Source organism: Flavobacterium sp. (assembly GCF_043722275.1).
In the GTDB taxonomy this organism is placed as follows: domain Bacteria; phylum Bacteroidota; class Bacteroidia; order Flavobacteriales; family Flavobacteriaceae; genus Flavobacterium.
In genome coordinates this window covers 115,344-173,014 of the sequence record NZ_JAYSPC010000043.1, presented here as the reverse complement: position 1 = coordinate 173,014, position 57,671 = coordinate 115,344, and the positions used below count along the sequence as shown (strand labels likewise).

Here is a 57,671-nt window from a genome sequence, read left to right as displayed (position 1 = left end):
ACCAGTTCCTACTTTTGCAGAAATATCATGTGATTGAATTTTTCCTCCCCAATCTTCAACAAGTAAATTCATACCTGCTAATTTCTCTTTTATTTTTTCAACATTAGAGTTGGGCTTATCAATTTTATTGATGGCAAAAATAATTGGCACACTAGCTGCCTGAGCATGACTAATTGCCTCTTTTGTTTGTGGCATGATATCATCATCCGCAGCAATTACAATAATTGCAATATCAGTAACTTGAGCTCCACGTGCACGCATCGCGGTAAACGCCTCGTGACCGGGAGTATCTAAGAATGCTATTTTCTGACCATTATCTAAAGTTACTCCGTAAGCTCCAATGTGTTGTGTAATACCTCCAGATTCACCAGCGATAACATTTTCTTTACGAATATAATCCAGTAAAGATGTTTTACCGTGATCGACGTGACCCATTACAGTAACGATTGGCGCTCTAAACACTAAATCTTCTTCTCTATCTGCAACAACTTCTATTGCTTCTTCAATATCAACAGTGATAAATTCAACTTCATAACCAAATTCATCAGCTACAATAGTTAATGTTTCAGCATCTAAACGTTGGTTCATGGTAACCATGATACCAAGAGACATACAAGTTCCAATTACTTTAGTAATCGGCACATCCATCATAATTGCAATTTCACCAACAGTAACGAATTCTGTAACTTTAATAGTTTTACTTCCTTCATCAATTGCTCTTTGCTCTTCATCAGATTTCTGACGGTGCGTATCTCTTTTATCTCTTCTGTATTTAGCGGCTTTAGATTTTCCACCTTTACCCTGAAGTTTTTCAAGAGTCTCTCTAATTTGGTTTTTTACTTCCTCTTCAGTAGGCTCAACTTTAGCTACAATTGCAGGACGGTTTCCTTTTACGAATCCAGGTCTTGCACTTCTGTTAGCATTAAAACCTCCACCACCAGTATTTGGTGTAATTTTATTAGGATTTGGAGTTCCCGGTGGATGAGTTGTAGTAGGTTTTTGCGCTCCCGGAGTTCCCGGTTTAGGCGCAATTCTTTTACGCTTATTTTTATTCGCGTTATTTCCAGCTCCCGGAGCTCCTGGTTTATTAGGAGTTATCTTTGGATCTTCTTTCTTTTTCTTAGGTTTATTAAATTGAGATAAATCAATTGTTTGACCTGTAAGAGTAGTTCCGGATAATTTTTGATACTGAGTAGTGATTGTCTCTTCTGCAGTTGCAGGATCAGTTGAAACAACTGGCTCTTGTGCTACTTTAGGAGTATTCTCTACTTTTGCTTCTTTTTTATCTACTTTCTCTACTTTTTCTGTAATAATAGGTTTTTCTACCTTTTTCTCTTCAGAAACTACAGGAACCACTGGTTCAGTCTGTACAACTTCTTTTTGAGCAGGTTTTTCTGTTTGAGTTTGAGCAACAACTGCTTTAGGCTCTTCAGTTTTAACTGGTGCCTCAACAGGAGTAGAAACAACTGCAGGTTTCCTAGTTGGATTCAAATCAATTTTACCTACTTGAACAGGTCCTGTTACAACTGCTTTCGCTTTTATAATTTCCTGTTGTTTTTGGCGCTCTTCGTCTTGTCTGCGTTTGTCTTCAATTTCTTTTTCACGTTCTACACGCAAAGCTTCTTTTTCTTTTCTTTTCTCCTCACCCACTTCTTTAGAAGCTTCTTTGTTCCCCTTATCGCCCGCAAATTGGCTTTGTAGGATATTAAATTCGCTATCAGAAATTTTCGCATTTGGATTTGCATCAATAGCAATTCCCTTATCTTTTAGATAATCAACAGCTCTTTCTAACGAAATATTTAATTCCCTTAAAACCTTGTTTATTCTTATTACTCTCTCTTCAGACATATAACCTTTTTATTATTACCTTTTTCGTTGTGTTGTTAGAGCAGATAACTAGCTATCAAACTCTTCTTTTAGTATTTTCATAACATCAAGAATAGTTTCCTCTTCTAAATCTGTTCTTCTAACTAAATCTTCTACCTCTTGCTTTAAGATACTTCTAGCTGTATCTAAACCAATTTTTGCAAATTCTTCGATAACCCAGCCTTCAATTTCATCTGAAAACTCAGTTAATTCAACGTCATCATCTTCACCACTGGCAACATCACCTTCTCTGATAACATCCAGCTCGTAACCTGTCAACTGACCCGCTAATTTTATATTATGACCTCCTCTACCAATTGCTTTAGAAACTTCTTCTAATTTCAAGAAAACTTCGGCTCTTTTATTTTCTTCATCAATTTTGATCGAAGAAACTTTTGCAGGGCTTAATGCTCTTGTAATAAACAATTGAATATTACTTGTATAGTTGATTACGTCGATATTTTCGTTTCCTAATTCACGAACAATTCCGTGAATACGAGAACCTTTCATACCAACACAAGCTCCAACCGGATCAATTCTATCATCATAAGAATCCACAGCTACTTTTGCTTTTTCACCTGGAATACGCACTACATTTTTAACTGTAATTAAACCGTCAAATACTTCAGGAATTTCTTGTTCAAACAATTTTTCTAAAAACTTCTCTGAAGTTCTAGACATAATAATTTGAGGTTTATTTCCTTTTAATTCAACGCTTTCAATAATTCCACGAACATTATCTCCTTTACGGAAAAAGTCAGATGGAATTTGTTTTTCTTTTGGAAGCACAATTTCGTTTCCTTCGTCATCTACTAAAATAACAACTCTTGGACGAACGTGGTGCACTTCGGCAGTATAAATATCACCGATAATATCTTTAAATTGCTTGTAAAGATTTGTATTATCGTGTTCGTGAATTTTAGATATTAAGTTTTGACGTAAAGCTAAAATAGCTCTTCTTCCTAAGTCAATTAATTTAACCTCTTCAGAAACTTCTTCGCCAATTTCAAAATCCGCTTCGATCAATCTCGCTTCAGTCAGGGTAATTTCTTCGTTCTCAAAATCAAGATCCTCATCAGCAACGATTACACGTCTTCTCCAAATCTCCATATCTCCTTTATCAGGATTTATAATGATGTCAAAGTTATCATCAGAACCGTATTTTTTCTTCAATGCATTTCTAAACACATCCTCTAAAATTGCCATAAGCGTTACACGATCAATAAGTTTATTATCTTTAAACTCTGAGAATGAATCGATTAATGCTAAATTTTCCATGCGAATTCTTTAATTAAAATGTTACTGTAACAATTGCCTCTTTAATTTCTGTATAAGGTATTTGTTGCTCTTTTTGAACTGTTTCTTTTCCTTTTCCTACTTTTTTCGGTTCTCTTGCTTCCCAAGACAAAATTATAAAAACATCGTTAGCTTCCACTAATTCTGCTTCAATTTTTTCAGTATTTGTAGTAACAATCAATGTTCTACCAATATTTTTTATGTATTGTCTTGTAAATTTCAAGGGTGATCCTACTCCAACCGATGCTACTTCAAGCGAAAAATCCTGCTCTTCACGATCCAGATTATTCTCGACTGCACGACTTACATCAATACAATCCTGCAGCGCTACTCCATTATCACCGTCTAAACCAACACTAATTTTGAAAGAGTCTGAAATACTCAGATCAATCAAAAAGATAGATGGCTTTTCTAAAAGAGCCTCTGCAATTAATCCGTTTACTTTTTCTTTAAATGTCATAATTTTATAAAAAGAGGGGACACTTAGTCCCCTCATTATTTAGATTTTAATAAATAACGGTGCAAATATAGTGTTTTTTTTATAAATCAAAATAAATAGATTGCTCTAAAAATATTTCTTATCTTTATAAGAGCATTAAAACAATAGAATTTCACATTATTTAACCCAAAAAACTATGAAAAAAATTCTAGTCCCTACTGACTTCTCGGAACACGCAGAAGACGCCTTAAAAGTGGCAGCACAAATTGCTAAAAAAAACAACTCCGAAATTATCGTTTTGCACATGCTTGAATTACCAAGCCAAATGAGTGATGCGGTTTTAGGCGGAGCAAGTATTCCGGAAACCATGCTTTTTATGAAAAAAGCCAACGAAATGCTGGACGAAATTTCATCAAGACCTTATTTAGATGATATTTCGGTTACTGAAATTGTAAAAATGGATAAACCAATTCACGGAATTTCACAAGTAAGCAAAGATTATGACGTGGATCTAATCATAATGGGATCTCACGGCTCTTCAGGAATCGAAGAATTACTAATTGGGTCTAATACTGAAAAAGTAGTTCGTAATTCTGAAATACCCGTTTTGGTTATCAAAAAAAACATTACAAATTTCAGTACGTCAAATATTGTATTTGCCTCTGATTTTTCTGACGAAACAAAAAAACCTTTCGAAAAACTCTTAAACTTTACAAAATCATTTGAATCAAAAATACACTTAGTTACAATTTGCACTCCAAACAGTTTTAAGCCTACTCACGTTGTAGAAAAATCGATGAATGATTTCGCTAGTGAATTTAGCCTTACCAATTACGAAACACATATTTATAATGATACTAATATTGAAAAAGGAATCATCAATTTTTCAAACAGCATAAATGCAGATCTTATTGGAATGTGCACACACGGAAGAACAGGTTTTGCTCACTTTTTTAACGGAAGCATCAGCGAAGGTTTGGTAAATCATGCTGTTAAACCAGTTCTAACATTTAAAATTTAAAAAATATCTTACTAAATCTATTACATCAACAAACCTCTTATCGGAGGTTTTTTTATGCAATAAGAACAACAAACTTCAAAATAAAAAAGAAATCTTAATGAGCTTTTCAACAAAGTTTCTTTGAGCTTTCTAACAAAGTCGCCCGTGCTGTTAATTTGGATCTTTGTCAAATAAAATCATAAAATACAAACATGAAAACAATAGACAAAATTTACATTAACGGCGAATTCACAACTCCGGAAGGGACAGAATATTTCGATCTTATTAGTCCAACAACAAATGAAAAACTGGGAAAAGTACTTTTAGGAAATCAAAAAGACACACAAAAAGCAATAGCCGCAGCTAAAGAAGCATTCAAAACTTTCTCTAAAACCACAACAATAGAAAGAATTCAATATTTAGAAAATATTCAATCTTCTATAGAAAAAAGAAAAGAAGAATTTATCAATGTAACGGTTGAAGAATACGGTGGAACACTTCAATTTGCAACAATTAGCTACACTTATATGCTAAAAAGTTTTCAATCGGCAATTCGACTTTTAAACACTTATGATTTCACCAAAACAATGGGAGAATCAGAAGTTCAAATGACATCACTTGGCGTAGTTGGAATTATTATTCCGTGGAACTCAAGCAATGGTTTTATCTGCAGTAAACTTTCGACCGCAATAGCAGCAGGATGTACCGCGGTAATAAAACCAAGCGAAATGAGTGCGCAGCAAACTCAATTAATTACCGAATGCCTGCACGAATCCGGATTACCAAAAGGTGTTTTCAATATTGTAAACGGACTAGGAGAAATAGTTGGAGCAGAAATAAGCCGACATCCTGATGTTGCAAAAATCTCCTTTACAGGCTCTACAAATGTTGGGAAAATTATTGCGAAAGAAGCTGTGGAAACCATGAAACGCGTCACACTTGAACTTGGCGGAAAATCACCAAATATCATTCTTGATGACGCAAATTTTGCAGAAGCAATTCCGCTTGCGATAATTGCTGCTTATATGAATAGCGGACAAGCATGTATTGCAGGAACCAGGTTATTAGTTCCAGAAAACCGAATAGAAGAAGTAAAAGAACTTGTAAAAAAAGTAGTCTCAAACACTATTGTTGGAAATCCAAAAAACGAAACGACTTCAGTTGGACCAATGGTAAGCAGCAAACAATATGAACGCGTTCAAAGTTATATTCAGATTGGAATTAACGAAGGCGCCGAAGTTCTAATAGGCGGATTAGGAAAACCGAAAGGTTTAGAAAAAGGAAATTTTGTAAAACCAACGGTTTTTGTAAACGTAAACAATCAAATGCGAATTGCAAGGGAAGAAATTTTCGGCCCTGTTTTATCTATTATTACTTATAAAACCGAAGAAGAAGCAATTGAAATTGCCAACGATACTACTTACGGATTACAAGCTTATGTAAGTTCATCAAACGAAAACCGAGCTCACAAAGTTGCATCACAAATAAATGCCGGACGAGTACAAATAAACGGAATTGGTCATGATCCAATGGCGCCTTTTGGAGGATTTAAACAATCAGGAATCGGACGAGAATTTGGCACAATTGGACTCGAAGCTTATCTTGAACCAAAAGCCTTAATTCGATAAATTTAAAAAAACAGATCCGGAAATTTTTGGACAAAAGACTTTTCCGGATCTTTTAGTAATTTTACAACATGACTGCAAAAATAATCACTAAACCAAAAATACTATACTCCTGCTATTTTGCGCGTAGTCGCGAGGGAGAACATTTTATACCGGAACATGTATTTAGCTATCAGATTTCAGGGGAAAAGATAGCTTCTGACAGTAAAAATACGTATCATTCAAAAGAAGGAGATTTTCGCTTTAGCAAAAGAAATCATTTAGCAAAATTCGTGAAAATTCCACCCGAAGGAGGAGAATTCAAAACAATATCACTTTTTTTAGATCAGGAAATTCTGCGTGAAATAAACAGAGAACTTAATTTTAAAATCAACAAAAAATCAGATTCTGAAGCAATGATTTCATTAGCTCCAAATCCGCTTTACAAATCTTTCATGGAGTCGCTTATTTCTTATCTTGAAGTGGAACAGGAAAACAACGAAGCTTTATTCCATTTAAAAATAAAAGAAGCCGTTCACCTTTTACTCAAAGTAAATCCTGAATTAAAAGATATCTTATTTGATTTTAACGAGCCTGGTAAAATAGATCTGGAAGCTTTTATGAATAAGAATTTTCATTTTAATGTGCATCTAACACGTTTTGCTTATCTCACAGGCAGAAGTTTAGCAACATTTAAAAGAGATTTTCAAAAAGTTTTTCAGGAAACGCCGGGAAAATGGCTATTAAACAAAAGGCTTCAGGAAGCTTATTACTTAATCAATCAGGGAAATTCGCCATCAGAAGTTTATATAGGAGTTGGTTTTGAAGATTTATCTCATTTTTCATTTTCATTTAAAAAGAAATTCGGAGTTGTTCCGTCTTCCTTACTTTTGAAATAAAAACAGATAATTAAAATTCCAAATTGCATAAACTCGCAGTTTTGACAGAATAAGAAATACCACCAAATAGAAATAAACAGAAAATCAAAGATTTAAACAATCTCTATCGTTCCAGAATTGAAATTTGGAAGTTTAAAATTGGAAGTTATTCAGTGAAAGTTCATCGCATAAAAAAAGCCTCTCGAATGAGAGGCTTTTTTGTTGGTCTACAAGGACTCGAACCTTGAAAGACTGCACCAAAAACAGTTGTGTTACCATTACACCATAGACCAGTAAAAGCGGTTAAGCGAGTGCAAATTTAAAGCTTTTTTTAGTTTGCGCAAACTTTTTGATGAAAAAAAATCATTTTTATTCATTTTTTTTTCTTCAGAATCCCTAATAATCTCGCAAGTATTTAGCAAACAATACGTTACTTTTATCAAATACTTTTATAGAATTTTTTGTTAATGCTCGTTTCTTTAAACAAAAAAACATTTTCTTTGTAGGATAGAAAACATACAAAATTTTAACACCTAAATATGGCACAATTCAATTTCAATAAATGGAATACTATTATTGGTTGGTTTGCATTTGCAATCGCTTTAATTACTTATACACTAACTGTTGAACCTACAATGAGCTTTTGGGATTGTGGAGAATACATTGCCACAGCAGCCAAATTAGAAGTTGGTCACCCGCCAGGAGCGCCTTTATTTCAAATGATAGGTGCATTTTTTGCCATGTTTGCCATAGACGCACAACATGTAGCGGTGATGGTAAATATGATGTCTGTTTTCTCAAGTGCATTTACTATTCTATTCTTGTTTTGGTCTTCGTCTATGATATTGAAAAAAATCATAGCTCGATTTAGCGAAATCAATCAAAACAATTCAATTGTTATATTAGGAAGTTCTTTTGTAGGAGCTCTTGCCTATACTTTCTCAGACAGTTTTTGGTTTAATGCAGTTGAAGCCGAAGTCTATGCAATGGCTTCTTTATTAATTGCATTGCTTTTCTGGCTTGGTCTTCGTTGGGAACAAGATATGGACGAACCTAAAGGAAACAAATGGTTATTACTTATATCGCTTGTTGTAGGACTTTCATTTGGAGTTCACTTTATGGCTTTATTAACCATTCCTTCAATAGGATTTCTTTACTACTTTAAACATTATGAAAAAGTTACTATCAAAAACTTTCTTATTGCTAATGTTGTAGTAATTGGAGTTTTGCTATTTATTTTCAAATTGCTTCTGCCATTGACTATGGAAGCTTTTGCAGATACCGAAGTTTTTATGGTAAACAGCATGGGATTGCCTTTTAATTCCGGAACTCTATTTGTGGTTTTATTTTTAATTGCGTTCTTTTATTTTGGATTAAAATATACCAGACAAAAAGGACTTGTTTTCTATAATACTATAATACTTTGTGTCTTATTTATTTTTATTGGATTTTCAACCTGGATGATGTTGCCGGTTCGTGCCAATGCGAATACTGTAATTAATGAAAATAAACCATCTGATGCTGCCGAAGTTTTAGCCTACTATAATCGTGAACAATACGGAGTAAATCCTTTGTTTTACGGACCTCAATACACAGAAGTTTTTGCCGGTCTTGATGCAAAAAATCCTTACTCAGACAAAAACCCTAACTACGAAAGAGATTATAAAACGGGTAAATATATCATTACCAATAATTTTAAAAACGCTAGTCAAAATACAGACGATAATCAAAAAACGATTCTGCCAAGAATGTGGAGTACTGAAACCGGACACATTCAAAACTACATCAGTTTTACAAATCCTCCTAAATTTAAGATAAATCCTAATTACGATTATGAACAGGATTTAGGAAAATACGGAATTGATGCAAGTCAGTTAAGCGAAGAAGAATACAATAAAGCGACAGCGCAATTGCGTACTGAAGTTGAAAAAACAATTTCTGAATTCAGAAAAGCCTATTCTCAAAAACAAATTGACAACGAAGGTTACGTTAAATTCCTAAGAAGCTACGGCGATTATTTAATCATCGAAAAACCAACAACAGTAGATAATTTCAGTTTTATGTTCGAATATCAATTTGGATATATGTATTTTAGATATTTAATGTGGAATTTTGTTGGACGTCAAAGTGATGTTCAGGGAAAATACGACAATCTTGACGGAAACTGGATTAGCGGTATCAAAGCGCTTGATTCATTACACCTTGGATCACAAGACAATTTGCCATCAGATGTTTTAAACAATAAAGGAAGAAACGTTTATTTCTTCTTACCATTTATATTAGGACTTATTGGACTAATGTATCACGCAAATAAAGATCTTAAAAGCTTTTATGTGCTTTTAGCATTGTTTTTATTTACCGGGATTGCATTAAAAATCTACTTAAACGAGCGACCGTTTGAGCCTCGTGAAAGAGATTATGCCCTTGTAGGATCATTTTATGTATTTGCTATCTGGATAGGCTTTGGAGTTTATTCGCTCTATGAAAGCATTCAGAAATATATTGCCCCTAAAATTGCCGGTCCGGTTATTATTGCGGCAAGTTTATTAGCCGCTCCGGTTTTAATGGCATCTCAAAACTGGGATGATCACGACAGATCCGGAAAATATACTGCGGTTGCAATGGCCAAAGCATATTTAAATTCCTGTGATAAAGATGGTATTTTATTTACTATAGGAGATAATGACACTTTCCCATTATGGTATGCTCAGGAAATTGAAGGTATTAGAACCGATGTTAAAATTGTAAATACAAGCTTATTTATGACAGATTGGTATATTGATCAAATGAAGGCGAAAGCTTATGAATCTGATCCGTTACCAATATCATTTACACATGACGAATATGTAGGTGATAAACTGGATTATGTAGCTTACATTCAAAAAATTGATACACGCTGGAACATTAAGGATTTTATTGATTTTATCAAGAATCCTAAATCAACTGTAGGTTTGCAAAACGGACAAATAATTCATTTTTATCCAACAAATAAAATCAGAGTTCCTGTTGATAAAAATACGATCATCAAAAACAAAGTTGTTAATCCTAAATACAATGATTCAATCGTTCCTTACATGGATATTGATATCAAAGGAAGCGCACTTTATAAAAATCGTTTAATGATGCTGGATATCCTTGCTAATAACGATTGGAAACGACCAATTTATTTTAGCGGAGGCGCTTTTGACGATGAAGATTATTTATGGTTGAAAGATTACTTACAACTTGACGGAATGGTCTACAAATTAGTTCCTGTTAAAAATACGCCTTCAAAAGATGGCGGACCAATGGATATGGGGCAAATTGATGCTGATAAAATGTATGATATTGTAATGAAATGGGACTGGGGCAATAGCAACGGCAACATTTATCATGATCCGGAAACCAGAAGAAACAGCATTACATACCGTACAAATTTATCCCGTTTAATGGACCAGCTTATTGTAGAAGGTAAAATTGATAAAGCTAAAAATGTTATCAATTTAGCAATAACAAAAATGCCGTTGGATAAATTTGGATACTATTCATTAGTTGAACCTTTTGCAGGAGGATATTATAAAGTGGGAGAAACTGCAAAAGCACATGATTTGCTTAATAAACTAGTTCAGAAATATAAAGAAGAACTAAACTATTATGCTACTTTAACACCTGGCGATCAAACTGATTTAGCAATTGATATTATTACTGATATTGAGCGTTACAGAAGCTTATTACAGGTTATGAAAGACCATAAAGATATTGCTTTCTACGAGAAACAAAAAGTCACTTTTAATACTTATGTAAACGTTTTTGAACGTTTTGGAAGAGAAAAAGAATAATATACGAAAAACATAGCAATAAAAAAAATGCAGCGCTGCTTGATATATAGCGCTGCATTTTTTATTTTTACATATCTGCAAATCAATTTAAAATGAGCTTTTATTGGGTAAAAACTAATTCTTTTATAAAAACGGTGTTTTCTAAGTATTGCTGGGATATCCCAAACAATGAAAAGAAGATCTACCTCACTTTTGATGATGGACCAACTCCGGAGATTACAGACTGGGTTTTATCTGAATTAAAAAAGTTTGATGCAAAGGCTACTTTCTTCTGCATTGGAAAAAATATAAAAGCTAATTTATCTTTATTCGAAAAATTAATTACAGACGGACATTCTATAGGGAATCACACGATGAATCATATAAACGGCTGGAAAAGCCAAACTGATGACTATATCGAAAGTGTTAAGAATTGTGCTGCCGTTCTGGAAGAAGAAAAAACATGCAACCTTATATTTCGTCCTCCTTACGGAAAAATAAAAAAGGCTCAATCTAAAATTCTAAGAAAACTGGGATATAAGATTATTATGTGGGATGTTTTAAGCGCTGATTTTGATCAGACTATAACTCCTGAAAAATGTCTTGAAAATGTTACTAAAAATGTAAAATCCGGAAGTGTAATTGTATTTCATGACAGCATAAAAGCCTCGCCTAATTTAAAATTTGCGTTGCCTAAAACCTTACACTTTTTAAAAGAAAACGGATATACATTTGATATTATTCACTAAATAATATCAGTAAAGAAGTATTTTTTATACGCTGAATTGATCCTGGACAATTCCAATGATTGTATTTGCATCAAGTTCACCTGATTGTCTCCAGATCATTTGCCCTTCTTTATAAATCATTAAAGTAGGAAGCCCTTTGATTCTTAGTGCTTCTGCTAACTCCTGATTTTTATCCACATCAATTTTAATCACTTTGGCTTTATCGCCTAGCGCAGCCGCAACATCCTTAATTACAGGATGCATTGATACAGATGATTCGTTCCAATCTGTGTAAAAATCAATCAACACTGGAACCTGAGCATTTATAAGTTCTCCAAATTTTGACATATAACCAAAAATTTAATTCTTTTTTAATCTGTTAAAAAGAGATATTTATATACAAATGTAGCATTTTTAACGAATTAAGCCACATTGTTCCCTTTTTTTAGTTCTATTACTGTTATTTCAGGCATAATACCCACTCTTCCCGGATAAGCGTGAAAACCAAATCCGCGATTTACATAAACGTATCGGCCTACATTTTCGTATAAGCCAGCCCATTGTTTGTAAATATATTGCGCCAGACTCCATTTAAAATATCCAGGAATTTCAATCCCGAATTGCATACCGTGCGTATGACCTGATAATGTTAAATGAAAGTTTTTAGGATGATTTTTAATCTCATATTCCCAATGACTAGGATCATGACTCATTAATACCTTAAAATCGTCCTGATGTACATTTTGGGAAGCTTTATTTAAATCTCCTGCCTTTTTAAAATTCTGACCCCAATTCTCAACTCCAATCAGTGCGATTTTATCAGCGCCTTTTTGAATATAAGTATGTTCGTTTAATAAAAGTTCAAAACCTATTTGACCATATAGCTTTTTTATTTCCTCAAAATTTTCATCTTTCTGTTTTTCAGAAGGCCATGTCACATATTCACCGTAATCATGATTCCCTAAAACAGAAAATTTCCCGTATTTATAAGGTTTAATTCTATTGAAAGTTTCTAACCACGGATGCATTTCCTTAGCATGAGTATTTACAATATCTCCTGTAAATAAAATCATATCTGCTTCCTGCTGATTAATCAAATCTATCGCATAATTTATTTTGTCCGGATTATCAAAACTTCCGCTATGAACGTCTGAAATCTGAGTGATTTTAAAACCATCAAAAGCATCCGGTAAATCTGGAAAATAGATTGTTTGTTTAAATACCTTAAAATTATATTTTCCTTCAAAAATTCCGTAAATTAAAGATAAAAATGGCACAGCTGCTAAACCCAAAGCGATCTGACTGATAAACTTTCGTCGGTTTGGCATCATTTCAGAACGTGAAGCATTGTACATGAAATAATTCAGGATGCTTGCCCCTATTCTAAAAATATCTTCTCCGAACATTACCAGCGTTAAAACTATTTTTGGAACATAAACCAGCAACAATAATCCCATTGTAAACATGGTTTGTTTGGTTTGCCCAACAGAACGATCAAACTGTGTAAAAGAGTAAATGATAAAAATTAAAAGCAGTAAACTTATAATTTGATAACTTACCAAAACCCATCTTAATTTTATTAAAGTACGAAAGGCTTGATAGGAATAGAACTCAATAAATAAAAAAAGAGCACATAGAAGTACAAAACGTAAGATCATTATTTATAGTTTTAAGCAAAGTAACAAAGAATGAAATTTTTATTGCTTTTTATTATCAAAAATTTAACTCAATTAATAACAAAAAGCTGATAGATTTCTCTATCAGCCTTTTCTCTACCAAATTTTTTAAAACCTTTTAATCCACAACATAGTTTACAGATGTAAACTAAAGTCGTATTATTTTTTAGCTTCTGGTTTAGCTGCTTCTGCTTTAGCCTCTGCTTTTTTAGCTTTTTTATCTGCTTTTTTGTCTTTTTTAGGAGCTTTAGCTTCTTTTGCAGGAGTTGTTTGTGCTGGAGTTGTTTGAGCGCTTACCATTGCAGTTGTTCCTAAAACAGCTACTGCTAACATTACTAATTTTTTCATGATTTGTAGTTTATGATTATTATTATTTTCATTTATTATACCTCAAAGATATAATCACTAAATGAAGATTAAATGAAGATTGAACTACTCTCGCAAAATTAACTTTTTATTGTGTTTTTGAAACTTCAGGAAACAATAACATAAAGCTTGCACCTTCATTTATTACCGAAGTCACTTTAATCTCTATATGATGAAAAGAAGCAATACTATCAGCAATTGCAAGCCCTAAACCTTGCCCATCCTGATCTGAACTTATTCTGGCAAACCTGTTGAATATATTCTGGATTTGAGAAGCATTCATTCCAATACCGGAATCCGTTATAGAAATGAAATAATTATTTTCTACAAAACCATCGGCTACAATAATACTTCCGTTTGGCTTATTATATTTTATAGCATTAGTAACTAAATTATAAATCAAAATATGAATCAGCGTTTTATTTCCTTTAAAATTAAAATCATGCTGCATTTGATTTAAAAACTGAATTTCTCTATCATCAATCCTGTCTTGCAAATCCTCTTGAAGATTCGTTATAATCTCATGAAAATTTACATCTTCGTTTGCTGCATATTGGTTGTTTTCAATTCGGGAAATTAGTAATAAGTTATTGATGATTTTTTTTAACATGTCTAATGTTCTAAGCGAGCCTGCAATTTTATCAAAAGCATTATCATCTAAAGAATCATTTTGAAGCAAATTCTCGAACTTGTTTTTAAGCAAGGCAATTGGCGTGAGCAATTCATGAGAAACATTAGAAATAAATTGTTTTTCTTTTTTAAAAAGCTCTGCAATGCGATCCATCATCTGATTTAAAACCGAATCAAGTTCTCTAAAATCCCTCGACCTTGCCTTTATTGGGGTATGATCAAAAGCTTCAGGTTCATTGACTCGCCTGATTTTTGTGTCAATAATTTTATAAAAAGGCTTTAGCAAATATTCGATATAGAAAGTATCTGCCAAAAAAGTAATAAAGAGTATCACTACAAATACAATTATAATAAAAAACCTAATGATAAAAGTCAGGTCGTTTACTTCGCCAAGACTGCTTCCTATTTCCAGCTGATATGCCTGATTTTCATAAACAAAATGATATTGTAAAATTCTATATTCATTTTCTTCACCTTCAATAATTCGGTATTCATTAGTAAAAATAACTTTCTTTTGATGGGGTTTTATTGGAGATTTTGAAAGTACCAAAAACTCACTGTGTAATGTAGAAAATTGAGAATAAGTTTCGGTTGAATCATCTGAATTTTCGATAAAATCATTAATCTCATTTCGGTCTAAATGATCTATGAATTTCTGCTTTTTCTCCAGCAATCCATTATTAATATGTCTGTAAACAACATTTTCAACCAAAATAGGCAGCATTAGCCATAAAATTAAAATCACCAACAATCTTGTTAGTGCATTAAAAATAGCCAATTGATGTTTTATCTTCACAATACTTATTTATTCATTTATACGATAACCAACATTTCTAACAGTTTCAAACCAATCTATCGTAGTATGTTTATCGAGTTTTTTACGGAGATTTCGAACATGAACATCTATAAAATTAGAATCTGAATTTACCTCCAGAATATCTCCCCAAATATGTTCTGTCAATTGTAATCTGGTAATTACTCGGTTTTTATTCAGAACTAAATATTGAAAAATATCAAATTCTTTTTTGGTAAGGCTAATTGGGATTTCATCATAACTCACTTTATAATCCTGAAGTTGCAACAAAAAACCATGAATGCTCAAATTGTTCAAAGTAAAACCATGAATCCTGCGAATCACAGCAAACAATCGCGCACTTAATTCAGTCAAAGCAAAGGGTTTTGTCAGATAATCGTCGGCACCAAGATGCAAACCATTAATTCTGTCGTCTAATTCGCCACGTGCCGTAAGCACAATTACAGCCATTTTTGATTTTGTTTTCCTAACCGTTTTCAAAACATCAAAACCATCTCCGTCAGGCAAACCAAGATCAAGCAGCATTGCATCATAATCATTACTGCTTACCTCTTCTAAAGCATCGGCGCAATTATGGGCAATTTTACAAACATAACCTACATTGCACAAAAAATCATAAACTTCTACAGCAAGTTCCTTATTATCTTCAACAATTAAAATATTCATATCACAGCATTTAAGCGCAACTAAATTTAAGCAATTATAAAAAATACCGTTACGCATTATTAAAAAATTAACGAATCAAAAAAAGCCGATAAATTTCTTTACCAGCTTTCCCATCTGCATTCTTCATAATCATTACTTCTGTTTTGCTTACTTTACAATCTTTGAAAATAAAACAGAAACAATTCGTATTATTTCATTTTAGTTGCTTCTGCCTTTGGAGCTTCGCTTTTTTCAGTTTTCGCTTTTTTGTCAGTTTTGCTTTTGTGGTGTTTTGTAGCTTTCACTTCTTTAGCCGGAGCTGTTTGAGTTGGAGTTGTTTGAGCACTAACCATTGCACTTGTTCCTAAAAGTGCTACTAATACGATAAATAAATTTTTCATAATTTCTAATATTTTAAATTAATTAACCTTTTATTTTATAATAACTTTTTCTTATTTTTTTACTTTAACAGCTTCCGCTTTTGGAGCCTCACTTTTTTCTGATTTCACTTTTTTATCAGATTTGTTTTTAGGGTGTTTTGTCGCTTTTACTTCTTTTACGGGAGCGGTTTTTACATCTTTTGCAGGAAATGCGCTTACCATAACACTTGTTCCTAAAACTGCAACTAATAACATCAATGCATTTTTCATGATTTCTAATATTTTAAATTAATAACATTTTATTTTATAATACCTTTTGTTTATTTTTTTACTTTAGCTTCTGATTTTGGAGCTTCAATTTTTTCTGATTTTGCTTTTTTACCGGATTTCGCTTTTGGCTCTTTTGTAGCTTTAACTTCTTTTACAGGAGTTGTTTTAACTTCTTTTGCCGGAGCTTTTTTTACCGGAGCCGGAGCTGCTGTAACCATTACACTTGTTCCTAAAACGGCAACTAATAACATCAATAAATTTTTACTCAAGCGTAGTTTATTGTTTTTTTTGTTTTCGTGAATCTGCGATTTCATATTTTCTAAGATTTAAATTGATACCCTTTATTTTATAGATCAAATGTACCTCTGTAATATGAAGACAAAATGAAGAAAACCCGGAACATAAATATTTTAACTTGACATTAACTATTGGGTGTTTTTCTACCATATAAGTAATATAAGTTCATTTAATTTTATCAATGAAATGTTATACGCACTGCTGTGCGTCTCCACAATGTGGTGCGCCTCTACGAAGCGCACGCTGCTATAATGAACTTATATTACTTATATGGTTAAAAATATCCTGAACCTGAGACGCACTGCTGTGCGCCTCTACAACACATATAGGGTAAAAATATCTACACGTTTTAAATTTGTGTTTATTTTTCAGAACAGAATCATTTTTAAAACCCAATTGTTTATTTTTACAGACTAATATTTTTTTTATGTCAACTCAAAAACGTCTTTTTCTTCTTGATGCGTATGCATTAATTTTTCGTGGTTATTATGCCTTTATAAAAAATCCTCGAATTAATTCTAAAGGAATGGATACATCAGCGATCATGGGATTCATGAACTCGCTTTTAGATGTAATTAAACGTGAAAAACCAGATCATTTAGCCGTGGCTTTTGATAAAGAAGGAAGTCAGGTTAGAACAGAAATGTATTCTGATTATAAAGCCAATCGTGATGCAACGCCCGAAGCTATTAAAATTGCTATACCTTATATACAGGATTTATTAAGAGCAATGCACATTCCTATTATTGAAATGGCAGGTTGTGAAGCCGATGATTTAATTGGAACAATTGCAAAACAAGCCGAAAAAGAAAACTATAAAGTCTTTATGGTTACACCAGATAAGGATTTTGCTCAATTAGTTTCTGAAAATATATTTATGTACAAACCTGCCCGAATGGGAAATGGTATCGAAATTTGGGGAGTTCCTGAAGTTTTGGCAAAATTTGAAATCGAAAGACCGGAACAAGTAATCGACTTTTTGGGTATGATGGGCGATGCTGTCGATAATATTCCGGGATTACCTGGCGTTGGTGAAGTTACTGCCAAAAAGTTCCTGAAAGAATTTGGCACAATGGAAAAACTTCTTGAAAATACGCATTTACTGAAAGGTAAAATGAAAGAGAATATTGAAGCCAATAAAGAAAAAGGAATTTTATCTAAAAAACTGGCTACTATTATATGTGATTGTGATGTTGTATTCAACGAAAATGATTATGAACTTTCACGTCCTGATATCGAGAAAACAGATGCTATTTTTCAGGAATTGGAATTTAGAAGAATGGCGGAACAATTTGATAATTTGTTCAAATTTGGTGGCGGAAATGAATTAGCAAACAAAGGTGATGATGCCAAATTGTACAAAAAACCACAACCAAGGAACGACGATCAATTTGATCTTTTTGGAGGCGGTGCAACAACAGACGAAAGCACAGAAAGAACTTCATTTTACAATACTTTAGAAAACACACCTCACTCCTATCAAGCAATTGAAGGCGATTTAGGAATTAAATTGCTTTTACAAAATTTACAAAAACAGACTTCTGTTTGTTTTGATACCGAAACTACTGGTTTAGATGCTTTACACGCTGAATTAGTCGGAATTTCTTTTGCTTACGAAAAAGGAAAAGCATTTTACGTTCCGTTTCCGGAAAGTCAGGAAGAAGCTCAGGTTTTAATCGAGAAATTCAGACCGTTTTTTGAAAATGAAAACATCGAAAAAATTGGTCAGAATTTAAAATATGATTTAAAAATCCTTTCTAATTATGGCGTTGTTGTAAAAGGAAAACTTTTTGATACCATGATCGCGCATTATTTGATTAATCCTGATATGCGCCATAATATGGATATTTTAGCAGAAACGTATTTAAAATATTCTCCAAAATCAATTGAAACTTTAATTGGTAAAAAAGGAAAAAACCAAATCACAATGCGCGATGTTGCGCTTGAAGATATCAAGGAATATGCCGCAGAAGATGCTGATATTACATTGCAATTAAAAGAAATTTTTACTGCCGAATTAGACAAAACCGAAACTAAAAAGTTATTTGATGAAATCGAAATTCCGTTAGTAAGTGTTTTAGCTGCTATGGAAACCGAAGGAATCAGGTTAGATGTTGAATTTTTAAGCGCAATGTCTAAGGAAATGGAGGTCGAAATTAAATCTTTGGAACTAAAAATTTACGAAACTGCAGGTGAAAAATTCAATTTGGCTTCTCCAAAACAATTAGGAGATGTTCTATTTGACAAAATGAAAATTGGCGGAGCGAAACAAAAGAAAACCAAAACCGGTCAATATGCAACCGGCGAAGAAGTTTTAACGTATTTGGCAAACGATAATCCAATTGTAAAAGAAATTTTAGATTGGCGCCAAATGGTCAAATTACAAAGCACTTATATCTTGGCTTTGCCGGAACAAGTAGACAAAAAAACATTACGCGTTCATACGGATTATATGCAAACTGTTGCCGCAACTGGTCGTTTGAGTTCTAATAATCCAAACTTGCAAAACATCCCAATTCGTACAGAAAGAGGTCGTCAGATTCGTAAAGCTTTCGTTGCCCGCGATGAAAACCATACTTTAATTTCTGCCGATTACTCGCAAATAGAATTAAGGATTATTGCCGCTTTAAGCGGAGAAGAAAATATGATTGCCGCTTTTCAAAATGGAGAAGATATTCATAAAGCTACAGCTTCAAAAGTTTTTGATGTTCCTTTAGAAGAAGTTTCCCGCGAACAAAGAAGCAATGCTAAAACGGTAAACTTTGGAATTATATATGGAGTTTCTGCTTTCGGATTGAGTAATCAGACTTCATTATCCCGTAGCGAAAGTGCTGCCTTGATCGAAGCGTATTACAAAACATATCCAAGATTAAGGTCTTATATTAATGAGCAAATAGAATTTGCACGTGAAAAAGGATACGTACAAACTATTTTAGGCCGTCGCCGATACTTAAAAGATATTAACTCTGCAAATGCGGTTGTTAGAAGTGCTGCTGAACGAAATGCCGTAAACGCACCAATTCAGGGAAGTGCTGCCGATGTGATCAAAATCGCGATGATCAACATTCATAAAAAACTAAAAGAAGAAAACTGGAAATCACGAATGCTGCTTCAGGTTCATGATGAGCTTGTGTTCGATGTTCACAATGATGAACTCGAGAAAATTCAGCCAATGATTAAACACGAAATGGAAAATGCTTTTATAATGAGTGTTCCTTTAGATGTAGAAATTGGTCTAGGTGTAGATTGGCTTGCAGCGCATTAATAGTTTTAGAGTTTAAAACAATCTTTGTCATTTCGACGCAGGAGAAATCTCATCAAGAGAGCAACGTACTGTATGGATTCAGCACATGTGATTTCTCCTCCGTCGAAATGACAAAACAAAAAAAAGACTGTCCTTCCGGACAGTCTTTTTTTATCGATCTTAAATATCTTATTTCTTTCTTGTCGATTCTCGTTCTTTCAATTTTGTCTTGATAACGATTGTTTCATAATCTGAAGTTTCATCTTCTTTTTCTTCTAAACGTTTTATTAGTTGTTTTGCTGCAACTTCTCCAATTTCAATTCCGTGTTGACTCACCGTTGTTAAACTTGGTGACAAACGTCTTGAAGCTAAAATTCCATCGGCAAAACCTATAATTGAGATATCTTCCGGAACCTTATATCCTTTTTTCAAACTTACACGTAAAGCAGCAACTGAATCGTTTTCATCCAAAGCAAAAATTGCATCAATATTATTGTCAAAAATTGCATCGATTTTAGCTTTCATATCCTCTTCGGAATCGGTACGAAGAATAATTTTTTCGTTTACCGGAATATTATTGTCTTTTAAAGCTTTCAAATATCCATCAGCTCTTAATTTTCCAACACTTAAATTATCTACCGAAGAAATCAAGGCGATATTTTTACATCCTAAATCAATTAAATGCTGTGTAGAATTCAAAGCCGAATCAAAATCATCAACTACCACTTTGTCACATTCTACTTCATCAGCGATTCGGTCAAACATTACAATTGGAGTTCCATCATTAATAATTGCTGAAAAATGACTGAATTCTTGTAATTTTTGAGCTTCTTCAGAAACTGACAATATAAAACCGTCGATTGTTCCGTTACTCAACATTTCAAGCGTATGAATTTCTTTCTCTAATGATTCATTCGAAATACAGGTAATTACATTGTATCCTTTTTTATCGGCTACTTTTTCAATACCACTAAAAACCTTCGCGAAAAATGAGTTTAATATATTAGGTATAATTACACCTATAGTTTTTGTTTTACGGTTCTTTAAATTCAAACCAATAACATTAGGTTTATAATTTTTGAGTTTGGCATACTCCTTAATCTTCACTTTGGTTTGCTCACTAATTTCCGGGCTGTCATTTAATGCCTTTGAAACAGTCGACACAGAAACACCTAGTTCTTTCGCAATTTGTTTTAGAGTTGCTTTAGCTTTCATTTAAAAAATATTTTATGTAATTAATACAAATATAGTAGAATTACCTAAAATAAAACAAAAAACACCTACCAGTATTTGAAATTATAAGGTCTTTTTAAAATAAAATAAAAAAACATTCAATTTCTAAAACCGCACTTACAAAAATTTCGTTAATACCTTAATACATGTTATTAACCTTTTTAAAAAACCTTGATTATGAAAAACGAAGTTAAAATTCATGAAGTTGACCCTTCATTGAATAATAGAAGGAGCTTTCTTAAGCTCAGCGGTTTAACATTAGTTACTGCAGGTTTAGTAATGGCTGGCTGCAGCAATAATGACGATGATAACGATATGGAGGACACATCGTTACCAGGAATTAGAAACGGAGTATTTGATTTAGGCTCTGGCGATTTTGGAGTATTAACATATGCTTATGCACTTGAACAACTGGAAGCTGATTTTTATACTAAAGTTGTAAACTCTACAAGCTTTAACAGCACATTTAATGATATTGAACGTCAGGTTCTAACTGACTTATATCATCATGAAGTAATTCACAGAGATTTTTTTAAAGCTGCTTTAACCGGAGCGCTTCCTGATCCCAGTTCACAATTACTTCCATCTTTAGCCTTTAATTATGGTTCTCTAAACTTTAACAGCCGTACAGATGTTCTTGCTACTGCAAAAGCATTAGAAGATACTGGAGTTGCTGCTTATAACGGAGCCGGAAAATTAATTAAAAGCCCTGACTATTTACTATTAGCCGGAAAAATTGTTTCGGTAGAAGCAAGACATGCATCCGCTATTAGAAGTTTAATCAATCCTAATTCTAAGGATTTTGCCGGAGACGATACAATTAGTGTATCTACAGGTTTAGATGTTGCCAAAGATCCTTCTAAAATTCTGCCAATTGCCGGAGGTTTCATTACCACAAAATTTACTGCCAAATATTTACCTTAATCTTAACTAGCTAAAACTTAGAAATTATGAATATTTTAAAATTTATAGAAACATTTACTGATGATAGCTTAATGAGAAGCACTGGCTCTCGTAGAGATAGTTTTAATCAGTTTGGAAACATAGGAAAAACACTTGCATACGCATCAATCCCATTTGGATTATCGGCTATGGCAAATAAGGCATTCGCAAAAGATATTACTGCAACACCGGCAACACCAATAGGAGCTTTGCAATTTGCATTAACATTAGAATACCTGGAAAACGAATTTTATGCTATGGCATTAGATTCAGGAGTAATCCCGGCATCAGAAAACGGAGGTCGTGATTTAAAAGTTTTCCAACAAATAGCGGCACACGAATCAAGCCACGTCAAATTTTTAATTGCAGGATTGGGCGGAACAGCAAGTGCAAATTTTGTACCTAAACCAACTTTTGATTTTACTGTTGGAGGTGCATTTGACCCGTTTCATGACTATCCTACCTTTTTAGCATTAGCACAAGCTTTTGAAGATACAGGCGTAAGAGCTTATAAAGGTCAGGCAGCAAATTTAATTAGCGCACCTGATTTATTAACTGCCGCATTACAAATTCACTCAGTAGAAGCGCGTCATGCATCTGAAGTACGACGATTACGAGGATTAAAAGGATGGATCTCAAATAGTGAAAGAGGCACTGGAATGCCGCCGGCAACGCAAGCCGTTTATGATGGCGAAGGAGTTACTAAGCAGGCAGGTTTTGACACTTCAACTGCATTTGGACCTGCTGCAGGTTCAGAAGCTTATGATGAACCACTTACGACACAACAAGTGGTTGACATTGCAAATTTATTTATTGTTTAACAAAACAATTCTAAATATTGAACCACCTTCGCGTTATTGCGAAGGTGGTTTTTTTTTATTCAATTAATTATAAAACTGATGTCCTGATTTTCAGCAGATAAAATATTCTTTTCAGGTATTTGGTTTTAAAATAATTAATTGTACTTTTGCATCCCCTTTATTGGGGATGGAATGTTTAATTAAAATAATATTATGGACGCATTAAGCTACAAGACAATTTCAGCTAACAAATCCTCTGTAACGAAAGAGTGGATCGTTGTAGACGCTGAAGGTCATAACTTGGGTCGTCTTGCTTCAAAGGTTGCAATGATCTTAAGAGGTAAGTACAAACCAAGTTACACACCGCACGTTGACTGTGGAGATAACGTAATTGTTATCAACTCAGAAAAAATTAACCTTACAGGTACAAAAATGAATGACAAAACTTATATTCGTCATACAGGTTACCCAGGAGGACAAAGAACTTTAACTGCTAAAGTATTGCAAGCAAAAAACCCTGCATTACTAGTAGAAAAAGCTGTAAAAGGAATGTTACCTAAAAACAAATTAGGATCTGAACTTTTTAGAAATCTAAATGTTGTTGTAGGAGCTGAGCACAAACAAGGAGCTCAAAAACCTAGAACTGTTAACCTAAACGATCTTAAGTAATGGGAGTTATTCACAAAATCGGTAGAAGAAAAACCGCTGTTGCACGTGTATATGTTTCTGAAGGAACAGGTAAAATCACTGTAAACAAAAAAGAATTCGCAACTTACTTTCCAACTGCAACTTTACAATACAAAGTTTTACAACCAATGTCTATGACAGAAAATGTAAATAACTTTGATGTAAAAGTGAACGTTTACGGAGGTGGTTCAACTGGTCAGGCAGAAGCTGTAAGAATGGCATTAGCACGCGTTATGTGTGAAGTAAATGCTGAAAACAGAGCTATCTTAAAACCAGAAGGTTTATTAACAAGAGATCCAAGAATGGTTGAACGTAAGAAATTCGGTCAGAAGAAAGCTCGTAAGAGATTCCAATTCTCTAAACGTTAATATTACCTGTCTTGTTCAATTAGGACAAGACATGATCAATTATTTATTGAAATTAAAAAACACAGTTGTTGTTGCTCTCCTACCGAGGTAGGAAATAGTTTAGCATCTAAATGTATAAAGCCTGGGAAACCGCCATTTATACATTGCTAATCAACAGAACGTAAACTAGTACAAAAATGGCAAACAAAATAGAAGTAAAAGACTTACTAGAAGCAGGTGTTCACTTTGGACACATGACTAGAAAATGGGATCCAAACATGGCCCCTTACATTTATATGGAGCGTAATGGTATTCACATTATCAATCTATATAAAACTGCAGCGAAAATTGAAGAAGCTAGCGAAGCAATGAAAAAAATCGCTGCATCAGGTAGAAAAATCTTATTCGTAGCTACCAAAAAACAAGCAAAAGACATCGTTGCTGAAAAAGCAAAGGCTGCAAACATGCCTTACATCACTGAAAGATGGCCTGGTGGAATGCTAACTAACTTTGTAACTATCAGAAAAGCCGTTAAAAAAATGTCTTCTATTGATAAAATGAAGAAAGATGGTACTTTCATGACGTTATCTAAAAAAGAGCGTTTGCAAGTTGATCGTCTACGTGCTAAATTAGAGAAAAACTTAGGTTCAATCGCTGACATGTCAAGACTACCAGCTGCATTGTTCGTAGTAGATATCAAAGCTGAACATATCGCAATAAAAGAAGCACAAAAATTAAACATTCCAGTTTTCGCAATGGTTGATACGAATTCTGACCCAAGAGAGGTTGATTACGTTATTCCTGCAAATGATGATGCTTCTAAATCAATTGACAAAATTTTATCTTTAGTAACTGCTGCTGTAATCGAAGGTCTTTCTGACAGAGGTTCTGACAAAGAAACTGAAGCTACAACAGAAGAAGCTGCGGCTCCTGCTGCTGTAGAAGCTGCTCCGGCTGCACCAGCTGTTGAAGCTGCTGCTCCTGCTGCAACTGAAGAATAAATCAAATTTAAATTCCAAATTTTAAATTCCAAATTCCAAATACAAAATTAAAAACGTTATGTTGATAATTTAATAAAATTGGAGTCTGGGATTTAGAAGATGGAATTTTTACTTTTAACATTAAAATTCAAAATATTATGGCAACAATTACTGCTGCAGACGTAAATAAATTAAGACAAACTACAGGTGCCGGAATGATGGACTGTAAAAAAGCTTTAGTTGAAGCTGATGGAGATTTCGATAAAGCTATACAAAACCTTAGAGAAAAAGGACAAAAAGTTGCTGCTAACCGTTCTGACCGTGAGTCTTCTGAAGGAGCTGCTGTTTCTTTTGTTAATGCTGACAAAACTAAAGGAGCTATCATCACTTTAAACTGCGAAACAGATTTCGTAGGTAAAAATGAGGCTTTCGTAACTTTAGCTAAAGAATTAGTAGAAAGAGCGATCAACTTCTCTTCTAAAGAAGAATTCTTAGCTTCAGATTTCAACGGAATTACTGTTGCTGAAAAATTAATCGAGCAAACTGGTGTTATCGGTGAAAAAATCGAAATCGGTGGTTTTGAAATCTTAGAAGGCGCTTTCGTTGGATCTTATGTTCACGTTAACAAAATTGCTGCATTAACTTCAATTTCTGCACCAATTGCTAATGGTGACGTTTTAACTAAAGACATCTCTATGCAAGTTGCTTCTATGGGAGCTGACACATTATCTTACAAAGATTTTGATCCGGCTTTCGTTGCTTCTGAACTTGCTGCTCGTATTGCAATTATAGAAAAAGAAAATGAAGAGGCAAAACGTTTAGGAAAAACTTTAAAAAATGTTCCTAAATATATTTCTTTCTCTCAATTAACTGAAGAAGTTATTAAACAAGCTGAAGAAGATGCCAAAGCTGAATTAAAAGCTGAAGGTAAACCAGAACAAATTTGGGATAAAATTATTCCGGGAAAAGTTCAACGTTTCATCTCTGACAATACTACTTTAGATCAGGAGAAAGCTTTATTAGATCAAAACTTCATCAAAGATGACAGTAAAAAAGTAAGCGATTATGTTAAAGGATACAATGTTGAAATTACAGGTTTCAAAAGAGTTACTTTAGGTTAATATATTATTATTTCAATATAAAAAGCCCGAATATTAATTTATTCGGGCTTTTTTTGTTTTAATAAATTAATCAAAAAGACCACAAAGATTAATTCAGAGGTTGTAATTTAAAAGCTTACAATCAGAAAAAGAGTGCTTTTTAAAGTTCATTGCCGTATTTTGTCATCTCGACGCAGAGATCACAAAAGAAGCTCGACAAAGATTGGCGAATACCTGAACGGAAATACTAGTGTGATCTCTCCTGCGTCGAGATGACAAAATTTATGGTTCTTCTCTCTGTCTATTTACTAATTCCTTAACTTAATGACATTGAGCTAAAGCTGATAGCTATTCAATTTACAAATTGAAATAAAAAAAATCCCCGAATAATTATATATTATTCGAGGACTTCAATTAGAATTTCTTCTTATTTATTTTTTCTTCTCTACAATCGGGAAGTTTCTGGCACGCATTAAAGCATCAGATTTAGGAGCTCTTCCTCTGAAGTTTTCATAAGCTTTTTCCTGATCAATAGTATTTCCAACACTGAAAATATTATCATAAAGACGTTTTGCTACTTCTTTGTCATAAGGTCCTTTTCCTTCTGTAAAAGCTTCATAAGCATCTGCATTAATTACATCTGCCCATAAATAGCTGTAATATCCGGCTGCATATCCATCTCCTGAGAAAATATGCCCGAATTGAGGAATTCTGTGACGCATTACAATTTCTGATGGCATGTGAAGCGCATCTAAAGTTTCTTTCTCGAATTTATGAGGATCAATAGTTGTTGTAGCTAAGTGTAATTTCATATCAATCAATGAACTTGAAATAGTTTCTACAGTTGAAAAACCTTCACCAAAATTAGATGCTTTTTCAATTCTGTCAACTAACGCCTTTGGCAATGGTTGGTTTGTTTTATAATGCAAAGCAAACTTGTTCAATACCTCCGGAGTAGCTAACCAGTGTTCTAGCAATTGAGATGGAAACTCTACATAATCTCTTGCAACACTTGTACCTGCCAAACTCGGATAAGTTACATTAGAACATAATCCGTGAAGCGCATGTCCAAATTCATGAAATAAAGTTGTAGCATCTTCCCAGGAAATTAAAACTGGCTCATTTGCTGTCCCTTTTATAAAGTTACAGTTATTAGATACGATAGTAAGAACTTCACCATCCATTTTTTGCTGATCACGGTAAGCATTCATCCATGCACCAGAACGTTTTCCTGCACGAGCATAAGGATCAAAATACCATAATCCAACAACTTTACCAGTTACTTTATTACTCACTTCCCAAACACGAACATCAGGATGATATACAGGAACGTTTGTAACTTGTTTAAAACTTAAATTAAACAATTCACCTGCAACCCAAAACATACCTTCACGCAAGTTTTCTAATTGCAAATAAGGCTTAACCTCATTTTGATCTAAATCATATTTGGCTTTTCTAACTTTTTCAGCATAATAGCGGTAATCCCAAGGCTGAATTTTAAATTTTCCACCTTCAGTATCAACAATTTTCTGCATTTCAGCAACATCCTGATGTACTTTTTCAACAGCAGGCTCCCAAACTGATAACATTAAATCTAATGTTTTCTTAGGGTCTTTTGCCATTTTATTAGACAAACTCCAATCGGCAAAAGTAGGAAAACCTAATAAATTTGCTTTTTTTGTACGCAATTGCAAAATAGAAACAAGAGTTGCATTGTTATCATTTGCATTACCATTGTCTCCACGTTTCACAAAAATATCAAATGCTTTTTCTCTTAAATCTCTACGAGTTGAAAAAGTCAAAAATGGTTCAATAGAAGAACGTGTATTTGCAACACATCCTAAAACATCTAATTTTCTGCTTTTAGCTTCAGCCATTGCAGCATTTTTAGCTTCAGCAGGTAAACCATCAAAATCGCTTTCTGTTTTTAAGGCTACATATTGATTGTGTTCTTCTGCTAATAAATTCTGACTGAATTTTGTAAAAAGACTTGCTAATTCCTGATTGATTTTAGCCACTTTTTCTTTGTCTTTTTCATTTAATTTAGCACCTTCCCGAACAAAATCAGTATAGTATAACCAAATTAAACGTTGTTGTTCACTGGTAAGTTTTTTACTTTCTTTTGAATTATACAAAGTTTCTATTCTGGTAAATAATTTTTTGTTTTGAACTATTTTATCACTGAACTCAGATAATTTCGGAGACATTTCTGTTTCAACAGCATCAAATTCAGGAGTACTCAAAGTTGAACCAAAAATACCGTAACTGGTATAAATTCGTGCCATTGTTTTCCCTGAACGCTCTAAAGCTGCAATAGTGTTCTCAAAAGTTGGCGCTTTTGGATCATTAGTTATAGCATCAATTTCGCTAAGTTTTTCCTGAATGGCAAATTGAATTGCAGGTTTGAAATCCGAAACTTTATACTCATTAAAGGCGGGAACTCCTCCATAAGGTCCTGTCCATTTTTTAAGCAATGGATTATCAGAATTGTTTTGCGCGTTGGCAGAAAATAAGATTGTTCCCATGAGAAAAATTGTTATTATTTTTTTCATTATCATTAATTTGATTTAATATATTACTGTTTCAAATGTAACTAAAAATCAGCAATCCAAAGAAAATTTTAACTTATAGATTATCCTTAAAACATGCTTTAAATTAAAAATATCCATTTTAAATTAGAAAGAAATAGTTTAAATTTGAAACATCATTTACCAAATCACATGTTTAAAACCAGAAAAGAAATTGTTTTTGTAGTATTAGCAGGAATATTTATAACGAACGCCGTAGTGGCCGAACTTATTGGAGGAAAATTAATTCAAATTGGCCCATTTGTAATGAGCATAGGTATTTTGCCCTGGCCAATCGTTTTTTTAACCACCGATTTGATAAATGAATATTTTGGCGAGAAAGGTGTAAAAAAATTATCATTTATAACTGCCTGTTTAATTGCATATGCTTTTTTACTCTTATTTATGGCAATTGTAATTCCCGCCGCAAAAGGAATTAGCCCTGTAAATGATGAACAATTTCAGGCTGTTTTTGGACAAAGTATGTGGATAATTGTTGGTAGTTTGATTGCATTTATGGCATCACAATTAATTGACGTCTGGATCTTTTGGTTCTTTAAAAGAAAAACCGGAGAAAAAAAAATATGGCTTAGAACCACCGGATCAACTGTAATTTCACAATTGTTTGATTCTTTCATTGTTCTTGGAATTGCATTTTGGCTACCTGGAAAAATTGATTTTAAAACCTTTATATCATCCGGATTAACGGGTTATATTTTCAAACTTTCGGTTGCCGTTTTACTAACGCCTTTGATTTATTTTGGACATCATTTGATAAAAAAATATTTAGAAGAAGATCCTTCTAAAAAAGATTAAGTACCTTGTAGTTATGAAAAAGACAATTGCCATAATATTTTTTACAATATCCTATTTGTTTATAGGATGTGGCAACGATGCAAAAAAGCAGTCTAATCAAGATAAAGTATATCCGGTAAATAAATTAAAAACTGCTTCGGCAAAAATATTTAAAAAAGATACTCCCGAAACTTCAGTTATTTCTAATTCTCAAAAAAAATCGATTACAAATAAAGAAGTGTTTTCAATAAAAGAAGAAAACAACTCTAAACCGGAAATTCAAAAGCAGGAAAGCACAGAAAATAATAAATTAGACGTAAACAATGATGCAAATAAAACTTTAATATCATTCGTTAATTTGCGTAAAATCCTTTACGGAAGTAAAATTGGACAAACCTTAACTCAAGAACAATTAACCGAGAAATTTGAAATTCCGGAAGAAGCTGTAAAACTCATAAAAACCATTACAAAAACAGATGAAGATGAAATTGCCGTTAAATGGCGCTCAACTTGGTTTGTCGAAAAAGTTTCAGATGCTAAATTCAAAGACGGACTTATTAAGATCACTTTTAAAGCCAATAAATTATATACTTCAGGAACTGCCATTGGTATTAAATATGACAAAAGGATTTACAATGAACTTGTCATAATTGGCCGTTCAGCCTATATTCCCGGCGTAAAAGGATACAGCTGGCAAATAGGAAAATAAATGGAAAATGAAAATCAAATAAGATGCAGTTGGTGTTCTGCCAGCGATATTTACAAAAAATACCATGACGAAGAATGGGGAATTCCAATTTACGACGATCCATCATTATTCGAATTTCTAATTTTGGAAACTTTTCAAGCCGGTTTAAGCTGGATTACCATTTTAAATAAAAGAGAAAATTTCAGACTTGCTTTTGATCATTTTGATTATAAAAAAATAGCCAATTATCCGGAAGAAAAAATAGAATCCTTGTTACAAGACGCTGGAATAATTAGAAACAAACTAAAAATTCGTGCTACGATTTCAAATGCGCAGGCATTTATGAAAATACAGGAAGAATTTGGAAGTTTTTCCGATTATATCTGGAAATTCACCAATGGAAAACCCATCATCAACAATCCAAAAACCTCAAAAGACGTCCCTGCCACTACTCCGCTTTCAGACGAAATCAGCAAAGATTTAAAAAAAAGAGGTTTTAAATTTGTAGGTTCGACCGTAATTTACGCTCACATGCAAGCCACCGGAATGGTCAATGATCATGTCGAAAATTGCTGGACGAGAGTCAAGTAAAAATAGTTTTCAGTCACAGTTTTCAGTCACTTTCCAAAGACCTGAAACCTGAAACTTTGAAACTTTTTTAAACTTCCAAACAAAAATTACATATATTTGCTTCACACTTTAGGGGTGTCTACTAAAAAAGTAGGCTGAGATTTTACCCTCTGAACCTGATCTAGTTCATACTAGCGTAGGGAAAAGTAAGATGACTTCTGCGCGCATTTTTATGCGCAATTGTAGCCATTCCTAGAGTAGAGACACATAGCAATGCGTCTTAAAAATCTCTAAATCTAAAAGGAATGGAACTAAAAATCAACCAACAAATCAAACAATTCAATGCTGAATCGCTAAGCGTTCAATCATTGCTCGATCTCGAAATTCCAAACAAACAAAACGGAATCGCGGTTGCTATTAACAATACCGTTGTTCCAAAAATTAATTGGAACCAACATCTTGTACACGAAACTGACGAAATCTTAATCATTTCTGCAACACAAGGTGGATAAAATGGCTGCTTAAACGGGCTATCCGTTTCAAGTCCGCAGTCGTAAACCAAAAAAATATAGTCTTAGCAAAGCTTCCGCTGGTCGCTTTCCTAATCCTTATTTTTTTCGGTTTCCTCCTTTACGGGCTTTCCACTTCTATCCCTAGCAGAAAAAATAAATTCCAAAAAATCCCAAAGCTTCGGACCAAATTCCAATTGACACACAAGTCGTAGACGCACTGCTGTGCGTCTCTACAAAAAACCGTATAAAAACACAATCTACATCAACCTGAAACTTGAAACCTGAAACAAAAACAACTCTAATTATGACTAACGAAGAAAAAATCTCCAGAACTCCTTTTCCAAATTCCAAAAAAATATACGTAAAAGGCGAAATTCATTCAATAGAAGTTGCAATGCGTGAAGTGATTCTGAGCGACACTAAACTTTCTAATGGAACAATCGAGAAAAATCCACCAGTAACTATTTATGATACTTCAGGACCATACACAGATCCAAACATCGAAATTGATATTCGAAAAGGATTGCCACGCTTACGCGAAAATTGGATTCTTAATCGAAACGATGTCGAAATTCTAAACAAAATATCTTCTGATTACGGTCAAACCAGACTAAAAGATAAAAGTTTAGATCATCTTCGTTTTGAATATCTGCATCAGCCAAAACGTGCCAAAAAAGGCGCAAACGTAACGCAATTATATTACGCAAAACAAGGTATTATAACTCCGGAAATGGAATATATCGCCATTCGCGAAAACCAACGTATCGAACTTTTAAACGAGCAAACCAAAGCGATGCGTTGCCAACATAACGGACATAGTTTTGGCGCAAACACTCCAAAAAGCAAAATAACACCAGAATTTGTTCGCAGCGAGGTAGCCTGCGGAAGAGCCATAATCCCTAACAATATCAACCATCCGGAAAGCGAACCAATGATTGTTGGAAGAAATTTTCTGGTCAAAATAAACGCCAATATTGGTAATAGTGCAGTTACTTCAAGTATTGAAGAAGAGGTTGAAAAAGCTGTTTGGGCTTGTCGTTGGGGCGCTGACACGATTATGGATTTATCAACAGGAAAAAATATTCACGAAACAAGAGAATGGATTATTCGTAATTCGCCGGTTCCTATTGGCACAGTTCCTATTTATCAGGCTTTAGAAAAAGTAAAAGGAATTGCTGAAGATTTAACTTGGGAAGTTTTCCGTGATACTTTAATCGAACAGGCAGAACAAGGCGTTTCATACTTTACCATTCATGCCGGAGTTTTATTGCGTTACATTCATTTAACCGCTGATCGTGTTACCGGAATCGTTTCCCGTGGCGGATCAATAATGGCAAAATGGTGTTTATTTCATCATAAAGAAAACTTTTTATACACCCATTTTGAGGAAATCTGCGAAATCATGAAACAATATGATGTTGCTTTTTCTTTAGGCGATGGTTTGCGTCCGGGATCTATTGCCGATGCCAACGATGCTGCACAATTTGCCGAATTAGAAACATTAGGTGAACTAACAAAAATTGCATGGAAACACGATGTTCAAGTTTTTATTGAAGGTCCTGGTCACGTACCAATGCACATGATTAAGGAAAATATGGACAAACAATTAGAACATTGCAATGAAGCTCCTTTCTACACTCTTGGACCATTAACTACTGATATTGCACCAGGTTATGATCACATTACATCTGCAATTGGTGCGGCAATGATTGGCTGGTACGGTTGTGCAATGTTGTGTTATGTTACACCAAAAGAGCATCTTGGCTTACCCAACAAAAAGGATGTAAAAGACGGAGTAATCACTTATAAAATTTCTGCTCACGCTGCAGATTTAGCCAAAGGTCATCCTGGAGCACAATATCGTGACAATGCATTAAGTAAAGCCCGTTTTGAGTTCCGTTGGGAAGATCAGTTTAATTTGTCATTAGATCCTGATACAGCAAGAGAATTTCATGATGAAACTCTTCCGGCAGATGGCGCAAAAATAGCTCATTTTTGTTCTATGTGTGGACCAAAATTTTGTTCTATGAAAATATCTCAGGAAATCAGAGATGTCGCAGCAGCTGAAAAAGGTATACAGGAAAAATCAGAAGAGTTTATTGAGCAAGGGAAAGAGATTTATATTTAAAAAGAAGATAGAGAAAAGATTAAAGAAGAAAGACTATGATCGTAATTACAAATCCCTCTGCTATTGCAAATGAAATCACTATCATTCATTCTCTTTTTGAAGAGGGATTGTCTTTGCTTCATATTCGGAAACCTGATTTTTCTGAGTTAGAAATGGCTCAATTTATTCATCAGATAAAAATGGAATATCGATCTAATTTAGTTTTACACAATCATCATGAACTAGCAGAATATTTTGGAATCAACCGCATTCATTTTTCCGAAAAAGAAAGAAAATACGATCGCGTTTCTCCTGCAAGGTTTACCAAACCTTGTAGGTATAATTATTCTTCATCTACACATTCTATAGAAGATTTTAATTCCCTAGAAAATGATTTTGATTACGCTTTTTTAGGTCCTGTTTTTACAAGTATTTCTAAAGAAAATTATCATCCGAAAGAAAACCTTTTTGAAGCTTTAAAATTAAGAACAAATAACAAAGCAAAAGTTATTGCTTTAGGAGGAATTGATGCTAAAAACATTAAACAAACACTTGAAAATGGTTTTGATGATGTCGCACTTTTAGGGAGTATCTGGAACAATGAAAGCCCAATAAAACAATTTAAATTATGTCAGAAAGTCGTCCAATTGTACTTAGTATAGCAGGTTTTGATCCATCTGGTGGCGCTGGTGTTTTAGCAGATAGTAAAACATTTGAGCAGCATCAGGTTACGGGATTTGCCATTATTACCGCCAATACTATTCAAACCGAAAATGAATTTCAAGCGATTGAATGGATAGATTTGAGTTTTGTCATTCGGTCAATTGAAACATTTTTTCAAAACTATAAAATTAACGCTGTAAAAATTGGAATCGTTCCTTCGCTTCATTATTTAAGCCGAATTCTTTCGACTATAAAATTACTATCTCCTACAACTCAAATTGTTTGGGATCCGGTTTTGAAATCGACCACAAAATTTGAGTTCATGTGCTTAAAAGATCCATTGGATTTGAATAAAATTTTATCAAAAATTGATTTAATTACACCAAATTATAATGAAATCGAAGTTTTGATTCCGGGTTTTATTGCGAATAGTCTTTGGTTGAAAAATGAAATTCCAACTTCTATTTTATTAAAAGGCGGACATAATACTTCCGAAATTGGAGTTGATAGATTATTTCTGAAAAATGAAATTATTGATTTATTTCCTTCTGAAAAAAAATGCTTTGAAAAACACGGTTCTGGTTGCGTATTATCATCATCAATCACTGCAAATTTAGCTCTAAATCATTCTCAAACAGAAGCTTGTAAAAATGCCAAAACCTACATTGAAAAATACCTGAGTTCAAATTCAACTTTAATCGGATATCACTATGTACAATAAACTGCAATATATCTCACAAGGAGAAACAATCGAAAAGCAATTGTATAATATTCATCAGGCGTTAGATGCAGGATGTGATTGGGTGCAAATGCGGTTTAAAAATCAAACTGAAAAAGACACGTTTGCTTTAGCTGAAGCCGTAAAATTTTTATGCGAAGAATATCTCGCCAACTTCATTGTAAATGACAATCTATATCTCGCTCAACAAGTTGCCGCAGATGGAGTTCATTTAGGATTATCTGACATGAAAATTGACGAAGCAAGAGCGATTTTAGGCACTACAAAAATCATTGGAGGAACAGCAAATACTTTTGAAGATATTGAAAACCATGTCAAAAATGGTTGTGATTATATTGGTTTGGGACCATTTCGATTTACCGAAACAAAAGAAAAATTAAGTCCAATTTTGGGTTTATCCGGATATTATGAAATTGTACAAAAAATGAAAACCAATAAAATTCAGATTCCTGTTTATGCCATTGGCGGAATCACATTAAAAGACATAAATCCAATAATGGAAACCGGAATTCATGGTATTGCCGTTTCCGGAATGATCACAATAAGCGATCAAAAAGAAAAATTAATTCAACAACTAAACGAAAAGTTATATGCAAACGTCATTGTTTAAAATTGGAGATAAAACCTTAACCTCCCGCCTATTTTTAGGAACCGGGAAATTTGGTTCAAACCGTGAAATGGAAGAAGCTATTTTAGCATCAGCAAGTGAATTGGTCACAGTTGCCTTAAAACGCATTGATTTAGAAACAGAAACTGATGCTATTTTAGCGCATTTAAAACACCCAAATATTCATTTATTACCCAATACTTCGGGCGCACGAAATGCTAAAGAAGCGATTTTTGCAGCACAATTAGCCAGAGAAGCATTAGAAACAAACTGGCTAAAATTAGAAATTCATCCTGACCCAAAATACCTAATGCCGGATCCAATCGAGACTTTAAAAGCAACCGAAGAATTGGCTAAACTTGGCTTTTTTGTTTTGCCTTATATTCACGCAGATCCTGTTTTGTGTAAACATTTAGAGAATGCCGGAACTTCTGCTGTTATGCCTTTGGGTTCACCAATTGGCAGTAATAAAGGATTAAAAACAATAGATTTTCTGGAGATTATAATCGAGCAAAGTAATGTTCCGGTTATTGTAGATGCCGGAATTGGCTCTCCATCTGACGCTGCAAAAGCAATGGAAATTGGTGCTGATGCCGTTTTAGTGAATACTGCAATTGCCGTTGCCGGAAATCCGAAATTAATGGCAGAGGCTTTTAGAGAAGCCGTTATTGCGGGACGAAAAGCTTTTGAAGCTAAAATTGCGAATCAACAAAATTATGCTGTAGCTTCTAGTCCTTTGACATCATTTTTATACGAATAAAGTTATTTCACGCAGATTTTTGGAGATTTAAGCAGATTTAAAATGATTTAATTATTTGTTTATATACTAAAATATGCTTTGAAATGAAATTTTAAAAAAGAAGGAAAATTCTTTAATTTTGAATAAATTTAAATTAAAGAATAATGACCGAAAATGAGATATCGTATCTAGTACGAGGAGCTATTTTTAAAGTATATAATAATTTGGGACCAGGTTTATTTGAATCTGTTTATGAAAGTGCTTTGTTTTATGAATTGACTAAAGTCGATTTAAAAGTTCAAAAACAAGTTGAAGTAACTATTCTTTATGAAGAGATAACATTAGAGCCTGCTTTTAGAATAGATCTTTTAGTGGAAGACAAAGTAATAATAGAATTAAAATCAGTTGAAGATCTAGCTCCAATTCATTATAAACAACTTGATACATATCTAAGACTCACAAATAAAAAACTAGGATTACTAGTCAATTTCAACACCCTAAATATTCTAAACGACATCAAAAGAATCGCTCATAAAATATAAAAAACATTAACCGAAATTACCGATTAAAAAAAATCATTTTAAATCTGCTTAAATCTCCATAAATCTGCGTGAAACAAAAAAAAAACAATCCAATGAATACCTTTAAAGCCATTTTTCAGCAATATGATTGGAATACTATTCAATCTAAAATATATCAAACTACATCAAAAGATGTTGAGCATTCTTTATCTAAAACTAAACGCAATCTCGATGATTTTTTAGTTTTGATTTCTCCAGTTGCTCAGAATTATCTGGAACAAATGGCGCAGGAATGCCATGATCTAACAAAAAAACGTTTCGGTAAAACAATCCAAATGTATGCGCCACTATATTTAAGTAATGAATGTCAGAACATTTGCACGTATTGTGGTTTTAGTTTAGACAATAAAATAAAACGAAAAACCCTTTCAGATTCTGAGATTAAACTTGAAGTTGAGGCTTTAAAAAATATTGGTTTTGATCATGTTTTATTGGTTACAGGTGAAGCAAATTACTCCGTAAACATCAATTACTTTCTGAATGCCATTGCTTTAATCAGAGAACAATTTTCGATTATATCTGTTGAAGTTCAGCCACTTTCTACCGAAGAATATCAACGTTTACATGAAGCCGGCGTTTATTCGGTTTTAGTATATCAGGAAACCTACCATCAGGAAGTCTATAAAAAATACCATACAAAAGGCAAAAAATCAAATTTTGATTACCGACTTGAAACTCCTGACAGAATAGGAACTGCGGGAATTCATAAAATAGGCTTAGGCGTTTTATTGGGTTTAGAAGATTGGCGTACAGATAGTTTTTTTAATGCTTTGCATCTCGATTATCTTCAAAAAAAATATTGGCAGACAAAATATTCCGTTTCATTTCCCAGACTTCGACCAGCAGAAGGTATAATCGAACCTAATTTTATTATGGATGATAAAGATTTGACGCAACTTATTTGCGCCTATCGTTTATGGAATGAAGATCTTGAAATCTCCATTTCGACCAGAGAAAACGAGAAATTCAGAAACAATATTATTCCAATTGGCGTTACAAGTATGAGTGCAGGATCTAAAACAAATCCGGGCGGTTATGTGGTTGATCCCCAATCTTTGGAACAATTTGAAATTAGTGACGAACGATCTGCTAAAGAAATTGCACAAATTATAACTAATTCTGGATACGAACCTGTTTGGAAAGATTGGAACAAAATATATAGTCATAAAGTCGAAAGTCTTAAAGTGTAAAGTAAAATGACTTTATTTCAACTCTGACTTTCAACTTTTGACTTTCAACTTTCACACTTTAAGACTTAAATTAAATGAGCATTATACAAGAATTTCTGCGTTACAACAGGCAAACAATTTTACCTGAAATTGGTGACGAAGGTCAGGAAAAACTAAAAAAAGCAAGGGTTTTAGTTATTGGCGCGGGAGGTTTAGGTTGTGCTGTTTTACAATATATTGCTACGGCTGGTGTTGGTTTTATTGGAATAATGGATTTTGATGTAATTGAAATTCATAATTTACACCGACAAATTTTATATACTGAAAATGAAATTGGTCAGGAAAAAGCTCTTGTTGCCAAAGAAGTGGTTTCAAAACTAAATCCGTTAATTGAAGTTGTAGCAATTAATGAGAAATTGACAACGGAAAATGCCGAAAAAATTATTCAACAATATGATGTAATTGTAGATGGTTCTGATAATTTTGCAACACGTTATTTGGTGAATGATAGTTGTGTACTTTTAAAGAAGCCATTGATTTACGGAAGCATTTTAAAATTTGAAGGACAAATTGCTGTTTTCAATCATAACGGAAGTAAAAATCTACGCGATTTATTCCCTGAAATGCCAGATCCAAAAGATGTCCCGAATTGTAATTTAAATGGTGTTCTTGGAACTCTTCCCGGAATTATTGGAACTATGATGGCACATGAAACGCTCAAATTAATTCTCGATTTACCAACCTTAAAAAATGAATTAGTGCTCTTTAATACAATAGATTGGAACTTTACAAAATTGAATTTCTAGAATACAACTTCATCTCCAACACTTATAATTCCGTTGTTTAGACTCACAATATTGGTTCCAAATAAAACAGAATTATTTACTACTCGATATTTACTTAAGGTTTTTAGAGGTTCTTTTTTTAATTTACCATTTTCAGGATCATTATTGACCATAATACACCTTCCGCAAGGTTTTATATTTTTAAAATCGACTTCTCCTATTTTGAAAGTATCGAAATCATCTTCTTCATGAGCATTTTGGGTACTTATTACAATATTTGGACGAAATCTTAAAATAGTGACTTTCTCATTTAATTTTTCATTTAAAAAATCCAAGCTTTTAGTTCCAATCATTAAATACGGATATCCATCGGCAAGACTTACATTAAAAGTTTCTTTTAATCTTGAACTTTCATGTTTACGATCTCCACTTTTAATAATCTTGACTAATTTACATTCAAAACCCAAATGTTCGCTAAACCATTTTGAAGTGGATTGATTTACTTCTATAACTTCGCTTTTATCATCCCAAACATTAACTTCAATCAAATTATCTAAATGTTCATGAATAGAGAATTCATGCTTTTGATTTTGAAAAGTAATGCTAATTTTTTCAGCTGAAATCTGCGGATAAAACTGACTCATAATACGATGTTCTCTCTGCGTTATCATTTGATTTCCAGCATCGATTAACATCCATCTTCGGTCATTTTCAAATCCCATTTCTTCGGCCAAAGCTTTTTGACAACTAATTGCGGCTAAACTTTTTATTGGATAAATATAAATTTCTTTTACAACATGAATTGCACTCATTTTACTAACTTTTTAAAATTGACATAAATTCTTCACGATCAATTTCGCGACAACCTAAACTTTCTAAATGTGGATTATAAACCTGACAATCTAATAATTTATAGTTTTCTTTTTCTAAATAATTGACCAAAGCTATAAAAGCTACTTTGGATGAATTTGATACTTTTGAAAACATACTTTCACCACAAAAAACATGTCCCAAATCAATTCCGTATAAACCGCCAACTAAAACCTCATCTTGCCAAACCTCAACAGATTTTACAATTCCCTGTTCATTCAATTTACAATAAGCATCGATCATATCGTTTGAAATCCAGGTTCCGTTTTGACCGTCACGTTTTATTTTTTGGCAATTCGAAATTACATCTTTAAAATTTTGATTAAAAGTAACTTTAAACTCATTACGATTCAAAACATTACGCATGCTTTTAGAGATTACTACTTCATCAAGAAACAAAACCATTCTGGGATCCGGTGACCACCATAAAATGGGTTCTCCTTCATTAAACCAAGGGAAAATTCCGCTTTTGTAAGCTAGTTTTAATCGGTCTGAATCTAAATCGCCGCCAATTGCCAGAATTCCGTCTTCGTCGGCTTCTGAAACTGGAGGGAAGAATAAATCTTTGAATACGTAATACATTTTTAAAATAAAATTCTAATTTTTTAATTCTAAATTCCAAACGCTTGGAGAATTTTTGTCGTAGTTTTAAGCAAAAGTAAAAATAGCTTTTAATTTTAAAATTTGAGGCTTAAAAGTATTTCACACAAAGTAACCTCAATCATTGTCATCCCGAGGAACGAGGGATCTCCATAAGAAACTAACGCAAAGTATTTTTCCTAAATTGTGGAGCTACTTGCGGAGATCCCTCGTTCCTCGGGATGACAAAAAATGCGCATATTAACTTTGACAAAGATCTGATATAAACTGAGAATAAAACAAAATTCCAAACTCCAATTACATATTTTATGAATTGGAGTTTGGAATTTTATTTTTGTAATTTAAACGTTTAGAAAGGTAAATCGTCCGGTTCGTCTTCGTTTAAGTTTGTCGCTGGTGCAAAAGCTTCTGCAGCAGGCATTGCTGGAGTTTGTGCAGGACCTTCCGGTGCTACTCTTTCGATTCTCCAACCTTGAATACTATTGAAATATCTGGTTTCTCCTTGTGGATTAACCCATTCTCTTCCTCTTAAATTGATAGAAACTTTTACTGCCTCTCCTTGTTTGTAGCTACTTAATAAATCGCATTTATCTTGTGTAAATTCGATCAAAATATGCTGTGGATACTGCTCATCTGTGGTAACAACCAACTCTCTTTTTTTGAATGCAGCACTAACTTGTTGCTCTGGGTTCACCACTTTTACTTTTCCTGTAACTTCCATCTTCTTCTATATTAATTATTGTTTCTTTTCTGTTTTTTTTGCTAAAAGCACTTTCCAAGCCGATGAAATATCATCATTATTCAGATATTTTTTGGCTTCTAAATGTATCTTTTCCTGATCGTCTGAGCTTAAAACTCCTTTTACAGAAAAATTTTCTTTCACAAATATACTAACTTCTTCCGTTGTAGGCAAGGCTTCAATATTACCTAATTTTCCAAGATCATTTCCATTAAAAACAGTACTTTCCTTGATGTTCTTCGGAATCACATCTACGCCAACTCCTAATGTTGTCAAAGGTTTTGGTACTTCAAAAAGTCCCTGATTGGATCTTGAATACCAGTTATTTCCTAATCTCGAAACCAAATCGATTTTATGTTGATCAATACCTCCGTTTTCATCTAAAACAGACTCATGAATATGCATTTTAATGACTTCACAAAGTATCAGGTTTCCTGCTCCGCCTTCTGTTCCTAACGGAATTATCTGCGTGACTTTGCACTCAAACTGAACCGGAGATTCTTTTACGCGATATGGTTTTACTAAATCTGAAGGAATTTGAGTTAATCCGGCTTTTATAAACTCATTTATACCTTCGGCATATTCTGTACTGGCTAATGATGTTTGCTGTACTAAATCATAATTTACCACATTAATTACTACTTCGCGCGTTGCTTCGGCATTAATTAAGGTATGTTTTACAGTATTGTCTCTTACGCGGCGTGCCGGTGAAAAAATTAAAATTGGCGGATTGGCACTGAACACATTAAAGAAACTAAAAGGCGACAAATTCGGGATTCCTTTTGTACTTATTGTACTTGCAAAAGCGATTGGTCTGGGACCTACGGCACTTTGTAAATAACTATGCAATTTTGCCGTTGGTATTTCTTTAGGATCGATGCTAATCATAGATTTTTCTTTTAACCGAATCTCGTTTCGGTAACTGCAAAAGTAGATAAATCGTTTAATCCAAAGAAATACTTTCATACATAAAAATAAAAAAAATCTTTAAAGCATTACAAAATATTAAATGTGTTTATTTCGTTATATTTATACCTCAAAAAAACTATTTATGTCTTTTTCCGAAAGAAGAAATACTACGCGATGGATTATCATTTCTATTTCCTTTTTAATCATTTCCCTGATTCTTTGGAATACTTATACTTTTTTTCAGATTTTCAAAAATGAAGAAAGGCTGAAAATGAACCTTTGGGCAAACGCTTCAAAAACGCTTATTAATGCCGATGAAAATACTGATTTAGATTTACCGCTTGAGATTATAAACAACAATACTTCGGTTCCTGTTATGTTAACGATGTACGATAAAGTGATTAGCTCCAAGAATATTCCTGATGAAATTATTGAAGACAAAGATAAAGCCGCAGCGTATTTAGCCAATTTAAAAAATGATAATGAACCGATTTTAATTGAATATGCACCCGGAAAGCAACAACAGGTTTATTACGGCAATTCGGCTTTGCTTAAGAAATTAAAATATTATCCCGTCGCTTTATTACTGATTATCTTTTTATTTGGCGCTTTGATTTACAATTTCTACAAAAGCACTAAAATGGCTACTCAAAATAAACTTTGGGCGGGAATGGCAAAAGAAACAGCGCATCAAATCGGGACGCCATTATCATCTTTAATTGGTTGGGTTGAAATATTAAAAACGGAGGAAATTGACCAATCTATTACATTTGAAATAGAAAAAGATATTGAGCGATTACAAACTATTACGGATCGTTTTTCTAAAATTGGATCTGTTCCTGTATTAGAAGAACATGATATTATTACTGAAACTTTAAATACTTATGAGTATCTGCAATCTCGTTTTTCTAAACAAGTTGCATTTTCGTATCACGGACCTAAGGAACCTATTTTAGTTATGATAAATCCAACATTACTTAGTTGGACTATCGAAAATTTGGTAAAAAATGCCATTGATGCCATGAAAGGAAAGGGAACTTTAGAACTGAAAATTGAACAAGATGCAAACCAAGTAAAAATCAATGTGAAAGATTCCGGAACAGGAATTTCTAAAAAGCAATATAAAACAATTTTTGAGCCTGGTTTTACGACCAAAAAACGCGGTTGGGGATTGGGACTTTCTTTAACCAAAAGAATCGTTGAAGAATATCATAGTGGAAAAATAAAGGTTTTAAATTCTGAAATTGGGAAAGGAACTACTTTTCAGATTTCGTTAAATAAAAAAGTGTAGTAAAAAATTATTTACTACACTTTATCTTTTTTTTGTCGAGGGGCTTCGACTCCGCTCAGCCTGACATATAAATTCGCTCAGCTGACATATAACTTTGCTCAGCTTGGGTTTCGACTTCGTTCAGTCTGACATTTCTCTTCGCTCAGCCTGACAAATGGTTTTACCTGATAATATTTTTTACAAATTCGCCTGAATACTTTTAGCCAAAGCTTCAAATTCTTCTTTAGAAAGTGATACTTTATTATGAAAACGCATTTCATCCATTTCGTTTAACGGAATCAAATGTACGTGTGCGTGTGGAACCTCTAAACCTACAACTGCCATTCCGACTCTTTTGCAAGGAACGGTTTTCTCTAAAGCAATTGCAATCTTTTTAGAAAATTTCATTAGCCCTAAATACAACTCATCATCCATTTCAAAAATCTTGTCGATTTCTTGTTTCGGAATACAAAGTGTGTGTCCTTTTGCATTTGGATTTACATCTAAAAAAGCCAAATAATTATCGTCTTCAGCAATTTTATATGAAGGAATTTCTCCGTTTACTATTTTGGTAAATATGCTCATTATTTATTCGTTTATTTGGTAAATCGTTTATCGACTGAACGATTAAACGTTTAAACTCTTAAAACTATTTAGTCTCTTGTAATTTCTAATATTTCGAATTTCAAAACTCCGTTTGGAACTGTGATTTCGGCAACTTCTCCAACTGACTTTCCTAGTAAACCTTTTCCGATAGGAGAAGTTACTGAGATTTTTCCGGTTTTCAGATCTGCTTCACTTTCGGCAACAAGCGTATATTTCATTTCCATTCCGTTGCCTTGGTTTTTAATTTTCACATTAGAAAGTACCAATGCTTTTGAAACATCAAGTTGTGATTCGTCAATTAATCTAGCATTAGAATATACTTCTTCCATTTTAGAAATTCTCATTTCCAGTAATCCTTGTGCTTCTTTTGCTGCATCATATTCGGCATTTTCAGATAAATCACCTTTGTCTCTTGCTTCTGCTATATCTTGGGATGCCTTTGGGCGCATTACACTTTTTAAATGCTCCAACTCATCTTTTAATTTTTTTAATCCTTCTGCTGTATAATAAGATACTTTACTCATAACTTCATCGTTTATATAAATACAAAAAATCCCATCGGAACGGGATTTTGTATTACAAATATACTATTATTTTTAATAGTACATAATTATATGTTAATCATATAAAAATCAAATCTAAATAATTTATTTTTGTTTCACTAATTCTTATTAATATAATGAAAAAATTCTGGCTTTTAATCGTATTTGTTTCTGTTTTATTCTCTTGTAGCGATAATGGGAGGAGTAATAAAAATCCTTACATACCCAGTTATTCGGTTAATCTTTCAATTGACATGAATTTACCAGCGTATTCAAACCTTAAATTTGTAAGCAATGGTATTATTGTTCCTAATTATGGTGCAAAAGGGGTTATTATATTTAATGCGGGAAGCGGCTATAATGCATTTGACGCAGCTTGTCCTAATCAAGCTTTGACTTCGTGTACTGCTATGACTATTAACGGCATTAATGCTATTTGTTCCTGCGATAAAACAGAGTATAGTTTATTTACGGGACTTGGCGGAAAAGAATATCCCTTAAAACAATATCGCGTTGAAGTAATAGGAACCATGATTCATGTTTATAACTAATATAAAAAAAGCCTGAAAGTTTAAATTTTCAGGCTTTTTTATTTTTTGGATTGTCTTAGAATTTCAAGGTTAATCCTGCTAAGAAATTAATTCCTGCCTGAGGATAATAGTACGGATAAACATCATACATATATCCGTTTGACACATATTTTTTGTCTAAAATATTATTTACTAAACCTGTTATTAATATCGATTTAAAAATTGATTTTGGTTTGATTTCGTAAGAAATATTAAAATCATTCACAAAATAATCTGCTAATTTAGCGGCTGGTAATTCAATATTATTCATGTATTGTTCGCCAACATATTTTTGCAATAATGAAATATGCAAACTCTCAATTGGGCTGTAAACAATAATATTTCCTGCAATAACTTCTGGCGAATAAGCAATCTTAGTCGTTCCGTAATTTTGACCTTCAACAGCCAAATCCACATTTTTATTACTGCTTAAAGTAAAGTTTGGTCGAAGAATAAATTTGTCCGAAAGCTTAATTGTTGCATCAACTTCAAAGCCCAAACGGTAACTTTTGTCAGTATTTGAGCGAATTGGCGAACCAACATCATCCAGCGTCCCAGTTAAAATCAACTGATCTTTATAACCCATATAATAGACATTCGAAGTCAATTGAAATTTATCTGAATTAAATCTCCAGCCTAATTCAAAATCATTTAGCTTTTCAGGCTTTACATTTCCTCCTTCATAATCGGTTCTGTTAGGTTCACGATTTGCTCTGGCATATGAAAAGTAAAGTGTATTTTTTTTATTGATTTCGTAGTTCAAACCCGCTTTTGGATTAAAGAAATTGAAGTTATCATCAACTAAACCAGTTTCGGCACTATTTGCTTTATAGGTTACATTTCGATATTGTAAATCTCCGTAAAAACTTAACTTTTCGGTGAACTGATAATTTACTTTTGCAAAAACATTTCCATCTGTTTTAGCTGAATAATCATCATAATAGTGATCTCCAAGTTCAGATTGAGATGCATATCTTGCCCAGATTACTTTTCCAAAATGATCGCCTTCGTATTTATTCCAGCCTCCGCCAAAAATAACATCCAGTTTTTCTTCTTTATATTTTACTGAAAAAGTAGTTCCGTAAAAATCATTATCCAACCATTTCTGACGCACTAAATCGGTTGTAGTTACAGCAGCAACTGGCAATAAACCGTAATCTGCCATATCAGCATCTTCTTTGTAATTTTCATAATATCCTTTTCCTTTAGTATAATGTAAAGCTAGGTTTGTACTCCATTTATCTGAAAATGATTCATTCCAGTGTAATTGATAATGATTTTGATTGTAGTTATCAGTTTCATTATCATAGAAACGTGGATTTCCCGCTTCATCAGTATAAGCTCCTGCAGAATTGTATGTACGATTAGAATTTAAGGTTTCAGCATCGATTCCGTTCCAGGATTGGTATGTTTTTTCGGTTCCGCCAAAAACTAAGGCTTTTATTAAAGTTGTTTTTCCAACATACGTTCCTTGTAAAAAATATGATTTTAAATCAGAACTTGCTCTGTCAACATATCCATCAGATTTAATTGTAGACAAACGTCCTGCAAGTTCAAAATGGTCATTTAATAAACCTGTACTAAATTTTACTGTATTTTTATTGGAATTAAAACTTCCGTAAGAGCTTGAAACTTCTCCCGAAGCTTTAGTCGCATAATTATCTGTCAACATGTTCAAACTTGCACCAAACGCACCAGAACCATTAGTTGAAGTTCCAACTCCTCGCTGCAATTGTAAACTCTCCAGAGACGAAGCAAAATCAGGCATATTTACCCAAAATGTCCCTTGGCTTTCAGCATCATTATAGGGGATTCCGTTTATAGTAACATTTACCCTTGTTGCATCGCTGCCACGAACTCTGATTCCGGTATATCCCATTCCGTTTCCTGCATCTGAAGTTGTTACAACAGATGGTAAATAATTCATAAGAATTGGAATATCCTGACCAAGATTTCTGTATTTAATATCTTTTTTATCCAAATTACTAAACGAAACCGGCGTTTTTGTAGTTACACGAACAGCCGAAACTAACACATCATCAAGTTTATTGACTTTTGTTGAATCTTGTTCTTGCGCGGAAGATAATAGAGAATAGAAGAAAGAAAATAGAAGAAAGAAAATAGGTCTGATTCTCGTCACTATAGAAGACTTAGAACCTTTGTAACTTAGTACCTCAGCACCTTTTAAGATAGTTTTCATCCGTAAAAAAATTACGAATAAAAGGGGGAATTATTCTTTTGTTAAATTAATAAATGTTTCACGACAAAATATAGTGTGCACGCTAAAATTGTCGTTTTTTCCCTTAGCAACATTACTCGCTCAGGTTCTTTGGGTATGATCTCAGCTCGTTATTTAGAGCACCCCTTTGAGACAGTGCAAATGTAGTGTTAAAAATTACAAAAGTCAATGGCAATTTCAATCAAAATGGCAATTTCAAAAAACAAACTGGAATTTATTCTTCATTGGAATTTGGAATTTATTTTTTGGAATTTTACTCTAAGTCTGGTTTCCTGCGAGATTGTTTTCTCTCAGAAATATTCTTTTTGTCTTTAATTCTTTTCCTAATTACAGATTTTGGAATCTTAGTCGCTTTTCGAACTTTAGGAACAAATAGTCCTTTTTTGATAATTTCCAGAAAACGTTTTATGACAATATCTTTATTTTTAAGCTGACTTCTGTCTTCGTCACAATTTAAAATCAGAATATTTTCGGTTGTTAAACGAGATGCAATATTAGTTAATAAAAGCAATTTTTCTTCTTCAGATAAAGCCTGAGAAGCATTTATATCAAAAGTCAGAACTACTTTTGATGATACTTTGTTAACGTTTTGTCCGCCGGCACCGCTACTTCTAACGGCTTTAAAACTTAACTCTGATATGATTTTTTCGATGTCCATTATTGTGGTTGATGTGCTGCTTTTAATAAATCATTTACTGTTTTCACGGGATTAAAAGTAATCAATGGAACCGCCACGAAAATTGTCAGCCAATTTGCCATTGCGCCATTCCATAATCCAGGTAATTCATAGCTTTTAACCGTTTTTCCGTCAACACTTTTTTCTACAATAAAACCTGCTTTTTGATCTACAAATTGTAATAAATCAAACTTTTCATTTTTATAATTTTTGATTCCGCAAACTAAATCAACGGGGTTAAAATGTGTTGCTTCTGCTAAAATCTCCTGTTGCTTTTTATTCGCCAAATCTACTTGAGAAGTTTCTACAATCTGCAACGAAACTATTCCTTTATCATTTCTTACCCAGAAAGGTCCGCCTCCGGGTTCTCCTTCATTTTTTACCATTCCGCAAACTCTAATCGGTCTGTCTAGCAAATCTTTAACCTTACTGATTTTGTTTTCAAAAGTGAATTTATTAAAATCACTATTTAATTCAATATTTAGTTTTTGCATTAAAAAACCAATTATTTCCTGAACGTTATTTTCTTTTATTTCCTGGTTTTCAATAGCTTTTAAATAACTAAAAACTTGTTGTTGAACTTCAATTAAAATTCCAGCTAAAGCTTTTTTATACAAGGCAATTTTATCAATATGATTTTGAATTACATTATCAATATTCTTTATAAAAATAATATCTGATTCAAGTTCATTTAAATTTTCAATTAAAGCGCCATGTCCTCCGGGTCTAAATATTAAATTATTCTCTTTATCCCTTATCGGAATATTTTTTACATCAACACAAATAGAATCTGTGCTTTTATTTTGGTAGGAATAACTTATATTAATTTGAGATCCTGATGATTTTTCTACTTTTTCTTTAAGTATCTTAACTTCGTTTTCGAATAAATTCTGATGATTTTCAGAAACGGTGAAATGTAAATTAGAAACTTGATTTGTTGTTGCATAATGCACACATTCATTCAAATGCTCTTCAATAGGATTTGCTATATGAGTTTTATATTGATGAAATGGTAAAACTGCTTTTGGTTTATTAGCAAAATCAAAATAATCAGAAGACAATAATATTTTTATAAAATAGTAATTCTTGTAATCCCTGTCTAAAGTTTCAAAATCGGGATAAATTTCTCTAAGCTTTTCGTCTAAAGTTTTAAAGAATGGAAACTTATCCATTGCTACAATAAAAATAGACAAATCACTGTCTTTTTTTCTATTGATGTAAGCGTTTATAGTTTCTTTTTTAATATCAAAATCATTTAAAAAAGCACTTAAAAATTTAAACATTCTGCTTGCGGCGCCAGAAGCGGGAACAAACTTTTTAAGTTTTAATTTTTCTTTTTGAAGATCAAAAAAAGCAGCTTTATGTTTAAATTCAGCTTCTGATAAACTTAGAATTCCGTTATTAATTGTAGCCGGACTTATAAGATTCGCTTTTGCGATTCCGTTTTTAAAAATTTCTAATTGTTTTAGAATTTTATCAAAAGGAATTTCGTGATCGTATATCTGAACAAAATCTGCTGATGAAAAACCATGTTGATTCGCAATTGACAAATTATCTATAATAGAGATTGCTTTTGCCAAACGACATTTTTTATCTCCGGAAAGTGTTATAAAAAGCTTGTTGGTATCAATTAAAGTTTGTTTGAAAACCGAAAACACCGTCTCTCTACCCTTCGGAGTATCTCTGATGTCGTCTTTTTCCCAAGGAACATCTATATCTGTCAGGAAAAATAAATCATATTCATGTTCTAGTGCAGCTTCGTTTAATAGCGGATCACAAAAACCATAATACATTTCAGAAAAAACCTTGGTAACCATCAAATTAGTATCGCAAAACAGGTACTTATTTGCCGAAGAAAGTTTTTCGTTCTCTAAATCAACTTGCCCGTAAGCGATAGGCAGCATATCATCGGCAACACAAAGATGCTGATTCTCTTCCCATTTTTCTTGCAAATAATCACGTGCGAATTCAGGAACCCATTGAGTTTCATAATATTCTGCAAGTTGTTTTGCCAATGTGGTTTTTCCTGTACTTTCAGGACCAAATAAAGCAATTTTTATGATATTTGTTTTTTGCTGTCTAAGATTTTTCTCCATTCTAAATAAGCTGAAATAGCCAAAATTGTAAAAATTAAATATTGAAGTGACAGCATCCCTAAGCCACGATAAGCATAGAGAGGCACAACAATAATGTCGCCAATAATCCAAAGAGTCCAGTTTTCGATTTTTTTCCTGGCCATATACCACATTCCTGCAAAAAATATTCCTGACGAAATCATATCGACATAATTGTCCGGATTGATTTTATAATCAAAATATTTATAAATTCCGAAAACTACAAAAACAGTCACAAAGAACAATATAATACCTATTATTTTTTCATTAAGATTCGTTCTTGTAATAGGTAAATTATCTTCAACCGTTCCTCCTTTTGCCCAAACCCACCAACCGTAAATACTCATAATCGAGAAGTATGCATTAATGATCATATCGCCAATATAACCTGCAACATACAAAAGATAAACTGAAATTACTGTAGCAATTAAACCAGTTGGATATACCCAGATATTTTCTTTTTTAGCAAACCAAACACTTAAAATCCCAAATACAAAAACCAAAAACTCTAAAGCAATATGCCATAAAGGAGCATTTTTGTAACTGTCTAGAAAAAAATCTATCATTTGGGTTATTTGTTTTTAGTTATTTCTATTTATGATTCAAAAAAGTGGCTGTCATTTTCAAAAGCGGTTCCTATAACTACTAAATCAGCGCCGGCATTGTAGGCTTTTTGAATTCCTAGCAAATCTACAATTCCTCCTCCAACAATTACAGGAATTTCAATATTTTGAGTAATTAACGCTATCATTTCCAGCGGAACTGCTTGTTCTGCTCCACTTCCGGCTTCTAAATAAATCAATTGATTGCCTAACATTTCTCCCGCTTGCGCAGTTGCTAAAACCAAATCAAAATTTTCTCTGTTAAGTGGCTTGGTTTTACTTACTCGGGCTACAGCGGTTTCACTGCCGCTTTCGATCAAAATATAACCTGTCGAAATAACTTCGAGATTTGTTTTTTTAAGAATTGGCGCTGCCTGAACCTGATATTCTATTAAGTAATCCGGATTTCGGCCAGACAATAACGACAAGAACAAAATAGCATCGGCCTGAGGCGAAATTTGCGACGGGTTTCCCGGAAATATCACAACGGGCAAATTTGTTTTTTGTTTTAATTTTGCAATTAAATCTTCTAGAATTGTAGACTCAACAATACTTCCTCCCACAAAAATATGTGTGGCAGGTGATTGATTTATTTTTAATAATAAATGATCTAGATTTTCCCAAACAATTTTATCCGGATCTAAAAGTATGGCCAACAGTTTTTGCCCATCTCTTTTAGCATTCAAAATTTGCTGGTGTATATTGCGTAATTTCTGTTGCATAATGGGCGTAAAAGTAAAAGTTTTTTAATGTAGAAGAACTATTTTGAATGAATTATATTTGTCTTATATCTTTTGATAAACAAGAACAAATTATGATCGCAACTGACTTACTTGAAAAATATGGTGCTTTGAAGAAGTTTTTCGACAAGAATGAAACGATTTTTGAAGAAGGAAATTTACCTGCTCATTATTACCAAATTATTTCCGGAGAAGTAAAAATGAGCAATTATAATGACGATGGCCGAGAATTTATTCAGGGTATTTTTTATAAAGATCAATCTTTTGGCGAACCTCCTTTATTTTTAAACCAAAATTATCCTGCAAATGCTATTACTGTTGATAATTCAGAAGTTCTGATTCTTTCAAAAAGCAGTTTTATGAAATTGCTGGAAGAAAATCCAAAAATCAGCATTAAAATAATTGAGAATTTAGCACAGCGTTTGTATTATAAATCGGTTATGGCGGCAGAAATGTCAACACAAGAACCGGAACATCGTGTTTTAAAACTAATTGATCACGGAATTGCTTATTTTAATTTCCAAAAAGATGAAAACGGCTATCTCATCAATTTTACGAGACAGCAAATAGGAGATTTAACCGGTTTACGGGTAGAAACCGTTATTAGAACAATTAAGGCTTTAGAAAAAAAAGGCTTTTTGAAGATTATAAACAGAAAAGTATACCGATAAAATAGTTCTTGTTTTATGATTTTAATCATAAATCGCAGCTGTAAAGTGCTTGTACCTTTGTTATTCTAAAAACAAATATTATGACACTTTATCAAACAACATTCGAAAATTTTAATAAAAATTATATTGGTTCCGCAACAATGGCTGTAATTGGCCAAAGCTGTTTAGGTGCTGCAGCAGCAATGTATATTCTGTCTCACGGAACTTCTGTTGGGCAAATGTTACAACTGGCTGTTATTGTTATGGCTTGTATTCTTGCGAACACTTCAATCCTTGCTCAAATGAAACACAAAGTGGTTTTTAACTTCATTCTTACCAGTATTTTATTGAGTATTTTATTCATAATCGTGAACAATTTTATATTATGAGAAAACAAATAGAAAACAGAGCTGACATTTCTTTTTTAGTACATCAGTTCTATGCTAAAATAAGAGTCGATGAAGAAATTGGCTTTTATTTTAATACAATGATTAAAAATTGGGACACACACTTAGAAAAGCTAACCGATTTTTGGGAAACCAATTTGTTTGCGGTAAAAAAATACAAAGGAAATCCTCATGCGGTACATAATGAAGTTGATGCACATTTTGAAAGCAATATAACAGCAGAGGTTTTTGGAATCTGGCTGAATCATTGGTTTCAAACTATAGACGAACATTTTGAAGGCGAAAACGCCGATACGCTAAAACGTCGTGCAAGAAAAATGAGTACTTTTTTGTTTATGAGTATGTTTGAACATCGTAAGAAATTGGCTGGAAGTTTAAATATTTAACCGCATTTTATGTCTTTGGAGGAAGGAAGCAATCACATTTGCTAAATCCACCTCATTTCATTCTGCTCATTTTTGTCCTCCTGAGCGAAGTCGAAGGATCGGTGGTTGCTCACATTGCGGGACTTCGACTTCGCTCAGTCTGACAAACTAGCTCGTTTTTATCATTGGAACAAAGCAATTTCATTTGTTAATCAATTGTTAGTGTGATTGCTTCGTTCCTCGCAAGGACAAGATCGTGGTTTGGAATTTGGAATTTGAAAATAGTGGAATTTCATTTAAAAATTTACTTTTCAAAAGCATAAACCAAAGTAAAACTTCCATCAAAATTACCCGATTTCATTTCCTTATAATGAACATCGAAATCTTTTACCAAATCATCAAAATGAAGACTTGCTTCGGTTTGGTTTTCGTTTAACGAAAAAGCATCGACTTTAATATGATCTTTAAAACTGATTCCTTTTTCGTTTCTGATTTTAAAGATGGCTTCTTTTGCGCCCCAGATTATAGTAAGTTCACGCACATAATCATTCGTGTTTTCCGGGGATAGATATTTATTTTCGTAATCGACAAATTTATCAGCGATTCTGAGGATTTTTTCTCGTTGCAATTCCATGTCGATACCAACAGTTTCGTGGCTTATTATAATAGCTGCAAAATGATGCGAGTGTGTTATCGAAATAAAATTATGGCAATCAAAATACGGTTTTCCAAACTCGTCATAATGCAAATCATTATCTGTAAAACCCATTTCCTGAATCAGCATACGAACGCTTAAAAAAGCACGTTGATGCATTTGGGATTTCATTCCGTTTAGTCTTTGCTGCGTTTTTTCTTTTAAAACTACTTTAGACAATAACTCTTCGAAGGACTCGGTTATTTCCCAAATTAAGATTTTGGTAGTTTCGTTGCATTGTATGGTTTGAAATAAAGGCATTACTTTTTAATTTATGGATGATTAATGATGTTAAATCAAAGAATATTATACTCTAATTTAAACCATATGCGTGATATAAATTCATATTTCTTTAGTTTTTTTAATTATAATTAATCATGCAAAAAACATTTTACATTTTTTCTGTAATCAAATTTTCTAAACTTTATATTTATAACATTTCAGCTAATTTTAAAATTATCCAGGCAAGTGGAATAAAAATAAATTGCCCTAAAATAGTTCCCAAAATACGCGCAATTATGACAAAAGTGAGATGTCTCCTAAAAAATGATTCGGTTACAGAACCATCTATCACTTTGTCTGTTAAAGTTGCATGATAAGGTTCAATAAATAACATCATGCCTATAGAACCCAAACTAACTGCAACACCACTCATTGCCAATGATGTGGTTCTTAAATTTGGATTTAAATAACCCGCATATAAGCATGACAAAACACTTACCGTAATGAAAGCGTAGACCACAACATTGAGCATTACCAATTCTATATATATGTCTTTAAATCTATTTAATCGTTCAAAATTAGATTTCTTTGGTATTGTAAAGCTATTTTTAAAATGAATAATTGTGGATAAACTAAAAGATTTTATAAGTACTACAAAAACTGAGCGATTATTATATAACGCATTTACTCCTTTTTCCATAAATCTGTGAATTGTTGGAATAAATATCCCCCCCAAAATACTTCCAATTGTGGCAGAAAAAATAATATATCTAAAGATTAAAATATCTGGTGAATTTCCAAGATTGATATTATTTTCGACCGTTTTTGTTAACAAAGGAGCTTGTATTGTATTTGAAAACTGAGATATGATAATTATTATATTAAAAATAGAAGCAGAAGATGCAATTCTTTTAGTCCTTGTTCCCACAATCTTAGCCGATAAACTAATAATTCCTATAAAATGAATTATCAAAGTAAGTATGCAAACTATTAAAATATTGGCCGTCATATTATATTATTGTACTTATTAATTTATTAAAAGAAGCTTACTATTTCTTTTTAAAATAAAATATTAAAAAAGCATACAGTTTGGGAAATCTCGATTTTACACGAAATTTAGTTAAATTTACCATTGTATACCTATATATGAATATATATTGCAAAAATGAAGATTTATATTTCCCTTTTATTTGGTTTTTAAAATCGGTTATTACAGTAGAATATATTTCTTCTAAATGAGAAACTGCCAAAATAAAATTAGATTCCTTAATAATATATTCAGAAACTTTAATTGTGTCACCAGAATTATATTTATTAATCTCTGCAATCAAATTATTTTTTGTCGGGATATTTTTCATAAGTTTCATTCCAAAATTAAAATCTCTAAAATGTTTCATATTAGAAGTAGTAACCATACCTCCTAATCCTCTAAAATCACAAACAATTACAGCTGCTCCTGTTGCCATAGCTTCTATTGCTGCTTTGGCTTTTGCAAATACCAAATCATATTTATGAAGTATTTTTTCAGGTTGCAGACAAATATTACCACTTGAATAGCCTATTATTTCAACTTCAACTCCCAGCTCCTTACAAGCCTCTTTTATTTGTGGATAAACGTTATTCTCATTCAGATAATTAGAAAAAACCAACGCTTTTTTTAATTGCTTATTAATTTGTTTTTTCAAACTAAATCGATCAGTATTCACCCAATTATAAACAATTTCTATATCTTCTTCCTTAAAATTATTTTCTAAAAAATATCGTTCCTTGCAATTATAATCAACAGCCACGTATTTGAGAATATTCTTATGTTTTAATGGATGATCAAAAACAGAGGTTCTATCATGAATAAAAAAAACTACAGGAGTAAATTTGAAAAAGTTAATTACTTTAAGTGTATTAATATTGTGATGTGCGTGAATAATATCAGGAATTAGCTTTAATTGTTTTAAATTAGAAGTAACGTTAATTCCTTTTTCAATCAACTCTTGCGATAAATCCCCCATTATCAATGCGAAAATTTCTACTAAATTCCCTCTATTGATAAGTTCTATTGCTAATTCTTTTACATATGTTTCTGTTCCAGTGTATTCTGAAATAGTAATGTTTGTGATTAATATATTCATTTATACTATATTTTATTAATACCGAGACACAATTCAGCGATAGGTTTAATATGTTTTTCAAAAGTTATTATAGTAGAATATGAACCTTCTTTCACTCTTTTTTCTCCAAACTGCTCATAGTAAGGTTTTGAAGTATTCCAATTTGAAAGTTGTTTAAGATCTGTTACTTTTCCAAAAGATTCCCACAAGAAGACTTCTTTCCCATATTTGTTAACAGCCGCTTCAACTTCATATTTCAACTCCGGATAATTCATTGCTGCGTCCATTTTCGCACAAAACTCGTCATCAGAAAGTTTCAAGGACAATCCTCCAATATTATTATCAGTTGAAATGTTATTTGGTGCAGAATCTAATACAAAATCATAATTTAAAATTGCTCTTGAACTATCATCAGAAGATATTGCAGAAAGAATTCCATTGATCAAATATCTACAAATGTCGTGAGTCGGATTAAATCCCTCTAAAGCATCCCCCACAATTACATCATAATTATTTGTAATAATGATCTCCTTCAGACTTTTCATATATGACGAGATTTCAGATAAATCTTGTTCCAAAACTATATTATATAATTCTTTATCTGTAAATACTTTTATAGAATCTTGAAAATTTGCACCTATTGAATCCAGTAATTTTATAGATTGGTGAATTCTTGAAGCATTACCTGAACCAGAGCCATCAGTTAAAATAAATACATCTGGTTTGTATTTTTTTATATATGTATATGCTCTAAGTTCATGCCCGGGATGACCAATTATTAATGCTGTCTTTGTTTTCATTTTTTTTACAAATTGTTAAATCGATGCTTTAATTTATTAGCACAAGATAATAATTATTATATTACTCTGAAGTTTTTTCACAAAACAGCAGGGTAATTTCTTGTTATTAAAATAATTTTACGCTAAAATCTAAATCATCAAAAATGTGTAATACTATCCCGAAACGAATGACTTCAATAAACAAAAATAGATTACAAAAATTCTAATTTATAAAGTTATAGAATTAAAAAGGATTGCATCAAAAAGAAGAATTAATATATAAAAATCATATTTAACTAATACTCTATAAATTAAGAAATTAAACATTTCACAAATCTTACAGAAGATAGTAAAGATTATAAAGTTATTACGTAAATTTGCAAAAATTTTACAATTACAAATATACTATAAATGAGTACTACAACTACGCCTTTTGTGGCTTTCAAAGTAAAAGACATTTCTCTAGCGGCTTGGGGAAGAAAAGAAATTGAACTGGCTGAAGCTGAAATGCCAGGTTTAATGGCGCTTCGTGCTGAATATAAAGACGAACAACCTCTTGTAGGTGCTCGTATCGCTGGATGTTTGCACATGACGATTCAAACTGCTGTTTTAATCGAAACTTTAATTGCTCTTGGGGCTGAGGTTACTTGGTCTTCTTGTAACATTTTCTCTACTCAGGATCAGGCTGCTGCTGCTATTGCTGCTGCAGGAATTCAGGTTTATGCCTGGAAAGGTCTTGACGAAGAGTCTTTTGACTGGTGTATCGAGCAAACTTTATTCTTTGGTGAAGACAGAAAACCATTGAACATGATTCTTGATGACGGTGGAGATTTAACAAATATGGTTATTGACCGTTTCCCGGAATTGGTTCCTGGAATCAAAGGATTGTCTGAAGAAACTACAACTGGAGTTCACAGACTTTACGAAAGAGTAAAAGCCGGAACTTTACCAATGCCTGCAATCAACATTAACGACTCTGTTACTAAATCTAAATTTGATAACAAATACGGTTGTAAAGAATCTGCTGTAGATGCTGTACGTCGTGCAACTGACTTAATGTTAGCTGGTAAAAGAGTAATCGTTTGTGGATACGGTGATGTTGGAAAAGGAACTGCTGCTTCTTTCAGAGGTGCAGGATCTATTGTAACAGTTACTGAAATTGACCCAATTTGTGCTTTACAAGCTGCAATGGACGGTTATGAGGTTAAAAAATTAAATACTGTTGTTGCTAATGCTGATATCATCATTACAACTACTGGAAATAAAGATATCGTTCTTGGAAGTCATTTCGAGCAAATGAAAGACAAAACTGTTGTTTGTAACATTGGTCACTTTGATAACGAAATTGATATGGCTTGGTTGAACAAAAACCACGGTGCATCAAAAATCGAAATCAAACCTCAAGTTGACAAATATACTATCGCTGGAAAAG

General features: G+C 32.9%; 58 protein-coding genes, 1 tRNA gene and 1 riboswitch (2 of these 60 cut by a window edge). Of the genes, 30 read left to right on the top strand and 29 right to left on the bottom strand.

Going from position 1 to position 57,671, the window contains the following annotated elements; translation table 11 throughout:
- The 3 genes in view from infB to rimP are tightly spaced (at most 48 nt apart) and all read right to left on the bottom strand, a layout consistent with a single transcriptional unit that may run on beyond the window.
- On the bottom strand, positions 1-1,848 hold the 5' portion of the coding sequence (infB, locus tag ACHZDT_RS06160; RefSeq protein ID WP_394773755.1) for a translation initiation factor IF-2. 1,053 nt of this gene lie to the left of the window's left edge; 1,848 of the gene's 2,901 nt are visible here — the first part of the coding sequence; its start codon is at positions 1,846-1,848; its stop codon lies off the left edge, out of view.
- 48 nt (positions 1,849-1,896) lie between these two features.
- Complete coding sequence (nusA, locus tag ACHZDT_RS06155; RefSeq protein ID WP_065448016.1) at positions 1,897-3,144, bottom strand: transcription termination factor NusA; 1,248 nt, start codon at positions 3,142-3,144, stop codon at positions 1,897-1,899.
- Between the two features lie 13 nt (positions 3,145-3,157).
- Positions 3,158-3,622, bottom strand: a complete 465-nt coding sequence (gene rimP / locus ACHZDT_RS06150) for a ribosome assembly cofactor RimP (RefSeq protein WP_213295285.1) — start codon at positions 3,620-3,622, stop codon at positions 3,158-3,160.
- Between the two features lie 175 nt (positions 3,623-3,797).
- Here rimP and ACHZDT_RS06145 point away from each other — a divergent pair, with 175 nt between their 5' ends.
- From ACHZDT_RS06145 to ACHZDT_RS06135, 3 genes are all read left to right on the top strand, one after another.
- Positions 3,798-4,622 carry a universal stress protein gene (locus ACHZDT_RS06145; RefSeq protein ID WP_394773754.1) on the top strand — a complete coding sequence of 275 codons (825 nt, stop codon included), beginning with the start codon at positions 3,798-3,800 and terminating at the stop codon, positions 4,620-4,622.
- Positions 4,623-4,813: 191 nt separating this feature from the next.
- Positions 4,814-6,229, top strand: coding sequence for an aldehyde dehydrogenase family protein (locus ACHZDT_RS06140; protein WP_394773753.1), 1,416 nt, complete (start codon positions 4,814-4,816; stop codon positions 6,227-6,229).
- Between the two features lie 68 nt (positions 6,230-6,297).
- The gene (locus ACHZDT_RS06135; protein ID WP_394773752.1) at positions 6,298-7,104 is read left to right on the top strand and encodes a helix-turn-helix domain-containing protein; all 807 of its coding nucleotides are present in this window, start codon (positions 6,298-6,300) and stop codon (positions 7,102-7,104) included.
- 201 nt (positions 7,105-7,305) lie between these two features.
- On the opposite strand, the gene ACHZDT_RS06130 is transcribed toward ACHZDT_RS06135, so the two are convergent.
- A tRNA-Gln gene (locus ACHZDT_RS06130) sits at positions 7,306-7,376 on the bottom strand.
- Between the two features lie 246 nt (positions 7,377-7,622).
- On the opposite strand from ACHZDT_RS06130, the gene ACHZDT_RS06125 reads away from it, so the two are divergent.
- Together ACHZDT_RS06125 and ACHZDT_RS06120 are read left to right on the top strand one after the other, a co-directional pair.
- Positions 7,623-10,901 carry a protein O-mannosyl-transferase family gene (locus tag ACHZDT_RS06125; RefSeq protein ID WP_394773751.1) on the top strand — a complete coding sequence of 1,093 codons (3,279 nt, stop codon included), beginning with the start codon at positions 7,623-7,625 and terminating at the stop codon, positions 10,899-10,901.
- Positions 10,902-10,993: 92 nt separating this feature from the next.
- On the top strand, positions 10,994-11,629 hold the full coding sequence (locus tag ACHZDT_RS06120; protein WP_394773750.1) for a polysaccharide deacetylase family protein: 636 nt from the start codon (positions 10,994-10,996) through the stop codon (positions 11,627-11,629).
- Between the two features lie 24 nt (positions 11,630-11,653).
- Here ACHZDT_RS06120 and ACHZDT_RS06115 read toward each other — a convergent pair whose 3' ends face one another.
- From ACHZDT_RS06115 to ACHZDT_RS06080, 8 genes are all read right to left on the bottom strand, one after another.
- Complete coding sequence (locus ACHZDT_RS06115) at positions 11,654-11,956, bottom strand: co-chaperone YbbN (RefSeq protein WP_042566267.1); 303 nt, start codon at positions 11,954-11,956, stop codon at positions 11,654-11,656.
- A 74-nt stretch (positions 11,957-12,030) separates the two neighbouring features.
- Complete coding sequence (locus ACHZDT_RS06110; protein ID WP_394773749.1) at positions 12,031-13,266, bottom strand: metallophosphoesterase; 1,236 nt, start codon at positions 13,264-13,266, stop codon at positions 12,031-12,033.
- Positions 13,267-13,443: 177 nt separating this feature from the next.
- Entirely contained in the window at positions 13,444-13,632 is a 189-nt protein-coding gene (locus ACHZDT_RS06105) for a hypothetical protein (RefSeq protein WP_394773748.1), read from the bottom strand.
- A 106-nt stretch (positions 13,633-13,738) separates the two neighbouring features.
- A complete protein-coding gene (locus tag ACHZDT_RS06100) occupies positions 13,739-15,076 on the bottom strand; it encodes a sensor histidine kinase (protein ID WP_394773747.1) in 1,338 nt (445 codons plus the stop codon).
- Between the two features lie 9 nt (positions 15,077-15,085).
- Complete coding sequence (locus ACHZDT_RS06095; RefSeq protein ID WP_394773746.1) at positions 15,086-15,760, bottom strand: response regulator transcription factor; 675 nt, start codon at positions 15,758-15,760, stop codon at positions 15,086-15,088.
- 188 nt (positions 15,761-15,948) lie between these two features.
- Entirely contained in the window at positions 15,949-16,140 is a 192-nt protein-coding gene (locus ACHZDT_RS06090; RefSeq protein WP_394773745.1) for a hypothetical protein, read from the bottom strand.
- Between the two features lie 51 nt (positions 16,141-16,191).
- Positions 16,192-16,389 carry a hypothetical protein gene (locus ACHZDT_RS06085; RefSeq protein ID WP_394773744.1) on the bottom strand — a complete coding sequence of 66 codons (198 nt, stop codon included), beginning with the start codon at positions 16,387-16,389 and terminating at the stop codon, positions 16,192-16,194.
- Between the two features lie 50 nt (positions 16,390-16,439).
- Positions 16,440-16,703, bottom strand: a complete 264-nt coding sequence (locus ACHZDT_RS06080; protein ID WP_394773743.1) for a hypothetical protein — start codon at positions 16,701-16,703, stop codon at positions 16,440-16,442.
- A gap of 410 nt (positions 16,704-17,113) precedes the next feature.
- Between ACHZDT_RS06080 and polA the strand changes: the two genes are divergently transcribed.
- Entirely contained in the window at positions 17,114-19,951 is a 2,838-nt protein-coding gene (polA, locus tag ACHZDT_RS06075; protein WP_394773742.1) for a DNA polymerase I, read from the top strand.
- Positions 19,952-20,119: 168 nt separating this feature from the next.
- Here the strand turns inward: polA and ACHZDT_RS06070 are convergent, their stop codons facing one another.
- Positions 20,120-21,145: a LacI family DNA-binding transcriptional regulator gene (locus tag ACHZDT_RS06070; RefSeq protein ID WP_394773741.1), complete on the bottom strand. Its 1,026-nt coding sequence runs from the start codon at positions 21,143-21,145 to the stop codon at positions 20,120-20,122.
- A 195-nt stretch (positions 21,146-21,340) separates the two neighbouring features.
- On the opposite strand from ACHZDT_RS06070, the gene ACHZDT_RS06065 reads away from it, so the two are divergent.
- The 6 genes from ACHZDT_RS06065 to tsf all read left to right on the top strand — a co-directional run bounded on the left by ACHZDT_RS06065 (position 21,341) and on the right by tsf (position 26,040).
- On the top strand, positions 21,341-22,087 hold the full coding sequence (locus ACHZDT_RS06065) for a ferritin-like domain-containing protein (protein ID WP_394773740.1): 747 nt from the start codon (positions 21,341-21,343) through the stop codon (positions 22,085-22,087).
- Between the two features lie 26 nt (positions 22,088-22,113).
- Positions 22,114-22,926 carry a ferritin-like domain-containing protein gene (locus ACHZDT_RS06060; RefSeq protein ID WP_394773739.1) on the top strand — a complete coding sequence of 271 codons (813 nt, stop codon included), beginning with the start codon at positions 22,114-22,116 and terminating at the stop codon, positions 22,924-22,926.
- A gap of 192 nt (positions 22,927-23,118) precedes the next feature.
- On the top strand, positions 23,119-23,574 hold the full coding sequence (gene rplM / locus ACHZDT_RS06055) for a 50S ribosomal protein L13 (protein WP_394773738.1): 456 nt from the start codon (positions 23,119-23,121) through the stop codon (positions 23,572-23,574).
- A complete protein-coding gene (gene rpsI, locus ACHZDT_RS06050; RefSeq protein ID WP_007808909.1) occupies positions 23,574-23,960 on the top strand; it encodes a 30S ribosomal protein S9 in 387 nt (128 codons plus the stop codon). The genes rplM and rpsI overlap by 1 nt, the downstream gene beginning before the upstream one ends.
- Before the next feature lie 176 nt (positions 23,961-24,136).
- Positions 24,137-24,940, top strand: coding sequence for a 30S ribosomal protein S2 (gene rpsB / locus ACHZDT_RS06045; RefSeq protein ID WP_394773737.1), 804 nt, complete (start codon positions 24,137-24,139; stop codon positions 24,938-24,940).
- Between the two features lie 137 nt (positions 24,941-25,077).
- Positions 25,078-26,040, top strand: coding sequence for a translation elongation factor Ts (gene tsf, locus ACHZDT_RS06040; protein ID WP_394773736.1), 963 nt, complete (start codon positions 25,078-25,080; stop codon positions 26,038-26,040).
- A gap of 410 nt (positions 26,041-26,450) precedes the next feature.
- On the opposite strand, the gene ACHZDT_RS06035 is transcribed toward tsf, so the two are convergent.
- Positions 26,451-28,571 (bottom strand): M3 family metallopeptidase, encoded by a 2,121-nt coding sequence (locus ACHZDT_RS06035; RefSeq protein ID WP_394773735.1) that lies wholly within the window; start codon positions 28,569-28,571, stop codon positions 26,451-26,453.
- 168 nt (positions 28,572-28,739) lie between these two features.
- Here ACHZDT_RS06035 and ACHZDT_RS06030 point away from each other — a divergent pair, with 168 nt between their 5' ends.
- The 12 genes from ACHZDT_RS06030 (at position 28,740) to ACHZDT_RS05975 (ending at position 38,562) form a co-directional block, all read left to right on the top strand.
- On the top strand, positions 28,740-29,402 hold the full coding sequence (locus ACHZDT_RS06030; protein WP_394773734.1) for a queuosine precursor transporter: 663 nt from the start codon (positions 28,740-28,742) through the stop codon (positions 29,400-29,402).
- Between the two features lie 13 nt (positions 29,403-29,415).
- Complete coding sequence (locus tag ACHZDT_RS06025) at positions 29,416-30,090, top strand: hypothetical protein (protein WP_394773733.1); 675 nt, start codon at positions 29,416-29,418, stop codon at positions 30,088-30,090.
- On the top strand, positions 30,091-30,660 hold the full coding sequence (locus ACHZDT_RS06020) for a DNA-3-methyladenine glycosylase I (protein WP_394773732.1): 570 nt from the start codon (positions 30,091-30,093) through the stop codon (positions 30,658-30,660). It abuts the gene before it with no gap.
- Positions 30,661-30,760: 100 nt separating this feature from the next.
- Positions 30,761-30,859, top strand: a riboswitch (TPP riboswitch).
- 85 nt (positions 30,860-30,944) lie between these two features.
- A complete protein-coding gene (gene thiS / locus ACHZDT_RS06015) occupies positions 30,945-31,151 on the top strand; it encodes a sulfur carrier protein ThiS (RefSeq protein ID WP_394773731.1) in 207 nt (68 codons plus the stop codon).
- 304 nt (positions 31,152-31,455) lie between these two features.
- On the top strand, positions 31,456-33,279 hold the full coding sequence (gene thiC / locus ACHZDT_RS06010) for a phosphomethylpyrimidine synthase ThiC (protein WP_394773730.1): 1,824 nt from the start codon (positions 31,456-31,458) through the stop codon (positions 33,277-33,279).
- A 35-nt stretch (positions 33,280-33,314) separates the two neighbouring features.
- Positions 33,315-33,920, top strand: a complete 606-nt coding sequence (locus tag ACHZDT_RS06005; RefSeq protein WP_394773729.1) for a thiamine phosphate synthase — start codon at positions 33,315-33,317, stop codon at positions 33,918-33,920.
- Positions 33,887-34,642 carry a hydroxymethylpyrimidine/phosphomethylpyrimidine kinase gene (locus ACHZDT_RS06000; protein WP_394773728.1) on the top strand — a complete coding sequence of 252 codons (756 nt, stop codon included), beginning with the start codon at positions 33,887-33,889 and terminating at the stop codon, positions 34,640-34,642. The genes ACHZDT_RS06005 and ACHZDT_RS06000 overlap by 34 nt, the downstream gene beginning before the upstream one ends.
- Positions 34,632-35,270, top strand: coding sequence for a thiamine phosphate synthase (locus ACHZDT_RS05995; RefSeq protein WP_394773727.1), 639 nt, complete (start codon positions 34,632-34,634; stop codon positions 35,268-35,270). Before ACHZDT_RS06000 ends, ACHZDT_RS05995 begins: the two co-directional genes overlap by 11 nt.
- Positions 35,251-36,027: a thiazole synthase gene (locus tag ACHZDT_RS05990; RefSeq protein WP_394773726.1), complete on the top strand. Its 777-nt coding sequence runs from the start codon at positions 35,251-35,253 to the stop codon at positions 36,025-36,027. Before ACHZDT_RS05995 ends, ACHZDT_RS05990 begins: the two co-directional genes overlap by 20 nt.
- Before the next feature lie 143 nt (positions 36,028-36,170).
- The gene (locus tag ACHZDT_RS05985) at positions 36,171-36,548 is read left to right on the top strand and encodes a GxxExxY protein (protein ID WP_394773725.1); all 378 of its coding nucleotides are present in this window, start codon (positions 36,171-36,173) and stop codon (positions 36,546-36,548) included.
- Between the two features lie 92 nt (positions 36,549-36,640).
- Entirely contained in the window at positions 36,641-37,777 is a 1,137-nt protein-coding gene (gene thiH / locus ACHZDT_RS05980; RefSeq protein ID WP_394773724.1) for a 2-iminoacetate synthase ThiH, read from the top strand.
- 74 nt (positions 37,778-37,851) lie between these two features.
- The gene (locus ACHZDT_RS05975; RefSeq protein WP_394773723.1) at positions 37,852-38,562 is read left to right on the top strand and encodes a HesA/MoeB/ThiF family protein; all 711 of its coding nucleotides are present in this window, start codon (positions 37,852-37,854) and stop codon (positions 38,560-38,562) included.
- Here the strand turns inward: ACHZDT_RS05975 and ACHZDT_RS05970 are convergent.
- From ACHZDT_RS05970 to ACHZDT_RS05955, 4 genes are all read right to left on the bottom strand, one after another.
- The gene (locus ACHZDT_RS05970; RefSeq protein ID WP_394773722.1) at positions 38,559-39,353 is read right to left on the bottom strand and encodes an MOSC domain-containing protein; all 795 of its coding nucleotides are present in this window, start codon (positions 39,351-39,353) and stop codon (positions 38,559-38,561) included. The two genes, ACHZDT_RS05975 and ACHZDT_RS05970, sit on opposite strands and share 4 nt — an antisense overlap.
- A 4-nt stretch (positions 39,354-39,357) precedes the next feature.
- The gene (gene aat, locus ACHZDT_RS05965) at positions 39,358-39,993 is read right to left on the bottom strand and encodes a leucyl/phenylalanyl-tRNA--protein transferase (RefSeq protein WP_394773721.1); all 636 of its coding nucleotides are present in this window, start codon (positions 39,991-39,993) and stop codon (positions 39,358-39,360) included.
- Positions 39,994-40,360: 367 nt separating this feature from the next.
- Positions 40,361-40,732, bottom strand: a complete 372-nt coding sequence (locus ACHZDT_RS05960; protein WP_213295224.1) for a DUF3127 domain-containing protein — start codon at positions 40,730-40,732, stop codon at positions 40,361-40,363.
- A 15-nt stretch (positions 40,733-40,747) separates the two neighbouring features.
- Positions 40,748-41,638: a flavin reductase family protein gene (locus ACHZDT_RS05955; RefSeq protein ID WP_394773720.1), complete on the bottom strand. Its 891-nt coding sequence runs from the start codon at positions 41,636-41,638 to the stop codon at positions 40,748-40,750.
- 163 nt (positions 41,639-41,801) lie between these two features.
- On the opposite strand from ACHZDT_RS05955, the gene ACHZDT_RS05950 reads away from it, so the two are divergent.
- Positions 41,802-42,950, top strand: a complete 1,149-nt coding sequence (locus ACHZDT_RS05950) for a sensor histidine kinase (RefSeq protein WP_394773719.1) — start codon at positions 41,802-41,804, stop codon at positions 42,948-42,950.
- A gap of 177 nt (positions 42,951-43,127) precedes the next feature.
- On the opposite strand, the gene ACHZDT_RS05945 is transcribed toward ACHZDT_RS05950, so the two are convergent.
- Together ACHZDT_RS05945 and greA are read right to left on the bottom strand one after the other, a co-directional pair.
- Entirely contained in the window at positions 43,128-43,517 is a 390-nt protein-coding gene (locus ACHZDT_RS05945) for an HIT family protein (RefSeq protein ID WP_394773759.1), read from the bottom strand.
- 65 nt (positions 43,518-43,582) lie between these two features.
- The gene (greA, locus tag ACHZDT_RS05940; protein ID WP_394773718.1) at positions 43,583-44,059 is read right to left on the bottom strand and encodes a transcription elongation factor GreA; all 477 of its coding nucleotides are present in this window, start codon (positions 44,057-44,059) and stop codon (positions 43,583-43,585) included.
- A 155-nt stretch (positions 44,060-44,214) separates the two neighbouring features.
- Between greA and ACHZDT_RS05935 the strand changes: the two genes are divergently transcribed.
- Complete coding sequence (locus ACHZDT_RS05935) at positions 44,215-44,628, top strand: Rieske (2Fe-2S) protein (RefSeq protein ID WP_394773717.1); 414 nt, start codon at positions 44,215-44,217, stop codon at positions 44,626-44,628.
- A gap of 55 nt (positions 44,629-44,683) precedes the next feature.
- Here ACHZDT_RS05935 and ACHZDT_RS05930 read toward each other — a convergent pair whose 3' ends face one another.
- The 5 genes from ACHZDT_RS05930 to ACHZDT_RS05910 all read right to left on the bottom strand — a co-directional run bounded on the left by ACHZDT_RS05930 (position 44,684) and on the right by ACHZDT_RS05910 (position 50,999).
- On the bottom strand, positions 44,684-46,846 hold the full coding sequence (locus ACHZDT_RS05930; RefSeq protein WP_394773716.1) for a TonB-dependent receptor: 2,163 nt from the start codon (positions 46,844-46,846) through the stop codon (positions 44,684-44,686).
- 292 nt (positions 46,847-47,138) lie between these two features.
- Positions 47,139-47,543, bottom strand: a complete 405-nt coding sequence (gene arfB, locus ACHZDT_RS05925) for an alternative ribosome rescue aminoacyl-tRNA hydrolase ArfB (RefSeq protein ID WP_394773715.1) — start codon at positions 47,541-47,543, stop codon at positions 47,139-47,141.
- A complete protein-coding gene (locus ACHZDT_RS05920; RefSeq protein WP_394773714.1) occupies positions 47,543-49,657 on the bottom strand; it encodes a DUF4301 family protein in 2,115 nt (704 codons plus the stop codon). Before ACHZDT_RS05920 ends, arfB begins: the two co-directional genes overlap by 1 nt.
- Positions 49,618-50,241: a nicotinamide riboside transporter PnuC gene (pnuC, locus tag ACHZDT_RS05915; protein ID WP_394773713.1), complete on the bottom strand. Its 624-nt coding sequence runs from the start codon at positions 50,239-50,241 to the stop codon at positions 49,618-49,620. The genes ACHZDT_RS05920 and pnuC overlap by 40 nt, the downstream gene beginning before the upstream one ends.
- A gap of 29 nt (positions 50,242-50,270) precedes the next feature.
- Positions 50,271-50,999, bottom strand: coding sequence for a geranylgeranylglyceryl/heptaprenylglyceryl phosphate synthase (locus tag ACHZDT_RS05910; protein WP_394773712.1), 729 nt, complete (start codon positions 50,997-50,999; stop codon positions 50,271-50,273).
- A 92-nt stretch (positions 51,000-51,091) separates the two neighbouring features.
- Between ACHZDT_RS05910 and ACHZDT_RS05905 the strand changes: the two genes are divergently transcribed.
- The 3 genes from ACHZDT_RS05905 (at position 51,092) to ACHZDT_RS05895 (ending at position 52,460) form a co-directional block, all read left to right on the top strand.
- On the top strand, positions 51,092-51,688 hold the full coding sequence (locus ACHZDT_RS05905; RefSeq protein WP_394773711.1) for a Crp/Fnr family transcriptional regulator: 597 nt from the start codon (positions 51,092-51,094) through the stop codon (positions 51,686-51,688).
- Positions 51,689-51,768: 80 nt separating this feature from the next.
- Complete coding sequence (locus ACHZDT_RS05900) at positions 51,769-52,056, top strand: hypothetical protein (RefSeq protein WP_394773710.1); 288 nt, start codon at positions 51,769-51,771, stop codon at positions 52,054-52,056.
- Positions 52,053-52,460 (top strand): group III truncated hemoglobin, encoded by a 408-nt coding sequence (locus ACHZDT_RS05895; protein ID WP_394773709.1) that lies wholly within the window; start codon positions 52,053-52,055, stop codon positions 52,458-52,460. The genes ACHZDT_RS05900 and ACHZDT_RS05895 overlap by 4 nt, the downstream gene beginning before the upstream one ends.
- 283 nt (positions 52,461-52,743) lie before the next feature.
- On the opposite strand, the gene ACHZDT_RS05890 is transcribed toward ACHZDT_RS05895, so the two are convergent.
- From ACHZDT_RS05890 to ACHZDT_RS05875, 4 genes are all read right to left on the bottom strand, one after another.
- Positions 52,744-53,394: a 4'-phosphopantetheinyl transferase family protein gene (locus tag ACHZDT_RS05890; RefSeq protein WP_394773708.1), complete on the bottom strand. Its 651-nt coding sequence runs from the start codon at positions 53,392-53,394 to the stop codon at positions 52,744-52,746.
- Between the two features lie 169 nt (positions 53,395-53,563).
- Entirely contained in the window at positions 53,564-54,364 is an 801-nt protein-coding gene (locus tag ACHZDT_RS05885; protein ID WP_394773707.1) for a lipid II flippase family protein, read from the bottom strand.
- A gap of 40 nt (positions 54,365-54,404) precedes the next feature.
- Positions 54,405-55,481: a hypothetical protein gene (locus tag ACHZDT_RS05880; protein ID WP_394773706.1), complete on the bottom strand. Its 1,077-nt coding sequence runs from the start codon at positions 55,479-55,481 to the stop codon at positions 54,405-54,407.
- Between the two features lie 5 nt (positions 55,482-55,486).
- Positions 55,487-56,260, bottom strand: coding sequence for a hypothetical protein (locus ACHZDT_RS05875; protein WP_394773705.1), 774 nt, complete (start codon positions 56,258-56,260; stop codon positions 55,487-55,489).
- Positions 56,261-56,650: 390 nt separating this feature from the next.
- On the opposite strand from ACHZDT_RS05875, the gene ahcY reads away from it, so the two are divergent.
- Positions 56,651-57,671: the 5' portion of an adenosylhomocysteinase gene (gene ahcY / locus ACHZDT_RS05870; RefSeq protein ID WP_394773704.1), read on the top strand. Its footprint extends 296 nt past the window's final position; only the first 1,021 of its 1,317 coding nucleotides appear in the window; its start codon is at positions 56,651-56,653; the stop codon falls past the right edge of the window.

Bases quoted from the DNA above. Each gene is read 5' to 3' on its own strand.
- ACHZDT_RS06085 (WP_394773744.1), bottom strand. From the start codon at position 16,389: ATGAAAAATGCATTGATGTTATTAGTTGCAGTTTTAGGAACAAGTGTT.
- ACHZDT_RS05930 (WP_394773716.1), bottom strand. From the start codon at position 46,846: ATGAAAACTATCTTAAAAGGTGCTGAGGTACTAAGTTACAAAGGTTCT.
- ACHZDT_RS06095 (WP_394773746.1), bottom strand. From the start codon at position 15,760: ATGAATATTTTAATTGTTGAAGATAATAAGGAACTTGCTGTAGAAGTT.
- ACHZDT_RS06065 (WP_394773740.1), top strand. From the start codon at position 21,341: ATGAAAAACGAAGTTAAAATTCATGAAGTTGACCCTTCATTGAATAAT.
- ACHZDT_RS06000 (WP_394773728.1), top strand. From the start codon at position 33,887: ATGTCAGAAAGTCGTCCAATTGTACTTAGTATAGCAGGTTTTGATCCA.
- ACHZDT_RS06020 (WP_394773732.1), top strand. From the start codon at position 30,091: ATGGAAAATGAAAATCAAATAAGATGCAGTTGGTGTTCTGCCAGCGAT.
- ACHZDT_RS06135 (WP_394773752.1), top strand. From the start codon at position 6,298: ATGACTGCAAAAATAATCACTAAACCAAAAATACTATACTCCTGCTAT.
- tsf (WP_394773736.1), top strand. From the start codon at position 25,078: ATGGCAACAATTACTGCTGCAGACGTAAATAAATTAAGACAAACTACA.
- ACHZDT_RS06125 (WP_394773751.1), top strand. From the start codon at position 7,623: ATGGCACAATTCAATTTCAATAAATGGAATACTATTATTGGTTGGTTT.
- greA (WP_394773718.1), bottom strand. From the start codon at position 44,059: ATGAGTAAAGTATCTTATTATACAGCAGAAGGATTAAAAAAATTAAAA.
- ACHZDT_RS06105 (WP_394773748.1), bottom strand. From the start codon at position 13,632: ATGAAAAAATTAGTAATGTTAGCAGTAGCTGTTTTAGGAACAACTGCA.
- ACHZDT_RS06120 (WP_394773750.1), top strand. From the start codon at position 10,994: ATGAGCTTTTATTGGGTAAAAACTAATTCTTTTATAAAAACGGTGTTT.
- ACHZDT_RS05905 (WP_394773711.1), top strand. From the start codon at position 51,092: ATGATCGCAACTGACTTACTTGAAAAATATGGTGCTTTGAAGAAGTTT.
- ACHZDT_RS06145 (WP_394773754.1), top strand. From the start codon at position 3,798: ATGAAAAAAATTCTAGTCCCTACTGACTTCTCGGAACACGCAGAAGAC.
- ACHZDT_RS05900 (WP_394773710.1), top strand. From the start codon at position 51,769: ATGACACTTTATCAAACAACATTCGAAAATTTTAATAAAAATTATATT.
- rplM (WP_394773738.1), top strand. From the start codon at position 23,119: ATGGACGCATTAAGCTACAAGACAATTTCAGCTAACAAATCCTCTGTA.
- ACHZDT_RS05875 (WP_394773705.1), bottom strand. From the start codon at position 56,260: ATGAAAACAAAGACAGCATTAATAATTGGTCATCCCGGGCATGAACTT.
- ACHZDT_RS05895 (WP_394773709.1), top strand. From the start codon at position 52,053: ATGAGAAAACAAATAGAAAACAGAGCTGACATTTCTTTTTTAGTACAT.
- ACHZDT_RS05985 (WP_394773725.1), top strand. From the start codon at position 36,171: ATGACCGAAAATGAGATATCGTATCTAGTACGAGGAGCTATTTTTAAA.
- thiC (WP_394773730.1), top strand. From the start codon at position 31,456: ATGACTAACGAAGAAAAAATCTCCAGAACTCCTTTTCCAAATTCCAAA.
- ACHZDT_RS05990 (WP_394773726.1), top strand. From the start codon at position 35,251: ATGCAAACGTCATTGTTTAAAATTGGAGATAAAACCTTAACCTCCCGC.
- ACHZDT_RS05955 (WP_394773720.1), bottom strand. From the start codon at position 41,638: ATGATTAGCATCGATCCTAAAGAAATACCAACGGCAAAATTGCATAGT.
- rimP (WP_213295285.1), bottom strand. From the start codon at position 3,622: ATGACATTTAAAGAAAAAGTAAACGGATTAATTGCAGAGGCTCTTTTA.
- ACHZDT_RS05890 (WP_394773708.1), bottom strand. From the start codon at position 53,394: ATGCCTTTATTTCAAACCATACAATGCAACGAAACTACCAAAATCTTA.
- ACHZDT_RS05995 (WP_394773727.1), top strand. From the start codon at position 34,632: ATGTACAATAAACTGCAATATATCTCACAAGGAGAAACAATCGAAAAG.
- ACHZDT_RS05960 (WP_213295224.1), bottom strand. From the start codon at position 40,732: ATGGAAGTTACAGGAAAAGTAAAAGTGGTGAACCCAGAGCAACAAGTT.
- nusA (WP_065448016.1), bottom strand. From the start codon at position 3,144: ATGGAAAATTTAGCATTAATCGATTCATTCTCAGAGTTTAAAGATAAT.
- ACHZDT_RS05970 (WP_394773722.1), bottom strand. From the start codon at position 39,353: ATGAGTGCAATTCATGTTGTAAAAGAAATTTATATTTATCCAATAAAA.
- arfB (WP_394773715.1), bottom strand. From the start codon at position 47,543: ATGGACATCGAAAAAATCATATCAGAGTTAAGTTTTAAAGCCGTTAGA.
- ACHZDT_RS06030 (WP_394773734.1), top strand. From the start codon at position 28,740: ATGTTTAAAACCAGAAAAGAAATTGTTTTTGTAGTATTAGCAGGAATA.
- aat (WP_394773721.1), bottom strand. From the start codon at position 39,993: ATGTATTACGTATTCAAAGATTTATTCTTCCCTCCAGTTTCAGAAGCC.
- ACHZDT_RS05920 (WP_394773714.1), bottom strand. From the start codon at position 49,657: ATGGAGAAAAATCTTAGACAGCAAAAAACAAATATCATAAAAATTGCT.
- ACHZDT_RS06080 (WP_394773743.1), bottom strand. From the start codon at position 16,703: ATGAAATCGCAGATTCACGAAAACAAAAAAAACAATAAACTACGCTTG.
- polA (WP_394773742.1), top strand. From the start codon at position 17,114: ATGTCAACTCAAAAACGTCTTTTTCTTCTTGATGCGTATGCATTAATT.
- ACHZDT_RS06115 (WP_042566267.1), bottom strand. From the start codon at position 11,956: ATGTCAAAATTTGGAGAACTTATAAATGCTCAGGTTCCAGTGTTGATT.
- ACHZDT_RS06060 (WP_394773739.1), top strand. From the start codon at position 22,114: ATGAATATTTTAAAATTTATAGAAACATTTACTGATGATAGCTTAATG.
- ACHZDT_RS05975 (WP_394773723.1), top strand. From the start codon at position 37,852: ATGAGCATTATACAAGAATTTCTGCGTTACAACAGGCAAACAATTTTA.
- ACHZDT_RS06140 (WP_394773753.1), top strand. From the start codon at position 4,814: ATGAAAACAATAGACAAAATTTACATTAACGGCGAATTCACAACTCCG.
- ACHZDT_RS06110 (WP_394773749.1), bottom strand. From the start codon at position 13,266: ATGATCTTACGTTTTGTACTTCTATGTGCTCTTTTTTTATTTATTGAG.
- ACHZDT_RS05950 (WP_394773719.1), top strand. From the start codon at position 41,802: ATGTCTTTTTCCGAAAGAAGAAATACTACGCGATGGATTATCATTTCT.
- ACHZDT_RS06035 (WP_394773735.1), bottom strand. From the start codon at position 28,571: ATGAAAAAAATAATAACAATTTTTCTCATGGGAACAATCTTATTTTCT.
- ACHZDT_RS05880 (WP_394773706.1), bottom strand. From the start codon at position 55,481: ATGAATATATTAATCACAAACATTACTATTTCAGAATACACTGGAACA.
- ACHZDT_RS06090 (WP_394773745.1), bottom strand. From the start codon at position 16,140: ATGAAAAATTTATTTATCGTATTAGTAGCACTTTTAGGAACAAGTGCA.
- rpsB (WP_394773737.1), top strand. From the start codon at position 24,137: ATGGCAAACAAAATAGAAGTAAAAGACTTACTAGAAGCAGGTGTTCAC.
- rpsI (WP_007808909.1), top strand. From the start codon at position 23,574: ATGGGAGTTATTCACAAAATCGGTAGAAGAAAAACCGCTGTTGCACGT.
- ACHZDT_RS05935 (WP_394773717.1), top strand. From the start codon at position 44,215: ATGAAAAAATTCTGGCTTTTAATCGTATTTGTTTCTGTTTTATTCTCT.
- thiH (WP_394773724.1), top strand. From the start codon at position 36,641: ATGAATACCTTTAAAGCCATTTTTCAGCAATATGATTGGAATACTATT.
- ACHZDT_RS06025 (WP_394773733.1), top strand. From the start codon at position 29,416: ATGAAAAAGACAATTGCCATAATATTTTTTACAATATCCTATTTGTTT.
- thiS (WP_394773731.1), top strand. From the start codon at position 30,945: ATGGAACTAAAAATCAACCAACAAATCAAACAATTCAATGCTGAATCG.
- ACHZDT_RS06005 (WP_394773729.1), top strand. From the start codon at position 33,315: ATGATCGTAATTACAAATCCCTCTGCTATTGCAAATGAAATCACTATC.
- ACHZDT_RS06070 (WP_394773741.1), bottom strand. From the start codon at position 21,145: ATGAAAGCTAAAGCAACTCTAAAACAAATTGCGAAAGAACTAGGTGTT.
- ACHZDT_RS05910 (WP_394773712.1), bottom strand. From the start codon at position 50,999: ATGCAACAGAAATTACGCAATATACACCAGCAAATTTTGAATGCTAAA.
- pnuC (WP_394773713.1), bottom strand. From the start codon at position 50,241: ATGATAGATTTTTTTCTAGACAGTTACAAAAATGCTCCTTTATGGCAT.
- ACHZDT_RS05885 (WP_394773707.1), bottom strand. From the start codon at position 54,364: ATGACGGCCAATATTTTAATAGTTTGCATACTTACTTTGATAATTCAT.